At 54.6% G+C, this 57,671-nt stretch carries 47 protein-coding genes (2 of these 47 running past the window's edge); 27 read left to right on the top strand and 20 right to left on the bottom strand.

Annotated features, from left to right (window positions below):
* Both AC5DDB_RS04165 and AC5DDB_RS04160 read right to left on the bottom strand, forming a co-directional pair.
* On the bottom strand, window positions 1-1,300 hold the start of the coding sequence (locus tag AC5DDB_RS04165) for a hydantoinase B/oxoprolinase family protein (protein WP_491738417.1). Its footprint begins 2,585 nt before the window's first position; the window shows 1,300 of its 3,885 coding nt (coding positions 1-1,300); the start codon lies at window positions 1,298-1,300; its stop codon lies beyond the left edge, outside the window.
* A gap of 281 nt (window positions 1,301-1,581) precedes the next feature.
* Window positions 1,582-2,556: a YheT family hydrolase gene (locus AC5DDB_RS04160; protein WP_491738416.1), complete on the bottom strand. Its 975-nt coding sequence runs from the start codon at window positions 2,554-2,556 to the stop codon at window positions 1,582-1,584.
* Window positions 2,557-2,746: 190 nt separating this feature from the next.
* Between AC5DDB_RS04160 and carB the strand changes: the two genes are divergently transcribed.
* The 6 genes from carB to AC5DDB_RS04130 all read left to right on the top strand — a co-directional run bounded on the left by carB (window position 2,747) and on the right by AC5DDB_RS04130 (window position 10,622).
* Complete coding sequence (gene carB, locus AC5DDB_RS04155) at window positions 2,747-6,106, top strand: carbamoyl-phosphate synthase large subunit (protein ID WP_491738415.1); 3,360 nt, start codon at window positions 2,747-2,749, stop codon at window positions 6,104-6,106.
* Window positions 6,107-6,283: 177 nt separating this feature from the next.
* Window positions 6,284-6,568 carry a hypothetical protein gene (locus AC5DDB_RS04150; RefSeq protein WP_491738414.1) on the top strand — a complete coding sequence of 95 codons (285 nt, stop codon included), beginning with the start codon at window positions 6,284-6,286 and terminating at the stop codon, window positions 6,566-6,568.
* Between the two features lie 25 nt (window positions 6,569-6,593).
* Window positions 6,594-7,727 (top strand): hypothetical protein, encoded by a 1,134-nt coding sequence (locus AC5DDB_RS04145; RefSeq protein ID WP_491738413.1) that lies wholly within the window; start codon window positions 6,594-6,596, stop codon window positions 7,725-7,727.
* A 243-nt stretch (window positions 7,728-7,970) separates the two neighbouring features.
* On the top strand, window positions 7,971-8,897 hold the full coding sequence (locus tag AC5DDB_RS04140) for a DUF1559 domain-containing protein (protein ID WP_491738412.1): 927 nt from the start codon (window positions 7,971-7,973) through the stop codon (window positions 8,895-8,897).
* A gap of 2 nt (window positions 8,898-8,899) precedes the next feature.
* Complete coding sequence (locus tag AC5DDB_RS04135; protein ID WP_491738411.1) at window positions 8,900-9,409, top strand: hypothetical protein; 510 nt, start codon at window positions 8,900-8,902, stop codon at window positions 9,407-9,409.
* Window positions 9,410-9,413: 4 nt separating this feature from the next.
* Entirely contained in the window at window positions 9,414-10,622 is a 1,209-nt protein-coding gene (locus AC5DDB_RS04130; protein ID WP_491738410.1) for a PepSY-associated TM helix domain-containing protein, read from the top strand.
* A gap of 114 nt (window positions 10,623-10,736) precedes the next feature.
* On the opposite strand, the gene AC5DDB_RS04125 is transcribed toward AC5DDB_RS04130, so the two are convergent.
* A complete protein-coding gene (locus AC5DDB_RS04125) occupies window positions 10,737-11,192 on the bottom strand; it encodes a DUF4112 domain-containing protein (protein WP_491738409.1) in 456 nt (151 codons plus the stop codon).
* A 360-nt stretch (window positions 11,193-11,552) separates the two neighbouring features.
* On the opposite strand from AC5DDB_RS04125, the gene AC5DDB_RS04120 reads away from it, so the two are divergent.
* The gene (locus AC5DDB_RS04120; protein WP_491738408.1) at window positions 11,553-13,094 is read left to right on the top strand and encodes a SpoIIE family protein phosphatase; all 1,542 of its coding nucleotides are present in this window, start codon (window positions 11,553-11,555) and stop codon (window positions 13,092-13,094) included.
* Between the two features lie 20 nt (window positions 13,095-13,114).
* Here the strand turns inward: AC5DDB_RS04120 and AC5DDB_RS04115 are convergent, their stop codons facing one another.
* Window positions 13,115-17,077, bottom strand: a complete 3,963-nt coding sequence (locus AC5DDB_RS04115; protein ID WP_491738407.1) for an AAA family ATPase — start codon at window positions 17,075-17,077, stop codon at window positions 13,115-13,117.
* 229 nt (window positions 17,078-17,306) lie between these two features.
* Between AC5DDB_RS04115 and ccsA the strand changes: the two genes are divergently transcribed.
* Complete coding sequence (gene ccsA / locus AC5DDB_RS04110; protein ID WP_491738406.1) at window positions 17,307-18,200, top strand: cytochrome c biogenesis protein CcsA; 894 nt, start codon at window positions 17,307-17,309, stop codon at window positions 18,198-18,200.
* Between the two features lie 12 nt (window positions 18,201-18,212).
* Window positions 18,213-19,493, top strand: coding sequence for a glutamyl-tRNA reductase (gene hemA / locus AC5DDB_RS04105; RefSeq protein WP_491738405.1), 1,281 nt, complete (start codon window positions 18,213-18,215; stop codon window positions 19,491-19,493).
* Window positions 19,494-19,547: 54 nt separating this feature from the next.
* Here the strand turns inward: hemA and AC5DDB_RS04100 are convergent, their stop codons facing one another.
* Window positions 19,548-20,015 (bottom strand): hypothetical protein, encoded by a 468-nt coding sequence (locus AC5DDB_RS04100; protein ID WP_491738404.1) that lies wholly within the window; start codon window positions 20,013-20,015, stop codon window positions 19,548-19,550.
* A 28-nt stretch (window positions 20,016-20,043) separates the two neighbouring features.
* Window positions 20,044-21,105 carry a tRNA preQ1(34) S-adenosylmethionine ribosyltransferase-isomerase QueA gene (gene queA, locus AC5DDB_RS04095; protein WP_491738403.1) on the bottom strand — a complete coding sequence of 354 codons (1,062 nt, stop codon included), beginning with the start codon at window positions 21,103-21,105 and terminating at the stop codon, window positions 20,044-20,046.
* An 82-nt stretch (window positions 21,106-21,187) separates the two neighbouring features.
* Between queA and AC5DDB_RS04090 the strand changes: the two genes are divergently transcribed.
* The gene (locus tag AC5DDB_RS04090) at window positions 21,188-22,318 is read left to right on the top strand and encodes a glycosyltransferase (RefSeq protein ID WP_491738402.1); all 1,131 of its coding nucleotides are present in this window, start codon (window positions 21,188-21,190) and stop codon (window positions 22,316-22,318) included.
* Window positions 22,319-22,892: 574 nt separating this feature from the next.
* A complete protein-coding gene (locus AC5DDB_RS04085) occupies window positions 22,893-23,687 on the top strand; it encodes a class I SAM-dependent methyltransferase (protein WP_491738522.1) in 795 nt (264 codons plus the stop codon).
* 20 nt (window positions 23,688-23,707) lie between these two features.
* On the opposite strand, the gene AC5DDB_RS04080 is transcribed toward AC5DDB_RS04085, so the two are convergent.
* Entirely contained in the window at window positions 23,708-24,667 is a 960-nt protein-coding gene (locus tag AC5DDB_RS04080; protein WP_491738401.1) for a potassium channel family protein, read from the bottom strand.
* 157 nt (window positions 24,668-24,824) lie between these two features.
* Window positions 24,825-25,184, bottom strand: a complete 360-nt coding sequence (locus AC5DDB_RS04075) for a hypothetical protein (protein ID WP_491738400.1) — start codon at window positions 25,182-25,184, stop codon at window positions 24,825-24,827.
* A gap of 207 nt (window positions 25,185-25,391) precedes the next feature.
* Between AC5DDB_RS04075 and AC5DDB_RS04070 the strand changes: the two genes are divergently transcribed.
* Entirely contained in the window at window positions 25,392-26,453 is a 1,062-nt protein-coding gene (locus AC5DDB_RS04070; RefSeq protein ID WP_491738399.1) for a 3-deoxy-7-phosphoheptulonate synthase, read from the top strand.
* 141 nt (window positions 26,454-26,594) lie between these two features.
* Here AC5DDB_RS04070 and AC5DDB_RS04065 read toward each other — a convergent pair whose 3' ends face one another.
* Both AC5DDB_RS04065 and AC5DDB_RS04060 read right to left on the bottom strand, forming a co-directional pair.
* A complete protein-coding gene (locus AC5DDB_RS04065) occupies window positions 26,595-27,053 on the bottom strand; it encodes a carboxypeptidase-like regulatory domain-containing protein (protein ID WP_491738398.1) in 459 nt (152 codons plus the stop codon).
* Between the two features lie 59 nt (window positions 27,054-27,112).
* The gene (locus AC5DDB_RS04060) at window positions 27,113-28,108 is read right to left on the bottom strand and encodes a DUF1559 domain-containing protein (RefSeq protein WP_491738397.1); all 996 of its coding nucleotides are present in this window, start codon (window positions 28,106-28,108) and stop codon (window positions 27,113-27,115) included.
* A 379-nt stretch (window positions 28,109-28,487) separates the two neighbouring features.
* Between AC5DDB_RS04060 and AC5DDB_RS04055 the strand changes: the two genes are divergently transcribed.
* Window positions 28,488-29,537 (top strand): ThiF family adenylyltransferase, encoded by a 1,050-nt coding sequence (locus AC5DDB_RS04055; RefSeq protein ID WP_491738396.1) that lies wholly within the window; start codon window positions 28,488-28,490, stop codon window positions 29,535-29,537.
* 56 nt (window positions 29,538-29,593) lie between these two features.
* Here the strand turns inward: AC5DDB_RS04055 and AC5DDB_RS04050 are convergent, their stop codons facing one another.
* Window positions 29,594-30,685 (bottom strand): S1C family serine protease, encoded by a 1,092-nt coding sequence (locus AC5DDB_RS04050; RefSeq protein ID WP_491738395.1) that lies wholly within the window; start codon window positions 30,683-30,685, stop codon window positions 29,594-29,596.
* Between the two features lie 79 nt (window positions 30,686-30,764).
* Window positions 30,765-31,769 (bottom strand): S1C family serine protease, encoded by a 1,005-nt coding sequence (locus tag AC5DDB_RS04045; RefSeq protein WP_491738394.1) that lies wholly within the window; start codon window positions 31,767-31,769, stop codon window positions 30,765-30,767.
* A 379-nt stretch (window positions 31,770-32,148) separates the two neighbouring features.
* Between AC5DDB_RS04045 and AC5DDB_RS04040 the strand changes: the two genes are divergently transcribed.
* Window positions 32,149-34,644: an esterase/lipase family protein gene (locus tag AC5DDB_RS04040; protein ID WP_491738393.1), complete on the top strand. Its 2,496-nt coding sequence runs from the start codon at window positions 32,149-32,151 to the stop codon at window positions 34,642-34,644.
* On the opposite strand, the gene AC5DDB_RS04035 is transcribed toward AC5DDB_RS04040, so the two are convergent.
* Together AC5DDB_RS04035 and AC5DDB_RS04030 are read right to left on the bottom strand one after the other, a co-directional pair.
* Entirely contained in the window at window positions 34,532-34,774 is a 243-nt protein-coding gene (locus tag AC5DDB_RS04035) for a carbon storage regulator (protein ID WP_491738392.1), read from the bottom strand. The genes AC5DDB_RS04040 and AC5DDB_RS04035 overlap by 113 nt on opposite strands.
* A 65-nt stretch (window positions 34,775-34,839) precedes the next feature.
* Window positions 34,840-35,073 (bottom strand): hypothetical protein, encoded by a 234-nt coding sequence (locus AC5DDB_RS04030; RefSeq protein ID WP_491738391.1) that lies wholly within the window; start codon window positions 35,071-35,073, stop codon window positions 34,840-34,842.
* A 254-nt stretch (window positions 35,074-35,327) separates the two neighbouring features.
* On the opposite strand from AC5DDB_RS04030, the gene AC5DDB_RS04025 reads away from it, so the two are divergent.
* Entirely contained in the window at window positions 35,328-36,323 is a 996-nt protein-coding gene (locus AC5DDB_RS04025) for an NAD(P)H-dependent glycerol-3-phosphate dehydrogenase (RefSeq protein WP_491738390.1), read from the top strand.
* Here the strand turns inward: AC5DDB_RS04025 and AC5DDB_RS04020 are convergent.
* Window positions 36,245-36,832, bottom strand: a complete 588-nt coding sequence (locus AC5DDB_RS04020) for a site-specific integrase (protein ID WP_491738521.1) — start codon at window positions 36,830-36,832, stop codon at window positions 36,245-36,247. The two genes, AC5DDB_RS04025 and AC5DDB_RS04020, sit on opposite strands and share 79 nt — an antisense overlap.
* Window positions 36,833-36,996: 164 nt before the next feature.
* On the opposite strand from AC5DDB_RS04020, the gene AC5DDB_RS04015 reads away from it, so the two are divergent.
* The 7 genes from AC5DDB_RS04015 to AC5DDB_RS03985 all read left to right on the top strand — a co-directional run bounded on the left by AC5DDB_RS04015 (window position 36,997) and on the right by AC5DDB_RS03985 (window position 43,950).
* A complete protein-coding gene (locus AC5DDB_RS04015; protein ID WP_491738389.1) occupies window positions 36,997-37,632 on the top strand; it encodes a tetratricopeptide repeat protein in 636 nt (211 codons plus the stop codon).
* Window positions 37,633-37,721: 89 nt separating this feature from the next.
* On the top strand, window positions 37,722-38,090 hold the full coding sequence (locus AC5DDB_RS04010; RefSeq protein WP_491738388.1) for an immunity 22 family protein: 369 nt from the start codon (window positions 37,722-37,724) through the stop codon (window positions 38,088-38,090).
* 120 nt (window positions 38,091-38,210) lie between these two features.
* Window positions 38,211-38,750 carry a DUF4303 domain-containing protein gene (locus tag AC5DDB_RS04005; RefSeq protein WP_491738387.1) on the top strand — a complete coding sequence of 180 codons (540 nt, stop codon included), beginning with the start codon at window positions 38,211-38,213 and terminating at the stop codon, window positions 38,748-38,750.
* Between the two features lie 199 nt (window positions 38,751-38,949).
* The gene (locus AC5DDB_RS04000; RefSeq protein ID WP_491738386.1) at window positions 38,950-39,534 is read left to right on the top strand and encodes a HEAT repeat domain-containing protein; all 585 of its coding nucleotides are present in this window, start codon (window positions 38,950-38,952) and stop codon (window positions 39,532-39,534) included.
* 106 nt (window positions 39,535-39,640) lie between these two features.
* The gene (locus AC5DDB_RS03995) at window positions 39,641-40,138 is read left to right on the top strand and encodes a hypothetical protein (RefSeq protein WP_491738385.1); all 498 of its coding nucleotides are present in this window, start codon (window positions 39,641-39,643) and stop codon (window positions 40,136-40,138) included.
* A gap of 112 nt (window positions 40,139-40,250) precedes the next feature.
* A complete protein-coding gene (locus AC5DDB_RS03990; protein WP_491738384.1) occupies window positions 40,251-40,820 on the top strand; it encodes a DUF6891 domain-containing protein in 570 nt (189 codons plus the stop codon).
* A 763-nt stretch (window positions 40,821-41,583) separates the two neighbouring features.
* Entirely contained in the window at window positions 41,584-43,950 is a 2,367-nt protein-coding gene (locus AC5DDB_RS03985; RefSeq protein ID WP_491738383.1) for an arylsulfatase, read from the top strand.
* Between the two features lie 97 nt (window positions 43,951-44,047).
* Here the strand turns inward: AC5DDB_RS03985 and AC5DDB_RS03980 are convergent, their stop codons facing one another.
* Window positions 44,048-46,519, bottom strand: coding sequence for a DUF1549 domain-containing protein (locus tag AC5DDB_RS03980; RefSeq protein WP_491738382.1), 2,472 nt, complete (start codon window positions 46,517-46,519; stop codon window positions 44,048-44,050).
* Window positions 46,520-46,777: 258 nt separating this feature from the next.
* On the opposite strand from AC5DDB_RS03980, the gene AC5DDB_RS03975 reads away from it, so the two are divergent.
* Complete coding sequence (locus AC5DDB_RS03975) at window positions 46,778-48,097, top strand: DUF1501 domain-containing protein (RefSeq protein WP_491738381.1); 1,320 nt, start codon at window positions 46,778-46,780, stop codon at window positions 48,095-48,097.
* Between the two features lie 176 nt (window positions 48,098-48,273).
* A complete protein-coding gene (locus tag AC5DDB_RS03970) occupies window positions 48,274-50,274 on the top strand; it encodes a PPC domain-containing protein (protein ID WP_491738380.1) in 2,001 nt (666 codons plus the stop codon).
* A 204-nt stretch (window positions 50,275-50,478) separates the two neighbouring features.
* On the opposite strand, the gene dprA is transcribed toward AC5DDB_RS03970, so the two are convergent.
* Genes dprA through AC5DDB_RS03955 form a run of 3 tightly spaced genes read right to left on the bottom strand, consistent with a single transcriptional unit; the run spans window position 50,479 to window position 53,273 of the window.
* Window positions 50,479-51,588: a DNA-processing protein DprA gene (gene dprA / locus AC5DDB_RS03965; protein ID WP_491738379.1), complete on the bottom strand. Its 1,110-nt coding sequence runs from the start codon at window positions 51,586-51,588 to the stop codon at window positions 50,479-50,481.
* A 27-nt stretch (window positions 51,589-51,615) separates the two neighbouring features.
* Window positions 51,616-52,746 carry a 3-dehydroquinate synthase gene (gene aroB / locus AC5DDB_RS03960; protein ID WP_491738378.1) on the bottom strand — a complete coding sequence of 377 codons (1,131 nt, stop codon included), beginning with the start codon at window positions 52,744-52,746 and terminating at the stop codon, window positions 51,616-51,618.
* 59 nt (window positions 52,747-52,805) lie between these two features.
* Window positions 52,806-53,273 (bottom strand): RidA family protein, encoded by a 468-nt coding sequence (locus tag AC5DDB_RS03955; RefSeq protein WP_491738377.1) that lies wholly within the window; start codon window positions 53,271-53,273, stop codon window positions 52,806-52,808.
* 268 nt (window positions 53,274-53,541) lie between these two features.
* On the opposite strand from AC5DDB_RS03955, the gene floA reads away from it, so the two are divergent.
* The 3 genes from floA to AC5DDB_RS03940 all read left to right on the top strand — a co-directional run bounded on the left by floA (window position 53,542) and on the right by AC5DDB_RS03940 (window position 56,052).
* Window positions 53,542-54,513, top strand: coding sequence for a flotillin-like protein FloA (floA, locus tag AC5DDB_RS03950; protein ID WP_491738376.1), 972 nt, complete (start codon window positions 53,542-53,544; stop codon window positions 54,511-54,513).
* A 213-nt stretch (window positions 54,514-54,726) separates the two neighbouring features.
* Complete coding sequence (locus tag AC5DDB_RS03945; protein WP_491738375.1) at window positions 54,727-54,927, top strand: hypothetical protein; 201 nt, start codon at window positions 54,727-54,729, stop codon at window positions 54,925-54,927.
* A 66-nt stretch (window positions 54,928-54,993) separates the two neighbouring features.
* Window positions 54,994-56,052, top strand: a complete 1,059-nt coding sequence (locus tag AC5DDB_RS03940; RefSeq protein WP_491738374.1) for a 3-oxoacyl-ACP synthase III — start codon at window positions 54,994-54,996, stop codon at window positions 56,050-56,052.
* 233 nt (window positions 56,053-56,285) lie between these two features.
* Here the strand turns inward: AC5DDB_RS03940 and AC5DDB_RS03935 are convergent, their stop codons facing one another.
* Window positions 56,286-57,671, bottom strand: the 3' end of a protein-coding gene (locus tag AC5DDB_RS03935; protein WP_491738373.1) for a hypothetical protein. The gene runs 2,772 nt beyond the window's last position; the window shows 1,386 of its 4,158 coding nt (coding positions 2,773-4,158); its start codon lies off the right edge, out of view; the stop codon is at window positions 56,286-56,288.

The raw sequence follows: 57,671 nt of genomic DNA, 5'->3' as shown, positions 1-57,671 counted from the left end.
ATGCAGGACCGGGAACCGAACCGGCACTCTCTGGGCCAACGAAGAGTTTGACGCCATCGAATCCGCACAAACTTCCGCCACCTGCCGCGACGGTTTCGATGGCCAACATCGGAGCCACTACCCGCACACCGGCTTTTTCGGTTTCGTATTCCATTTCGTAACGGTTTTCGCCGCGACTACCGTCAAACCGCGCGACGTCGGTACTGGTTCCGCCCATGTCGAATCCGATGGCCTTCGGAAACCCGGCCGCCATCGCCACGCGCGAAAACCCGATGACACCACCAGCCGGCCCGGAAAGAATGCTGTCTTTGCCGACGAATTGGTCACCACCGACCAATCCGCCCGCGGAGGTCATCAATTGCAACCGCGAACCAGTTCGAGCATCCCCCAATGCTTCGCGGATTGTCGAAACGTAATCCCGCAGAATTGGATTGAGGTAAGCGTCCATGACGGTCGTGTCGCCTCGCGAGACGATTTTGATCAACGGGGCTAACCGACTCGAAACACTGATTTCCTCGAATCCAACGTCGCGGGCGATTTCGGCAAGCGTCTGCTCATGTTCCGGATTGGCGAAGGCGTGCAGGAGGCAAATCGCGATCGACTCGACACCCTTAGTACGCAACCGTTCCAACGCTGTTCGGGCCGTTTCGGTATCGAGTGGCGTCAGTACAGAACCGTCAGCGGAAAGACGTTCTTCGATCTCGACAACGGTTTCGAACAGCGGTGACGGTTTCTGGATGGCCAGATCGAACAATCGCGGTCGATTCTGGTTACCAATGAGTAACACATCTGCAAACCCGCGAGTGGTCAGCAATGCCGTTCGGGCACCTTTGCGTTCCAGCAGGGCATTGGTACCGCGTGTTGTGCCGAGTTTCAGTGAAACCGGGGGGATAATTTCATCGAGCCGCAAACCGAGAATCCGACGGATCGCCACAATTGGAGCGGGTTCGCCAGAGGCCAACTCGTACGCCGTGCCCGAATCCAAATTGCTCGGCAATTCCCGAGGGAGTGTCAAAGTTCCGCTGTCACCGTCGGACGCGATGACTTGTGACCGTTCGATCGGTTGCCCATCAGTATTGAGGAACCGAATTTCGTAGCCCCGCCAGAAGTCGGAAGGAACTCCCGTGCGAAGCGGGTCGGTGAGTTGGGTCGGCATCGGTCGGGACGCAACTTGCCCCTTGATAAAACCGGAACTGAGTGTCTTCAGCGTCTGCAGTTCGCCGGACGGCGCCCGTGCAATGCAGTCCGTAAACGTGCCGCCAACGTCAATCCAAAATTCCCAATGGTGCAATGTGCTCATAGAGTTATTGACTCTTGCGGTATCAGATTTTGTCGGGTGCGTCGTGTTTGATTGCGAATTTGTGAGATTGCAAGGCGCACAAACTATTACAAAGAAAGAAGTTGTGTGCCACTGCTAGAAATGGCATGTATTCAAGACAATATTACGTCACATTCAATGCAGTTTATACTTGGGTGGCATGCCTACCGTTTGGGGTGGACATGGGCTAGTGATGTTTGAATGTCCAATCATGCCCACGCAAAGCCGTGGGCATGCCACACCTGACGCACCATGTTTACGAGCTAGTCCTGTGTCAGCCATTCGACGATACGCCAGTCGAGCCAACGGCGATCGGGATCGACTCCGCTACGACCGATATAACCAAGATGTCCGCCGCGACGTGTGAGGTGAAGCGTCGTGCTGGGTGAGATGGCTAGGTTTTCGAACGATGCCCCCGGCACGACCGGGTCGTCATAGGCCGCGATGATGAGCGTCGGCACGTCGATGGCCGGCAAATGGGGTTTCGCACTACTTTCCCGATAGTAGTCGGCGGAACACGCAAACCCGGCTTTTGCGGCAGTAAGACGGTCATCGAATTCGCGGAGTGTCCAATTTCTCCACATGTTCTCGGTGAAATCATTGGGCCATTCGCCAATTTTCTTGACATGGGCGACAAGCGATCGCACGAAGTGTCGACCATAAGTACGATTGATCAACGGTTGATCCATTTGGTCGGCACATGCGGCGAGATCGATCGCAGGACAGGATGCAACCGCGCGTTCGAAGTGCTGCGGTTTGTCGGGGTGCGTCGCGAGATATTTCAGCAGAATGTTGCCCGAAAGAGAAAAACCGGCCGCCGACACGGGCGAATTCGGGGCCAGTTGGGCGATGAAATTCAGACTGGCGGCCACGTCTTCCGTACGTCCGGCGTGCGCCCAACCGGCTGCTAATCCTTCGCCGGCACCCCAACCACGGGGGTCAAAGCGAAACGTCCGTACCCCGAGTGCGTTCAATTTAGACGCCGTTCGACGGAGATAACCGCTACGGTGACAACCAGTTAAACCAGGGAGCAAAAGTACGACACGCTGACCGGGCTGCCAATCTGAGGGACAGTTTTCGTGCAGCATCAGCACATCGCCATCGGGCTGCGTCACCTGGTGTTTTGCGGTTTCGACGAGTGTATCGAAAGATTTCAGGTAAGTTCCTGCGATTGTCTGGGCATGACCGCCACGGAATAACCAATGGGGTTGGAAGGTGGGGCCGTCAAATCGGCTCATGGTGTTCGGATTGCTCCTGAAATGGGCGTATTCGGAAAAGGCTTTCAGGTTTCTTCGTTCCAATTCGGGGTCAACCTGGCAGGATCGAGCAGTTGAAGCTTGAATCTCCGGCAGAGCTTGCTAGTGTTGGTGAAATTTTGCGCCGCGAATGCGCACTTCCCGATTTCTTCCTCCAACCCGCCATCCTCCCGTGCCTCGACGCGACGATATCCACAAGATTCTCATCATCGGTTCCGGCCCTATCGTTATTGGCCAAGCCTGCGAATTCGACTACTCCGGAACGCAAGCGTGTAAGTCCTTGCGTGAAGAAGGGTACGAAGTTGTGCTGGTCAATTCCAACCCGGCGACCATCATGACCGACCCGGAGGTCGCCGACCGTACCTATGTCGAGCCGATTACCTGGCAGTACGTCCAGAAGGTCATCGAAAAAGAACGCCCGGATGCGTTGTTGCCGACGTTGGGTGGCCAAACCGGTCTGAACACCGCGATGGACTTGGCACGACGCGGGATTTTGCAGCAACTCGGCGTCGAACTCATCGGTGCGAAGGAGGAAGTCATCGCCAAGGCTGAAGAACGCGAGTCGTTCAAAGAGGCGATGGTCAAAATTGGTTTGGATGTTCCGCGTAGTCAACTCGTGCGAAACATGGACCAAGCCCGCCAAGCTCTGCGGGAAATCGGTTTGCCGATGATCATTCGCGCCAGCTACACGCTCGGCGGGGCTGGCGGCGGTGTTGCGTATAACAAAGAAGAATTCGAGCAAAAAGTTCGCGAGGGGCTCAAACTTTCGCCGGTCAACGAAGTGTTGTTGGAAGAATCCATTCTCGGCTGGAAAGAGTACGAGATGGAAGTCATGCGGGACACCGCTGACAACGTCGTCATCATTTGTGCAATCGAAAACCTTGATCCCATGGGTGTGCACACGGGGGATTCGATCACCGTTGCCCCCGCGCAAACGCTGACCGACAAAGAATATCAACGGATGCGAGACGCCACGATCGCGTGTATGCGGGAAATCGGCGTGGAGACCGGCGGTTCGAACGTGCAATTCGCGGTCAACCCGAAGACCGGGCGGATGACGATCATCGAAATGAACCCGCGTGTGAGTCGATCGTCGGCACTTGCCTCGAAAGCGACTGGGTTCCCGATTGCGAAAATCGCTGCGAAGTTGGCGGTTGGGTATCGGTTAGACGAGATCCGTAACGACATTACCCGCGAAACTTTGGCGTGTTTCGAACCGACGATTGATTATGTCGTTACGAAAATTCCTCGCTGGACCTTCGAGAAATTCCCCGAAGCCGACCCCACGCTGACGATTTCCATGAAAAGCGTCGGCGAAACGATGGCCATTGGCCGGACCTTCAAAGAGTCTCTGCAGAAAGCTCTCCGTGGTCTCGAAATCGGGGCGTTTGGACTCAGTGGAGGCAAACCGGACCTATGGAATACCGAAAACCAACCGGCTGTCGATGAAATTCGCCGCAAGCTTTCCGTGCCGCAATCGGATCGCATCTTCTTCTTGAGATTCGCGTTCAAAGCCGGCATGACGGTCGACACGATCAACGAACTGACTGGCATCGATCCGTGGTTCTTGCATCACATCCGCGAATTGGTCGAATTGGAAGACGAATTGCGTGCGGTCGAACGCTTGGAAGATGCCGACGTGGAACTTATCCGCCGCGCGAAACGGGCGGGTTATTCCGATAAGCAACTGGCATTGTGGTGGAACTCGACGGAAATGGACGTCCGGCGACGACGGAAGAAACTCGGCGTGACGGCGACGTTCAAACTTGTCGACACCTGCGCGGCCGAATTTGAGGCGTACACACCGTATTACTATTCGACGTACGAAGATGAAGACGAAACCCCAGGCGCCGAGCGTGGTCCGAAAGTCGATCCGATTCCCGAGCACGCCGGGCATAACTCCCCGCATAGCCGGGTGATGATTCTCGGTGGCGGACCGAACCGGATCGGGCAGGGGATTGAGTTCGACTACTGTTGTTGTCAGGCGGCGTTCGCGCTTAAGGAGTTGGGCATCGAAAGTGTCATGGTCAACTCGAACCCGGAAACGGTTTCGACCGACTACGACACCAGCGACATGCTATTCTTCGAACCGTTGACGACCGAGGATGTGCTCAACATTTACGATCGGCTCAAACCGGACGGTGTGATTGTGCAGTTCGGCGGTCAGACTCCGCTCAACTTGGCGCGGGGACTGGAAGCCGCCGGTGTACCGATCATCGGGACAAGTCCCGATATGATCGATGCCGCCGAAGACCGTGACCGCTTTCAAGCGATCCTGCAGAAACTTGGTTTGCGACAACCGCCTAACGGCACTGCAACTAATGCCGACGCCGCTCGAGCCATTGCCGACCGCATCGGCTACCCCGTGTTAGTGCGGCCGAGTTACGTGCTGGGCGGACGAGCGATGGAGATCTGCTACGATCAAAGCCAACTCGTGCGGTACATGCGGGAAGCCGTCGAGGCATCCCCGGAAAAACCGGTGCTGATCGACAAATTCCTGGAAGACGCGATCGAAGTGGATGTCGATTGTATTGCCGACGGCGAAATCGCGTTGGTCGGTGGTGTGATGGAACACATCGAAGAAGCCGGTGTGCACTCTGGGGACTCCGCCTGTGCGTTGCCGCCACACTCGCTGCCGGATGAAGTTATCGACGAAATCAAGCAAGCGACATATGCACTCGCCAAGGAACTGGGTGTTCGTGGACTGATGAACTTGCAGTTCGCCGTCAAAATCGACATCGGCGAAGAAGACGCAGGCGAAACTCCGGCGGACACCAGTGGCATCTGGTCGGCGGGCACGAAGTACACGGTTTACATTCTGGAAGTCAATCCGCGGGCGAGCCGGACGGCCCCGTTTGTGTCCAAAGCGACCAACCGTTCGTTGGCCCGGATCGCGGCGAAAGTCATGGCGGGCATTTCGCTGACCGAGCAGGGCATCGTCGAGGAAGTCACACCGACTCATTGTTCGGTGAAGGAAAGTGTGTTCCCGTTCAACCGGTTCTCGGGTGTGGACATCATCCTCGGACCGGAAATGCGATCGACCGGGGAAGTGATGGGAATTCACGATAACTTCCCACTTGCATTTGCCAAGAGCCAAGTCGCTGCAGGGACATCGTTGCCGACCGAGGGAACTGTCTTCATTTCGATGGCTCACCGGTACAAATCGCGGATTATTGATGCGGCAAAACGCTTGCACGCTTTGGGGTACAAGCTCATCGGCACATCGGGAACCGCGAACGCAATTCGCGAAGCCGGCGTGGAAATTGAAACGGTCCGCAAAGTGCAAGAAGGCCGTCCGAACATTCTCGACAAGATGGCCAACGGCGACGTGCAATTTATCTTCAACACGCCCAGCGGCAAAGGTGCCCGCACCGACGAAGGCCAAATCCGCTCCGCCGCCGTCGCCTACGGTGTTCCCTGCGTCACCACACTGCCAGGTTGTTTAGCCGTCGTACAAGCACTGGAAGCCCTCGCCGCCAACCCCATTCCCCAAGTGAAATCCCTACAAGAATGGGCCGGGACCGTGGATTGATCAGAGGGGGACCCGTTGCAGCTTCGATCTCTGAGTTTTGAAGAGCTAGTCGGACATGGTGTTCGTCCTTCGTTCGCCCGTGTTCTAAGCGATCCAGAAAGTTACGACTCCGATCAGAGAATCCATATTGGTAGAACAAACTGGGATTACTACGTTCCAGACAATGTTTCGGAGATCGTGCCGCTTTGGGATCGCAATGCCGATTCCATTGTCCGATGGACGCGTTGCAACACAACTGAATATGTGTGGTTGTTTCACGACGATCCCGCGTGGGATTTGCTCGCGTACTCTGAGCAAGGAATCATGCATGTCCTCTGGCAGGAGTGGGCGGAGTTTCAAGAATCAGACGATGAGTGTCGACGATTTGCCGAATACATTGGCTTTCGACACTGCGAGGAGGCGCTCGCCATTTGGAACGAAGATTCCGAGACTATTGACTGGTGGCGACTCACGCTGACGTAATCATTCACTGCGAGGATTGCAAAATATGCGTCGACCAGGTTATGCATTCCTCATCAGTTCGTGGATTGTCTTTTGTAGCACGAGTTGCGAGAAGGGATCGAACCCACCGTTGGTTCCGCAGCCGACCTCGCTTCCCGCAGAACGCGAGCGTCCTGTCGCCACCGAACGTCCAGCCGCGACCGACATCAGCCCTCGTGTCCGGTTTAACGTTCCTAACGAAAATGGCCGTGAGTTATGGGAAGAAATGTACGATGAAAAACCACTGAAAGACCCTTATCGGTATGTGTATTCCGTAGCCGACCCTCAACCTTGGGAAACCGAGAACACCGACGATCCTGCAAGCGCATCCGTTGGCATGATGGAGGGATTGCTTGACTATTTCCACAGAACGAAGACACCGCTCATCAATGAATTTGGGGTGGTCCTGTTCGATGAGGAAATGGTCAAGTGGTCTGGCCAAGTGATGTATCTTTCGGAACCATTTGATCGCACTCTCGAGATCCCGTTGATGGACGAGCGGTTGTATACAATCGACGTCATCAAAGAGATCCAGCAGATTCTGAAAACGGAACATCCATCGTGGCGTACGCAGTTGTGCGGCGGCGAAATGGACCGCTCCCATGATTTGATGATCTATACCGACTGTGTTGTCTCGTCCGTGGGCCAAAGTCCGCCGGAGGATCTCTCGAAAACGGTCGACGATTGGCAATCGATGGTCGGCGAATTCCGTGAGAAAGAGCGTGGCCCTCGTCGTCGTCAGGAAAAACACATCGTCTCGTTGGTGAAAAGTCGGCAACTCGATCCCGATAGGGACCTCGTCGTTCCGCTAGTAGTCTTTGACAATTGGCGTGGGCGGTTCGATCCGGACGAATACAATGTCGTGGTGCTCGAGCGATCCGGAATCCATCTCTCATCGAACAATACGGCAAGATCCGCAGATCTAAATGGCCAAATCGAGAGGACTGGTTTGCGAGAATGGGAAACGGATAAGTTTCCTGAGTATTGGATCAACGAATATCAAGTCAAACGAAATCCGGACGAGCCGGTTTCGCTAATTTTGAAGGAGACGGACGGCGAACGGGTCTGGCAATTTGAGATCGATCCGACGGATTTGATTTCCGATGAGACGCTCAAAGAGTTGTACCCAGACCTGCGCTAGACGAAACCACCAATCGCTGTAACGTCGGACCTCAGCGAAGTTGCTGAGAAAGTCTCCGTTTAGCCGATTTTTACTTGCGATCCGTTTCAAACTTGGTATCGTTCCCTCATTGAGATTGAATCTCAGTCCCGCCCCGCACTCCCGCCAGCGATTAGCCAGAGCCTCCTCCGGCCAGCCAAAGCAAGCGTTTCGGAAATCCGATGATGGGCCGGATTGTTCCTAGAACCACTGAGGAGGCTTGCTATGTTACCCCGTTTCCCGTCCGCGCGTCGCTCTGGATTCACGCTGATCGAACTTCTGGTGGTGATTGCGATCATTGCCATTTTGATCGCTCTGTTACTCCCTGCCGTTCAACAAGCCCGCGAAGCCGCCCGCCGCACCGAGTGCAAGAACAACCTCAAACAAATTGGGTTGGCCATGCACACCTACCATGACACCAACAAAAGTCTGGCACCTGGCTGGGTCGACTGGGATGGCAACTGGTCCGATCCGCTGCATACTGCCCATGTCAACGTCGCCATTCTTCCGTTCTTGGAAGCGGGCAACACGGAAAACCTTTACGATTTCAATGTTCGTTGGGATCACACCAACAACGCCGATCTGGCATTGAACATGCCGAAGGCGTACCAGTGCCCGTCGACTCCGGGTTCGGGTGAACGGGAACCCAACAGCGGGTTTCAGACGTCCGACTACACTTACCTTCGCAGTGACACAGGTTGGATTACCGACGACACGGCTGGAAAGTCGATGTTCGATCAGAACCATTTTCGCCGCTTCCGCGATGTCGTCGACGGGCTGACGAACACCATTATGGTCTATGAGTCCGCCGGGCGAGCTTCACTTTATCTCGCCGGTGGTAAGACGACTACCGCCCCTGCGGCGTGGAATGGTGACTTCCGAAGTTGGACCGCGGGTTTCTCTTCCGGTTGGCTCTACAACTATCAGGTGACACCGGATTCATCCGGCGGCGAACCGACCGTCAATTACTATGTCGGCAACGAAGTGATCAACGTCAGCAATCTGTACGGCGCGGCGTACTCGTTCCATCCTGGTGGTATCCAGATTTGTCTGGCGGACGGATCGGCACGATTTATCAGCGAGACTATCGACCTGACAACGCTCAGTGCTTTGACATCCATCGACGGTGGCGAAGTGGTTGGGGAGTTCTAGAGATGAACTCGCAGCAGACCTTGACAAGATTGAACGGGATACGTCTTGGTATGTTGGCGTTGGCCACGTCTTTGGCTTGTGCCGGGTGCGGTGAGGATTGGCAAGCCGAAACGTACCCCGCGTACGGCACGATCACCATCAATGGTGAACCGCCCGTCGGTGCGCTTATCCAGCTACACTCCACTGGTGATGCGAAAGATAAACGCGACTCCTTGCCTTGGGGGCTCGTTCAGGAGGACGGAAGCTACACGCTCTCGACATACGAGATGGGCGACGGAGCTCCGACCGGTGAATATGCGGTTACGATCCGTTGGTCTCCTAACGTCAATACACCGACCTTGGCCGATCGATTGAACAACGCCTACGACAATCCAGCCAAGTCAGAGTGGAAAGTGACGATCACGGACGATGAAAACGAGCTTCCGCCGATCGAAATCACCGGAGCAAAGGTCACCAACGGAAATGCCGGTGGTCGGCGGAGATTGCCTCCTGGCCCAGCGATGGGAAACTAACATCATGACTGATGCATCGACAACTCCCGCTAAACGCGACGGCAATTCGAAGAATCGGTTTCGCAGACTTTGGTTCGTCACTCACCGTTGGATCGGTTTGACAGTTGGGCTGCTGTTTGTTTTGGTGGGATTGACCGGTAGCATTCTCGTCTTCGACCATGCCATTGACGAATGGTTAAACCCAAACCTGCTTCTCACCGACGGAACCACCACGCCAGCTCCGATAACGCAAATCATCGAGACCGCTGAAACGGCCTATGACGGCAAAGCGATGTCGGTGATGAAACCTCGTGTCGAAAACGGGGTTTGGACCGTTTGGTTTTCAAAACGAACTGAAGACGGTCGCAAGTTTATCGCGGTCTACGTTAACCCCAACGATTTGAAAGTGACCGGGCAACGAACCTGGGGCGAGGACTTACTCGGCTGGATCTACCGATTACACTATCAACTCGTCGCTGGCGAAATGGGAGTGATCATTATCGGTTTGGTCGGGCTGATTTTGATACTCTCGCTGATCTCGGGGGTCTATTTGTGGTGGCCTTTGTGGAAGCACAGTTGGCGGGCGGCCTTTATGATTCGTGGCGGTTCGAGATTCAACTACGATCTTCACAAGACGCTTGGGATCGGCAGCTTGGTGTTTCTGTTCGTGCTTGCCTTCACCGGCGTGTATATGGAATTCCCCTGGCTTGTGAAGCCGCTCATCACAGCGTTTTCGGACGAAACTCACGAGCCAAGAGGCCTGGAGTCGGAAGAATCTCAGTCTAAGCAGGCGATCTCAGCAGATGACGCTTTGAAGATTGCTCAGCAACATTTTCCTCATGCCAAGTTCGACCATCTCCACCCACCACAGGGAGATGAGGGAACCTATGAAGTCGCCTTTCGTCAGCCGCACGAAGTGCAACAGACGTTCGGCCGGAGCCAGGTGTTCCTGGATCAGTACAGCGGTGAAGTTCTAGCTATTCGAAATCCCGATGACTTCACAGCGGCAGACATCTTCTTTGCGTGGCAATTTCCTTTGCACAGTGGTGAAGCCTTCGGCATAGTCGGACGCTGGGTGGTCTTCATCACTGGCTTCGTTCCCGCCGTTATGTATGTGACGGGATTCATTCTCTGGTGGCGTCGGCGAAGTTCTCTCAGTCGGAAAGCTCTGAAAAGCACCAAATCAGAACCGTCTGCACTGACTCAGGTTGAACCGCTTTCAGTCGGTCGATAGCCTGCGATCGAGGTTTGCGTCAAACCGATGTATCCGGCGAGTTCAGAGAGTTGTCAGCGTAAAAAATGCAGGGCCATTTGAGATGCTCTAGCATTCGATTGAAGAATCAACGTCTTATAGGTTCTGTTTGGCGGCCTTCTCTTTTTGTTTCGCCACGTGTTTTTCCAAGATTTTCATGTTCCGCGTGTTCGACTTGAACGCAGCGTCGGCGAGGTCACCGAGACCGGGGATGATGCCGACGATCATATCGACACCGACGTTCCCAAGCATTCGGATAGTTTGCCAGCGGGAAATTCCCATCTGATGGGCTTCACGGATCACCCAAGCAGAGATCACGGTCGTTACCATATCCCCAGCAACCGGAACGAGCCCGATGATCGAATCCCAACCAACCCGAAAGTTAGTGCCGGGAAGTGTGAACGCCTCATCCATCGTCTTGGTGAGTTTGCGAATGCGTTCCAGCCGCTCTTCGTGCGAGAGCGGTGGCGCCGTCTTCGCGTCTTTCTGAACCTCGTGGGGTTCGACGCGTCGAACAGATTGTTGCGTGGGATATTCTGTGGCGGTGCTCATGGCAAATCCTTCGTTTAGTTCGTTTTGAACAAATCAAGCAGATGCAGATCACATGCCAGATGAGAATTTGAAGCAAAGATGTTTCTTAAATTGTTCCGTGGTTAGGGTTTGTGTCTTCGTTGTCTTGCCAGGATTTTCCTTCGGTGATGGTCGAAAGTCCGCCAGCTTGTCATTGTTCCGACCAAAACTTGATAGAAGATCTCATTTTTTTACCTCAGGTTATCATGGTCAAAATGATAGTATTGAGTTCTTTTTGCTGTAAAAAACTCGCCGGACTAGGTGAAACAGGCGTTAACTTCCCGTAAAGTAGATCTCATCTGGCATCAATCGATCCACGCTCGTTACGAATTTGAGGTCTCAGTGGGTTTGCCTGACGAACCTGATCCATATATCTCCAACCCGGATTTCCCACCGATTCCGGATGGGGAACCGTACTTGAGAGATTTGGTCGACCACACGTCGGCGGTCATCTATGTCAAGGATTTGGCCGGACGGTACTTGTTGATCAATCGGAAATGGGAAGAGCTGTTTTCCGTCACCCGTGATTTCATGGTCGGCAAGACGGATTACGATGTATTCCCGCCAGAGACGGCCGCGGCTTTTCAAGAAAACGACCGACTTGTGGCGGAGCAGGGACGGGTCATTCAATTTCAAGAAGTCGTGCCCCAGGATGACGGCACTCATATTTATCTATCCCTCAAGTTTCCTCTGCGGGATGAAGAGGGACGTATTTATGCGATGTCTGGAATCTCGACAGACATCACCGAACGGGTCGCTGCGGAACACGAGAGCGAACGCGTGAGTCATCGGTTGCAGCTGATTCTCGACTCGGTCAATGAAGGCGTATACGGGCTGGATTGCGAAGGTCGGACGACATTCATCAACGCAGCCGGTGCAAAGATGATTGGTCGGCCGGCGAAAGAATTTCTGGGAAAATCCCAGCACGATGTGTTGCATTCCAAACATGCCGATGGCAGTTCCTATGCGATCGAGGATTGTCCGATTTATGCGGTTCTGAAAGATGGAAAGCCGCGACAAGTCGATCACGAAGTCTTTTGGCGAGCCGATGGCACCGGCTTTCCGGTCGAGTACATGGCTTCGCCCATTCAAGACGGTGAGGAAACCATCGGTGCGGTGGTTACGTTTCGCGACCTGACCGATCGTTTACAACATCACCATGCCCTGACAGAACTTCAAGCCGCCGAACGGGTGCAACAGCGTTTGTATCCTTCCGGGGCGCCGGTGATTCCGGGATTTGAAATTGCCGGGGCCGCGTATTCCGCAGAGATTGCTTGTGGCGATTACTATGACTTCATCGAACTGACCGACCAATCGGTGGTGATTGCCGTCGGCGATGTCAGTGGGCATGGTTTGGGGCCTGCTCTGCATATGGTCGAAACGCGAGCGTGTTTGCGAGCGTTGTTGCAAAGTGGTCTCGGATTGACCGAAAGTCTGGATCAACTCAATCGTCATTTGTGTGATGACATGGCGGAAGGATCGTTTGTCTCGCTGTTCTTGGTGGAACTTCACCCCGCGCGAAAAACAATACGATATGCTGGAGCGGGGCACGATGCCCGACTGATCAAGCCCAACGGTAAGGTCGATCAGCTCCTTAATACGGGGATGGTGTTGGGGATGCTCCGGGACACGGAACCCCCGTGGACCGAGACGATCCCAATTGAAACCGGGGACATTTTATTCATACCCACCGACGGGTTGCGGGAAACCTCTGCTCCAAATCAGGAAATGTTAGGTTGGCAACGCACGCTCGATTTGTTGCATGCCTCCCGTGAGAAAAGTGGGGTCGAAATTGTTCGTGGTCTTCATCAGCTTTCGGTGGACTTCGCAGCCCACTACGAACAAAAAGACGATGTGACGATGGTCGTCGTGAAAGTGCTATAGCACTGAAATTGTCATAGCACTTATTGCAAAGCTTTTAGTTCGCGATTGGCACTGAGTTCCTCCGCTTCCATTCGCAATTCCTGGGCGACCGCGATCGCTCGCTGCCAGTGTCGAGTGGCCTGTTGTTTCTTTCCTTGGAACAATGCCCACCGTCCCTGCCAGAGTAAACTTCTCGCCTGCCCGATCGGAAAGACCTTGGCAAACGTTTGCATTCCGCGAAGCGCTTCGCGTACCGCGTTGTAGGTTTCCGAATCAGGGCGACTTTGTCGACGAGCATTCGCAATCCGGAATTCGATCACGGCGGAATAGGCATCTAACAGGTAATAGGCGGAAGGACGTCCAAGTTCTTGCAATTGCTGCCAAGTCCGGTCGGCGGCTTTCGCGGCGGTGTCCCAGTCGTCAAGTTGCAGACTGGCGACGGTCAGCACACCACGTGTCGTGGCTTCAGAGATAAAATCGCGATTCGTGCGGAAGCGATCTAACCCTTCTTTGGCCAACGCGGCGGCTGTTTCGGGGTCGCCAAGGCGAAGGGTATTCAAAGCGCGACCGCCGAATCCCCAGGCTTGTTGCAAAACATCGTCGCCTCGATGGGCAAATTGATCGAGGTCGGTCCAGATTTCGAGAGCGGTTCGATAGTCCCCGCGAAACAAGTAGGTCGCGCCCTCAATTGCGAACAAAGATCCTTGGTTCCGACGATCACCCAACCGCCGGTAGTGGTCTCGCGATTCCGCCACCGATTCTCGGGCAATCTCCCAATCGCCACGGCCGACATGATAAACCGCATTCAACAATGCGACCCAGCCTTGCGAGGGAAGATGTTGCGTGGCGTCGGCGGTTTGGCGAGCGGCTCGAAAGTGGGCTTCGGCCGAGCGTTTCAGTGGAACCAAGCCCAACGTCAGTCCCACCGTGGCACGTGCTCGTGCCAACTCTGGCGACGGCCCGGACTGTTCGGCAAGGTTGAGCATTCGCAAAGCGGAAAACAACATGGCGTTGGAGTCGTTCGCGAGATAACTCAACTCCATCAGCAAATCAAATCCACGAGCCGCTTCGAGAGTCGGCGATTCATCGGAGGCGACGGTCGTCGTCTTTTCGCGAGACAGTTTTACTGTTCGCAACGTCCAACGGAAGAGATGTCGTGCGACTTGCACTCCGATACGACCAGCTTCGCCCATCCGCGATGACGGCACGGGTTCGTCGAGTGCTTCGAGCCCCGCCAAACAATGTTGGCGACTTTCCGCAAGTTGTCCCAACCCGAAGCAGGCCTCACCGATCTGTCGTTCTAATCGAGCCGTCTGCAAAGCGGGAAGGGGAGTGACGTGCGTCTTCCAGTTTTCGAGGGCGTCGGAAAGAAACGATTTCGCTTCTCGATAAGCGGCGTTCTGCAACGCATATTCACCGGCAAGCTGTTGATACTCCCGGGTTTTTCGATCGTCTTCCGCACGTTGCCAATGATAAGCCAATAGCGGATAGGCATTTGCGAGCCCAACGGCTGGTTCACCGGAATCGACGAGACATTCGTAGAAAATCGCCACACTCTGATGGAGCCGCTGTCGTTGTTCCGACAACATTAGCCCGTACGCGACTTCCTGAATCAGGGCGTGTTTGAACGCGTGTGACGGTTCCGCACGACGCTCGGGAACCGTGATGTCACGTTGTTGTAACGTCTGCAGATAGTTCGGTAACAGTTCGCGTTTCGTTTCGATGGGATACGCCGAATGCACTACACGCAGTTCGAAGATTCGCCCGACGATGCTTGCCGTCTTGACCAGCATTTGCTGCTCTGGTGTAAGACGATCGAGTCGTCCACGAATCACACCTTGGACTGCTTCGGGAAATTCGAGTTCCTGAAGTTCGGTTGGCGAACATTGCAGGACAAGTTCGCCGTCTTCCACGCTGAGTCGCTCGGTATCGCGAAGAAGATGTGTCAGTTCCGCACAGTACAACGGATGACCTTCACTGCGTCCGTAAATCCAAGCGACGACTTCGTTGGGCACGGTTTCGGTCTGTAATTGATCGCAGATGAGGCGTTTGCAGTCGGAGTAGGAGAAGGCCCGCAAATCGATTTTTGCGACTTCCGTTGTGTTTCGTAGCGTGGTGTATTCTTCGGGGAGTTGATCGTCAAACGGTCGCGTGGCGACCACCAGCAGAATCGGCAATTGGTATCGTTTCATGACCCCGGTCAAAGTCCGCACGATGGCCCACGAAGCAGAATCGATCCACTGAGCGTCGTCTAAGATGAGCAACAAGGGATCTTGGGAGGCGGCGTAGCGGATGAGTTTGATCAGAATTCGTCTCGTGGTATCGGCACGAGCCGCTGCGGTCATTTGCTGCGTTGTCTCGGTCTCAGGCAACCCTAACGGCACGATTGCGTTCATCAGGGAGAGAAGTTCCGTCAGATCATCCTGGGATTCGAGGAACTCGTCGACGAGCAATTCTTCCGCGATCGATTGCCAACCGACGTACGGCAATGACTTCTCGATCGCGTTTCCTCCGCCGCGACACACCCGGATTTTTCGATCTTTTGCGAGTCGGATGAGTTCCGCGATCAGGAAACTCTTGCCGATACCCGCTTCGCCTTCGATGACGAGAGCAGCCGGAGAGCCGGTTTGGGCCAGTGTTTCGACTCGCTCTGTAAGGATTTCGAGTTCGGCCTGGCGTCCGACAAACGAAGGCGGTTTGGCAAATGTTCCGCTAAGTTGTTCGGCATCGGTCAACGGTTCGAAAGCGGCCACCGAACCCTGCTTGCCTTTGAGGTGCAAGGAAGTTTCCGGGCTAAACGGGACACGACCTTTGCATCTTCGACGTGTGGCTTCATCACAGAGAATCTGATTGTTCGTCGTAGCTTCCTGCATGAGTCGAGCGGCGAGATTCACGGCATCGCCAATGATGGTGTATTCGCGACGGCTTCGCGCTCCGACGGAACCACAAAACACACGACCGGTGGCAATGCCGATACCTGAACCCGGTTGGTCGAGGAACTCGCGAATGGCCATCGCGGTGCGAATCGCTCGACGGGGGTCATCTTCGTGAGAAAGCGGCGGCAACCCGAAGGCCGCGACCAACGTGACACCTTTATCATCGACCGACAGCTTGTTGACGCTGCCCTCATACCGATAAATGACCTGTTGCAACTCCAGTAACACGGCTTGGGCCGATTCGAGAGGGACTTGGGAATCCAACATGGGCAGATGAATGAACATCGCCGTAATCGTGCGGAGTTCCGCCAACCAATCGGTCAAACCCGAAGCCAAACGCGTGACCACCGCACCGGGGATAAACGCACGCAGAGCCCGTTCCATCGACGGCACCGTTTGCACACTCGCCGGTTCGCTTGTGGGTTCCGTGGGAGGAATCGAATCGAGCACGACGGTATGGTTTTCGCGAACCTTGCCGGGGAACTTGTCTTTGAGCGGTCGCCAAATCGTCTGGGAAACGGCAACGCATCCGGTATTGGCTCGCATTTCCGGGCCACAAAGGTATTGAAGCGGTTCGCCGAGAATCAACAGTTCCCAGCGTCCCAGACCGCCACCGAGTTCCAGCAGTCGAACGGGTCCGGCATGAACACTCATCCGCATCGCGAGTGACTCACCTTCGGCTTCGAATGGCGTGAGTTTGCGTTGCGCCATCAACGCACATTGCACGGCCCGATCAGACACGGATGACAACATATCACCGTCTCTGACTGGCCAAGCCGCTAACAACGCATCACCGGCGAACTTGACGACATCCCCGCCGTAACTTTCCACGACTGCGATCAGCTGGCCGAAGAATCGGTTGAGAATTCCTGTCAGTTTTTCTGTGCCGTCAGCGTCTTCTTGGGCGAGTTTTTCCGTCAGACGGGTGAAGCCGGCAATGTCGGCGAACATGAGAACGGCGGTGCCGGTTTGCTCCCGCGGTTCGTGCGGCGGAGCCGGGTCCAATCGGAACCGTTCGACCAAATGCCGTGGCACATAACTGGCGTAGGCTTCGAGAGGAACGACCATGAGACTCCGCACGTTGAGAATGAGACGATCCGATTGTAACCGTCCCGTTTTGCTCCCGCTATGACGCTGTCGTTCAGGAACGACTTCCCCGAGAAACGACTTCCCCGAGATTTGCCGCGTAGAATGGGCGTTCGAAATTCTGCACCCTTTGTTCCGTCCGCATTCAAAGCATACAATACGACTGACGCGAGACAATTGATTTGTTCAAGTGCCTGAGGAGTGTGTTCGTATGGGCGGATTAGTGTCCTCCCTCAACCAAGTCACGCTGTTCTGTTTCCTGGCGAGTTACGGAGTAACGCTGGGGTTGGAAGGCGTGCGGTTGATCCGTCAGTCGACTGTGAACCGGGTATTCATGCTGGGGTTCGCGGTTGCCGGTCTTGTCGCGCACACGGCATACCTGTTGGTGCGGTCTCAACACGCGAATTTGCCGCCGCTGCTCAGTTCCGTGCACGACTGGCTCCTCGTGCTCGCTTGGTTGGCCATGATGTTTTACGTGGTCTTGATGTCGCTCGATCGGGACGTCATCGTAGGACCTTTCCTTTTGCCGCTCGTGTTGGTGTTGATTACCGCCAGTGCGTTCGTGAAAACCACGCCGCAAGACTTGCTCGATGCGGAACGTGAATGGAAGATGTTGCACGCCTCGTTGTTGGTTCTCGGCATGGCCGGGGTCGCGTCGGCGTTTGTTTTGAGTTTGATGTACCTGGTTCAACACCGCCGATTGAAAACTGCCCAAACGATGAAGAACGGTCTGACGTTACCGAATTTGCAGAAACTCGCCCGCTGGAACTGGTGGGCCGTTGTCTTGGCAGTACCGTTGCTGACACTCGGCATGGCGACCGGTGTGGGTCTGATTCTTTCCTCGGAGAATGTTGCCCCGGAATCGTGGCTGAGTGATCCGGTGATCATCGGCAACAGTTTTGGTTGGTTGGTCATGATGGTGTTTTTTGTGTGGTTACTTACAACACGCAGACCGACCGGCAAACAGGTCGCATGGTTGACGCTGGGGGCCGGAGGGTTTTTGTTGGCAACGATTCTCAGTCTCTCGTTGCTGTCGGGCAGTGTGCTCGACACACAGCACGGCGGCGAACCCGTCGAGAGTTCGTTCCTCGTGGTCGGTGGTTGAGGAGAGCCGCCGATGCATTTACAAGTTGTCTACTGCAATCATCACACGGCCGATCTATCCGTACGAGAACGGTTGGCGTTCGCGACGGAAACACAAATTCAACGCGCCTACGAAGCACTCCGGAACCGATTTCCGACTTCGGAATTGGTCGTGGTGTCGACTTGCAATCGCGTTGAAGTTTACACCGCACAGGAAGAAACCGGGCCGACGCCGTCACGGGAGGACATTGCGCAATTCTTCAGTGAATTCCACAATGTTCCTTTGGATGTCTTCACCGACGACTTGCTACGACACGCCGGGCCAGAGGCGGTAAGGCATCTGTTTCAGGTGTGCTGCAGTCTTGACAGCATGGTGCTCGGCGAACCGCAAATCGTCAATCAGGTCAAAGAAGCCTATCGACGTGCCCAGGAAAACGACGCCTGCGGACCGCTCACGCGGGCTTTGTTCGAAGGTGCGATTCGTGTTTCCAAGCGGGTCCGTAGCGAAACTGGTGTCGAACGCGGGCGTGTTTCGATTGCGAGCGTTGCGGTCGGGGATTTCGGCAAAAGTATTTTCGATCGTTTCGATGACAAACTCGTGTTGATCGTCGGTGCCGGCGAGATGGCCGAGGAAACGCTGCGGTATCTCAAAGACGAGGGCGTGCGGGAAGTTGTCGTAATCAATCGTCATCCTGAGCGGGCTGCCAAATTAGCCGAGACGTGGGGCGGGATTGCTTGCGGAATGGATCAACTCCACACTTGGATGGCCAAAGCCGACGTGATCGTGAGTACGACCGGTGCGGATCGGCCGATTATGGATGTCGCCACGTTCCGGAAAATTCGTGAACAGTCCGATGGCAGGCCCGTGTTCATTCTCGACCTGGGAGCACCGCGAGACTTCGAACCTGGAATCGGGGGACTCGACGAGAACGTGTTCCTTTACGATATCGACCACCTCGAAGCCACTTGCGAACGGAACCGCAATGCTCGGGCGAAAGAGATCGAAAAAGCCGAACGGATCGTGCAGGACGAAACTGAAAAGTTCATGCACAGTATCTATCACCGGGCAACAGGGCCGATTATCCAGCGACTTCGCGACGACTGGCACGCCATCCGGCAGCAGGAAGTCGACCTACTCCTCGGCAAGTTGCCACACTTGACCGAGGCCGACCAGCAGGCGATTGAAAAAACCGTGGAACGGATCATCAACAAGCTGTTGCATCCGCCGCTATCGGTGCTGAAAGACGAAGCGAAAGCCGGCCCGCCGGACAGTTTGCTCAACGCACTCAAGCGACTATTCCATCTCAGCGAATAGTTCGCACGGCGCAGAAATGTGTTCAGCCTGCAAGCACGGTCCGCACAGCGGACCCTACTGTGTCTTTGGTGTTCTCGGCCAATTCAATACGAATGCCGCCGTGATGCACAACAGGACTTCCGCGCTGTTGATGATTTCCGACCAACGGTGGTAGCTCGTGAATTGACTTGGTTTCGGCCCGCCCGGAGGGCGGATCATCTCGACGAGCGGCGCGTAGATGTAATAGTAATCGACCGTCATCAACGCCAAGACAATTGTCACCAACCCAAGTGACAGTAGACTGCGGCGTTCTCCGACACTCGGGTGTCCGGTTGCGATGAGATTGAAAATCAATGCGAATACCAAAGTCGCGAATCCGCAGCCGTAATACGGGGGAAACCGCACATAGGCCAGTATGTCCTTGATTCGCGAATCGAACATTGGGGAGCGAATCTCGGTGACGGAAACAATCACGTACAAGATCGCTGCACCGCACCAGGCGGCTACCAAAAACCGAGCCATCATCAACGAAAAACTACGCATAAAGTCGAATACGGTTGAGAGAAAAGGTTTACAGAATCAACATCGCATCGCCATAACTGAAGAAGCGATAACGCTCGCGGACTGCCTCTGCGTAGGCCTCGCGGATCAAGTCTCGATCGGCAAACGCGGAGACCAGGACCAGCAATGAGGAACGTGGCAGATGGAAATTCGTCAGAAGTGCGTCGACAGCATGGAAGGTGGAACCCGGTCTGAGAAATAAATTGGTTTCACCTTCGAAAGCCTGGATCGATCCGTTTGCAGCGGCGGTTTCTAGTGTTCGTACGCTTGTTGTGCCCACCGCGACCACGCGATTGCCGGCCTTGCGAACAGCTCGCAACCGGTTCGCAGCTTCTTCGTCGATGGCACACCATTCGTGATGCATGACATGTTCGTCGAGCCGTTCCGTTTTGATTGGGCGAAACGTGCCGATGCCCACGTGCAGAGTCACATGCTCCAAACCGACTCCGTTGGACTGACAACGTGTGAGCAAGTCGTCTGTCAGATGCAGACCGGCGGTTGGAGCAGCGACCGAACCGGCATGACGTGCGTAGACGGTTTGGTAGCGTTCGAAATCTTTAGCGTCCGCAGTTTTTCGTTGCATGTACGGCGGCAACGGCATTGTGCCGAACCGATTGAGTAACGCAATCGCCGACTCATCACGCTCGCAACGCCAGATTTGTACGCCATCCTCCGCCCGCTCGACGAGCGTTAGTGCAAGTTGATCCCCAGCGGGGGCACGCTCCGGATGAATCGGTGTGATCGTCACGGATTCACCGTTCTGCAACCGTCCGCGAGTTTGCCCCATCAACCGCCAATTGCCGTCAGAGTTGGTGCTCAGAAACAATCCTTCCCAACGTCCGCCGGTGGCAGTGCGTGACCCGATCAACCGAGCCGGCAACACACGTGTATTGTTGACGACCAACGAATCACCGGGGTTCAAAAATTCCGGTAGATCACTGACCGTACGGTGTTCGAGTCGTCTGCGTTTTCGGTCGACGACCAACAATCGAGACGAATCTCGTTCGGGCAACGGGTGGCTGGCAATCAACTCCGTCGGTAGATCGTAGTCGTAATCGGAAAGTTGGTCCATGAGCAGGCAAATGGCAGGAAGACGGAGACGGAATTCGCACCAGTATACTGTAACTTCCGTCCGCCGTGATTAGAATCGCCGCATGTCACAAGCTTCTTCGCCGAAAACATCGCCACACCGCATTGCGTTTTGCATTACCGAGTTGGATCGGGGCGGGGCGGAAAATGCGTTGGTTCAACTCGTCCGAGGTTTGGACCGGCAAACTTGGCAGCCGCTCGTGCTGTGTTTGTCTGGAGAGGGGGAATTGGTCGATGAACTCCGCGAAGCTGGTGTCGATGTCGAGTGTCTCGGAGTTCGGCATCGTGCCGACGTGCGGGTTCTTTGGCGACTGGTGAAAACACTCCGCCGGTTTCGTCCTGAGATTCTGCAGACTTGGTTATATCACGCGAATATCGCGGGACGTCTTGCGGCCAAGTTTGCACGGGTTCCATACGTGGTGTCCGGGATTCGGGTCGCGGAGCGTCGCAGCCAATTTCGACTTCGCCTCGATCGTTGGACCGATTTCCTGGTCGATAAGCATGTGTGTGTCAGTCAGAGCGTTGCCGAGTTTTCGGCAGATGTCGGTGGGTTACCATCGCGGAAACTTCTTGCCATTCCGAACGGTGTCGACTGGGACCGATTCGCTCACGCCCCGGTTGCTGATCTTACCGACGTGGGAATTCCGGCGGACTCGCGGGTGTTGTTGTTCGTAGGGCGGCTCGATCCGCAGAAAAATCCCGGTTTGTTGTTGCAAGCCTTCGCGGGACTGGCGACGGATTTCCCAGACGTGCAACTTGTCTTCGTTGGCCAGGGAGCGCTCGAGACCGAATTACGAGACCAAACACAATCGCTTGATTTGGAACATCGCGTCCGGTTCCTCGGCAACCGCACTGACATTCCAGAGTTGATGCATCGGGCGTCGGCATTGGTTCTGCCCTCGCGATGGGAAGGGATGCCAAATGTGGTGTTAGAAGCACATGCGGCAGGGGTTCCGGTTGTTGCAACGAATGTCGATGGTGTTCAAGAGATCACATCTTCTGGCCTAACTGGGCTGCTGTTTGAAAACGAGGATCTCTCAGGTTGCCAGTCCTCGATTATCGAAATTCTTAGGAATCAACAGGATGCAATGCGAATGGCTCATACGGCGCAAACTATTTCGCGAGAGCAGTTTACGTGGCATACATTCGTGAAGCGCTACGATGCCCTCTATCGAAAACTCGCTGGAATCACATGAACGTTTCGTTTGTGTTCGCTGATTTCGCATGGCCTTCAAAAAATCTTAAAATTGCTCCAATCTGAGTCTGGATAACAACCTACGCAACGTTGCCGCACGCAATCGGCACGTCCGCCGAACTCGCTTGCTTGACGGCGTGTTTGGGATTTGTAGAGTGTTCACCAGCGGTCGGTTTTCAACAGGTTAGACACATCTCGATGACTGACTGTCCCAACCTACACATAATTCGTTTCGTTGATGTTGCACTCTCGTTCTCGTACCCGCGTGACGTGTACGGGGGCGGTCCGTTTTGCGAGATGAGTCCATCAGAAGTTTTCAGGTGTGCACGCCAGGGATTGGCGATTTTAAATGGGTGACGATTGACGGCCCCCGTCTGTTTTCGTCCATTTGCCTCGTACGGCGGAACGGATTCCGTCAGAGGCTTTTCTCGTTATTTCGCCCAACCCATCCGAAGGCTGTCGAGCGACGGTTTCCAAATCGAGACCTACCAGTTACGATTTGAACTCCCTGGATTCGCGACCCGCTTCGATCGCGAGTTTGCTCCTAATTTGAAAAGCTCGACAGAATTCGCATGCTGGAAGTCGTTCAACAGAATCTCTATGACTTCCCCAAATACTACGACCTCGTGTTCGGGTCGGATTGGGCCGCGGAGTTTCGGTTTCTACTTGGGTGTTTCGAGCGGTATTCGAACCGTCCGATCAAACGTCTTATCGAACCGGCTTGTGGCACAGGGCGATTGCTCGTTCGTTTGGCTGCTCGCGGGTACGAGACTGCCGGCTTGGATCTCAACGAGAAAGCCGTCGAGTTCTGCAACGCACGTTTTGCCCGCAATGGTTACGGTTCTCCCGCGATTGTGGGGGACATGAGTGACTTTCGGCTGAGCGATTTTGGCACCCGCACGCTTTTTCACGCAGCCTTTAACCCGATCAATAGTTTTCGGCATCTCCTCAGTGAGAAAGAAGCCGCGAACCACCTCCGATGTGTCGCGGATGTCCTCCGCAAAGGCGGGTTGTATCTCTTAGGGTTGCATCTGAAACCGATTGAAGGGGATGCGATTACCGATGAGGCTTGGTCTGCCCGGCGGGGGCACTTAGCGGTCAATTCGTATCTTTGGTCTAAAGGCGTCGACGAGAAAAAACGCGAAGAACGCATCGGTATGACCTTCGATGTCTACACTCCGACACGGCAATTTCAAATTCAGGATGAAACGATCTTTCGCACCTACACTGCCAAGCAGATGCAGAAGTTGATCGAAAAATCTGGATGTTGGGATATTCTCGACACTTACGATTTCACCTACGACTTGAAACGCCCGATTACCGTTGGACCCACCAGCGAAGACGTCGTGTATGTGCTTCGGAAACGGTAAACGCACGGTTGTTGCGACAATTAACTATCGCGCGAAACGAGTCGGCTGATTGCTTGGTTACTGCCAAAGGCGAACAAGCTGTCCCCGGCTTGAATCGAAGCGGTTCCCGGTGGAGGCATCAACCGTTCGCCACTTGCCCGGCGAATGCCCACGATCATTACGCCGCGTTCTCGTAAGTCGGTTTCCATCAATCGCTGACCGACGTAGGGGCTCGACTCGTCGATCTGGACATCGGCAAGTTCCAATTCGTTGCCATGATTGTCGGCGACCTCCAGAAAGTCTTCAATAGCCGGGTTCAGCATGAATCGGGCCATTTTCATCGCTCCGGTTGTGAACGGACTGACAACCCGGTTCGCGCCGGCACGTTCTAACTTGAGAACCGCTTTCTCTGTGCTGGCACGCGCAATGATCTGGATTTTTGCCGAGTTCATCCGAGCGGACAGTGTGACATAGACGTTGTCTGCGTCCGTCGGCAACACCGTTGCCAAAGCAGATGCCCGTTCAATGCCGGCGTTCTGCAAGACGCCGTCGTCCGTAGCGTCTCCTTGGACATATAACCAACCATTGTCGGCACACGTGGCATCCAGCACGGATTCATCGATGTCGACCACAACGAATGGCAGTCCTCGTTGATAGAGTTGCCAAGCGATGATTTCACCCATCCGCCCCAAACCACAGATGATGTAGTGGTTCTTCATCCTGGCCAATTCGCGTTCCATTCTCCGCCTTTCAAGCAGTTGCCCCATTTGAACGTTGACGATCCAACCGCCAATTTGCGACGCGCAATAGGTGAAAACTCCGATCCCCACAATCAGGTAACATACGATAAACAGTCGACCGGTTTGTCCCAACTCGACCGTTTCTGCGAACCCCACCGTGGTGAGGGTAATGATCGCCATGTAGAAACAGTCGAACCAACTGGCATCCGGAACAACCAGCTTGAGTCCCACTGTTCCGGCGACGGTCAGCAGCAACAGCATCACCGCAACCGTGAGAATCCCCGAAGAGAAATTTGTTCTTCGGGTTCGGAGTCGCGGGTACCGGCGATCGGCGCGGGGAACTGGATTCATAGCCGTCGACGCTCGAGAGGGCAGCCGATCTGGAGGGAAATGGATACACAGACGGTGGTCCACGACATCATGGTATCGAGTCTCGCTCGGCTTTAGAGAGTGGGTATTCACTAATCGGCAAACCGAGACGATGCACCTCACGCAGACGTCGCCAACCGCGTGTCACCAATTCTTCCTGCTGCCGAACCGATTCCACGTCGAGTTCCGCTTTATTGAATGGACCGTCGACCACAACGGGGTCAAATGCCGGATCGACAATGAACTGCGCCTGTGTCGGGTTGCAGCGGATGTGTCGTTCCGAACCGGACAGTAACGCCCGGGAATCGATCTCGCCCAGAACGTAACGCAAGTATAGGTCGCTTTCGATGATGTTCTTCACTTCACCACCGCACACGTCGCAAAGGTAGCCTTCGTCACACCGTGCCATCGGAAATTAGTTATCCCTTGGAAAGGCTGTTCGGGCCTGCCGAACTCAATTTGCAGGAAGAATTGCAAGATCGCACGCTTCTCTCCCTTTTGCAAGGTTGCGGGGAGAGTCTAAGATAAGTGAGGCATTCCGCCGCGCGACTTGCGTCGGGGATTGCTGCCCCGATTAGGAATTCCATCCGTTTGCGTTTTGATTGTTCGATTCATCATGCCTGAGACCCAAGATTTACACGTTCGAGATACCGTGCCCCTCATCTCGCCTCGCGATCTGAAGACCGAACTTCCGGCGAGCGACAGGCATTATGACGGTGTCGACACGGCTCGTGCGGACATCAAGCGAATTCTGGCGGGTGAAGACCGTCGGCTGATTGTCGTGGTGGGCCCGTGTTCGATTCACAATCGACAATCCGGGTTGGAATATGCCCGGAAGTTGAAGTCACTTTCGGACCATGTTGCCGATCGGATGGTTCTGGTGATGCGGGTTTACTTCGAAAAACCACGAACCACGGTGGGGTGGAAGGGGTTGATCAATGATCCGCATCTCAACGACACCTTCGATATCGGGTTAGGGCTGCGACGAGCCCGTGAGATTCTTCTGGAAATCGCCGATTTAGGATTGCCCGCCGCAACGGAGATGCTCGAACCGATTACGCCGCAATACATCGCGGACCTGGTATCGTTGGCATCGATCGGGGCCCGTACTACAGAATCCCCCACACACCGCCAAATGGCGAGTGGTCTGTCCATGCCGGTGGGGTACAAGAACGGCACCGACGGCGATTTGGATGTGGCCATCAATGCAATGCGAGCGGCTCGAGCCGAACACTCGTTTCTGGGCATCGACGCTGAGGGCAAAACATGTATCGTGCAGACCACCGGTAATCCAGATGGGCATTTGATCTTACGCGGTGGTCGGTCCGGTCCGAATTACTCCGAGAGACATCTTCAGGATGCCACCGAAAGACTCGCAGCGGCCAACTTGCCCTCGCGGTTCATGGTCGATTGTAGCCACGCGAATTCCGATAAGGATTACCGCAAACAGGGTGATGTATGGCGGAACGTGCTTGCGCAGCGGATCGCGGGCAATGACACTGTCATTGGTATGATGCTCGAAAGCAATCTCTTCGCGGGTAATCAAAAGCTGGATGATCCGGCTAATCTCGAATACGGGATTTCGATCACCGACGGCTGCATCGGTTGGGACGAAACCGAGGACATCATCTCAGCAGCTTACGAAGAACTAGCGAACGAGCCCGCTCCCGTCGGCTAGTTTTGTTCGCTATTGATAGTAGCGGCGATGTGAGAACTCGACATGGTCACGTGAATTAAGAACTCGATGGCATACCATTGCATGCCATCGAGTTCTTTCTCGTTTGAGTCGAATTCGTTTCAATTACAATTGCTCTAACTTTCAGCCCGCTCCTGAGAGTGGGAACATAAGTTCGTTCGGCTCGTCGATCTTGATCTCGGCCTTAAGTTCCGTCATGTCTGGGCGACTGTACTTGCCAGGCAGTGTCTCACGAGCCATGCCAGCGGCCTTAAGTTGATCGACATCTTCATCCTCAATTGCATTCCCTTGTTGATCGACTACCTTCGAAATCACGATTTTATAAGTCCCAGGTGATAGCGTTTCGCCAGTCGTGGGATGTGGTTCGATGATGAACATTCCAGATTCGTTTGTCTTGACTGTGGCGGCTCGGCTCTGTGGATCATTCGGTAGCAACCTAACGACTGCCCCGGGCAAGGGTGTGTCGTCTAAAGTAACCACCCCTGAAACATCGGGTGCCGCGGGGTTACTACTACCACACCCATAAGTGTTAAAGACAACTCCGGCTAACAGCACAAGACGTGCAATTTGCTGTGGTCGCATTTTTCGTAATTCTCAACTTAGAGTAGTGCAAGCAGATGTGAAATCTTCGGTACTGATCCTTATTCGAACTCAACAACTTCACCACCATCTGGCGTTTGCATATAGCGGAACGTCAAGTAGTTGATGCTGTCATTCACTAAGCGAACCGAACCATCAAGCATCACGAAGTTCGTTCCGCCTGGATGGTTGCTTCCGAAGCCCCAAGCATACTGACATTTGCGGTTGGCGTTTCCGGAACAATTGCCATAGGGGTAATTCGGCGTGAAGTTGCTGTAATAGCCACGCCCGTGAACCGCGGTGTGAGTCCCTGCACCCCAGTATGGCCCGTAACTTGAACTGGTATGCAACTGTTTCGATTCACCAATGCCGAGTGTATTGCTCGTGCCATCAATGATTTTTCCAAGGGCGGCGGCACCGTCATTGCCGAAAGCGCCCCGTGCTGTCGATGACTTTTGATCCCAGGGGGCATCATAGTCAGTGTATGCTCCGGTGCTAAAAAGATAGTTGCTCCGGCGAAGGTCTTCACGTTCATAAAATCCCGTTCCACCAGCACCCGAGTTGACTGTCGGTGGTTCGTTGTCTGAAGGGCATGCGTAGACCTTGATCAGTGTGGATGCCACCGCACGGTTCGGGTTGGGGTCAGGGTCTGGACCAGTTGGAATACCGTAAGGACTCGAAGTGCTGGCAACGTACTGGTAGTCGTATTGTTCAAACAAGTTGTTTTGCTCGAGGTAAGGGAGCATCGCGACGAAGCCCGTGTGGTTATAGACTTGATAAGTCTGACCGGTGTAGTCGACTTCTGGTCCCTTGTAAGGCGTGGCATTGGAGTTGTTGTAGCGACCGGAATGAATGAGGGCTGCGGGTAGCCGTCCGTGAGTATCATTGAAGTTGTGAAGAGCCAAACCCATTTGCTTGAGGTTGTTCTTGCATTCGGTTCTCCGTGCCGCCTCGCGTGCCTGCTGAACTGCGGGTAAAAGCAACGCGATGAGGATTGCGATAATTGCAATCACGACCAATAACTCAATAAGCGTGAATCCAAATCGTTGTCGACGCATGCCTAGTCCTCTTGGAAAAATAGAGTCCAATAAGATGAGATGAGTTCGAGCGCAACGGTACTGTCGAAACCGTACAGAAATTAATCAGAATGAGTGGCAGAACGCCGAGGGAAGTCGAAAGCAAATCGCATGCCGCTGTGTTGATGTAAAGCGACATCGCTGATAAATCGACGATACCCAACGACTTTAAAGTCTCTTTAGAGCCTCGAAAGGGATTTGAAGAGGCTATGTTTGACCCGTGGTTAAGCACTCATGCGACATTAACAAGCATCTTCAGTGGCTGTCGCTCAGGTGGACGACGTTGAAATCCCGGTTGGCGAACGTTAAGACTGACTAGGGTTTTGATTTCAACACTTGCATCTCTGCAGAGTCTTCGATCGTGTCCTCGAAACAGTCAACAACGCATCGTTATCACAAGCAGACTTTATTCGCAGGACTCGGCGAAGACGGGCAACTTGCTTTGCAGAAAAGTCGCGTGCTGATTTGTGGGTGCGGTGCGTTAGGAAGTGTGCTTTCGGATGCATTAGTTCGGGCCGGCGTGGGGACGGTGCGAATCGTCGATCGCGACTTTGTCGAGATCAGCAACCTCCAGCGACAGGTCCTATTTGATGAGGATGACATCGCGGAGCAACTTCCGAAGGCGATTGCTGCAGAGAGAAAGCTGCGTCGGATTAATCGTGATGTCGAAGTGGAGGGCATTGTTGCCGACATCGATCATACGAACATCTTGAAGTTCGCCAATGATGTCGATCTGATTCTCGATGGCACCGACAATTTCGAAGTGCGATTCTTGATGAACGATGCCTCACACGCCACCGGTTTGCCTTGGGTTTATGCAGGCGTCATCGGAAGTCACGGGCAGACGATGCCGATTTTCCCAGGCAAGACTGGCTGCTTGCGATGCTTGATCGAGTCGGTCCCAGCTCCCGGTACGACTGAAACCTGTGACACGGCTGGTGTGATCGGCCCGGCGGTCAACGTGGTCGCATCGCTCGAAGCAGTGACGGCGATGAAGATTTTAGCGGGCGGCCCGGAAGCTGTTGAACCGAAACTTACGATTGTCGACGTCTGGGAAGGCACCTTGCGACAGATGAACGTCGCAGACCTGCGTGAGACATCGAATTGCCCGGCATGTCACGAAGGCAAACGAGAATGGCTCGACGGAAAGCAGGGAGCGGAAAGCACCGTGCTTTGCGGGCGGAACTCGGTGCAAGTCTCGCCGCCGAATTCGGAAAGTCCGGATTTCGAACGTCTGAAAGAACGGTTACAGGGCGTGGGTTCGGTGAGTGCCAACAAATTCTTGCTGCGACTGAAATTGAACTCGCCTGATTATGAGGTGACAGTCTTCCGCGATGGTCGTGCCATCATTCAGGGCACGGAAGACCCAGCCGTCGCGCGGGGAATCTACGCGAGATATATCGGGACTTAAAAAAGCTTTCGGCGTGACGAACTTTCGCAAAATGCGGAACTGTTCCAAGCCGACTGCTATTTCACTTCATCAATGGGATCTGCTTCTTCGGAGACAAGTTGCTCCTCTGTCGATTCCGGTGCGAGCTTGCCCGATTTCAAGTCTTCAAGAAGATTGAAAACAATACTTGCGGGGACGCTGTAAGACTCAATGCGTCCGGCACGAGCGATGTTGATCCCCACGACATTCCCGGAAAGATCTAAAACCGGCCCGCCACATTCCTGTGGCTCTAACACGGAATCGTGTTGGATGACGGCTGGGAACCCAGTGCGACGTCGGCTCAGTTTGCCACCCATACGGTTTTGGAAGCGTTGTCGATCAAACAGCAAACGCGGCTCAGCCTGTCCCAACTTAGCGCGAATGGTGAGGGATTTGTCGTTCCGCATCACTTCCAGAGTAATCGTTTCACCAGGCCGGTGACTACCAATGACGGATGCCAACGCATCAGCCGATTGAACCAACTGGCCGGCAACCTGCGAAACAACGTCTCCCACACGCAGACCAGCCCGCTCGGCACCGCTATTGGGGTAGACCGTAGTAATTTGCGTATGGCCGTTGGGGGCATCTTCGATACCGATCCCCAAAATCCCACGGGCCGGCGGAAGTTTTCGCAGTGGAACGCTGACAACACCGACAGACGTCGGGGAATCATCCATCCCGGCACTGACAAACCACTGACCCGCTTCGACAGCACCTTCAGTTGCCAGGTTCACCGCCGAAAGGTTGTCAGCATCGATTTTGATCATGGCTAAATCGTAGTCGTCATCAATACCGATCAAGTCGGCGGGATATGTCTTACCGTTGCGAAGTTCGACTTCGATATCACCTCGCAGTTCGCTGGCTTTCGTAATGATGTGGCCTTGGGAATCCACAATCGTCCCCAACGCCCGTTGACGTTCGCCAGATAGCACACGAACGACCGATCGATTGACATCAGCCACCACTTGGCTGAACGCGCTGCGAAACGCGGGAGCGTTTTTATAGAACGCCGGACGCAAGGCCTCCTCGGCTGTGACGAACGTCGGGCAGAGTAACAAACCCGCGAGCACTAACACGGATTGAAACAAACGTCGCCAAGCTGAGATCTGAAGGCTGGGTCGCGAAACCATAGGTTTATTCCAAATGTAGCCGTTGCAGTGTGATGTCGGAATCGAATTATTGATGGTGGGAACCGTTCGTCCAGTCGCGTTATTCGGCCGCTACCCGTCGACCGGTCAAAGTCACCGAGATGATCCGTTTCTCGTCGCCTCGGATAATTTCGAGCGCGACTTTGTCCTTCGGTTGGTAACGTCGAATACGGTTGGCCAAACTATTGAAACCTGTGACCGGATTTCCATCCACGCTGACAACAATGTCACCTTCTAACAAACCCGCTTCCGCAGCGGGTGTGTCTTCACCGATGACGGTAATCAATACGCCTTCCGAGTGGTCATCGCCACCGACCCCAAGATAGGCGACTTCCACCATATCGGCTGCCAAGTCGAACGGTTGGCCGGCGACCAACTTATCCCAGTTTTTCTGATAGAGTTCCACCGGCACATGGAAATTCCAGCTAGTTCGTTCGCCGATTCGACTGTGGATTCCGATCACTTCGCCGTTCAAGTCGAATAGCGGTCCGCCAGAGTCCCCACCGATCAGGGTACAGTCCGACTGCAAGACTTGACGGTATTTCAGCAGCACACGACCTACACGGAGAACGGGCGGGCGATCTGCTTGATACCCACCTGGGTGCCCCAATGACAAACACCAGTCTCCCACCCGCACGGCATCGGAATCACCCATTTTGACGGCGGGCCATTTTCCGGGTTTGTTGATCTTGATGAGTGCGGTATCACTTTTGGCATTGAGTCCGAGGGAGGTCCCGGAAACTTCTTGGCCGTCGGACAGGGTAATCACGACCGAACGTCCGCTACCGCCCACAACGTGAGCTGCCGTCAGAACATAACCGTCTTCGCTGACAATCACTCCGCTACCTTGTGACGGCCCAACCTGGACACCCACCGTGCTTGTCATCACTTTCTTCGTGACATCGCGGACGGCTTTTTCGAGTGTCCGCAGATCGTCGATCGACTCCGGAAGCAACTTCCGATAGACCGTGACGACTTCCTCAGCTTGAAGCGTCGAGGAGTTTCCGGCGAAGAAGGGCAGACCGCTTGCCAGTGTGACGGCGAAAACAAGCGTCGTTCGAAGCATACAAATTCCCTTATTCATTCAGCCGGCATACCAGTAACGTGGGGCCGATCGAGTGATGTCGCAATTGGTCAACATACTACGTTAAACGTCTCCACTAGCGTTTGACAACTATTTTCCAGAGTTGTTACGCGTCGAGCGGAAAAAATACGACCCATCAACGAATTTGAATTCTGTCATTTTCAGCCGACACTTGGAGCGATGAAGCATTGTTGGTGTGGTTTTATGTTCACATGTTTTGAGGCTCGCGTTTCGCTTGGCATTGACCGGTTTGCGAAATTGCGTATCCTTCCGCCCCATTTGGCTCAGTATCTTTCGAGATTCTCACCATTGATATAACCCCCAGCCTTCCATTTCGGACTCCACTTTTCTCGCATGCCACATGAGCGGTCCTTCGAGATATGCTCGGAATCTCGCGACGCGACGATTGCTTTTGATCGTGGTGATAGGGTGGTGCGGCTGGTTTCAACTGTCGGGATGTGCGGCGGATCGGTTTGTCGAGTTGCGACCGGAACCTAAGAATCCGCTTGCAGATACGCTAAATCTCTACGCACGCGGCGGACCGAAACCGAGCGAACGCACCGTTCTTGTGTTGCGACGCTATGCGTTGCCACCGGATGGTGGACGCGACATCTCGGCGACCATCGCAGAACTCTCGCAATTTCACGATGCGGAACCAACAGCAGAAACCGCATATGCTTTGGCGGAATTGAGTTACGTCGCCGCTGCACGGGCAGAATTACTGCATCCCGATCAGGCCGCAGATTTTTATATGAATGCCGTCGCATTCGCATATGGATACCTGTTCGACCCCAGATTGAATGAAGGTCGAAACCCTTACGATCCTCAGTTTCGCGGCGCAAGTGTTGTCTATAACACGGCTTTGGAGAAGTGTCTGCGAATTGCACAGTCGCAGGGACGGTTCACACCCGGCACTCAGTACACGTTCGAAAACTGTGGTCGGACAATCGATGTTTCCATCGAGCCACGCGGTTTCAATTGGACTGCCGACGATTTCGAGTCGTTCCAGTTTGTCTCGGATTACAATCTCAAAGGACTGTTGAACCATCATCGTCAAAGCGGATTGGGCGTGCCTTTGATCGCGATTCGCCGGTCAGGGGTGCATCGTCCTGAGATGGAACAGTATTACGCCAAAGGGTTTAGCTTCCCGGTGACGGCGTTTCTTCGTCTGGAACCCCAAGAAACATCCGACGGCAAAAAGCGGTTGTCGGCGACGGTGGAACTGTACGATCCGCTCGAAATCCAGCAGGTCCGGGTTGCAGACCGGATGGTGCCGATCGAATCTGATATCAGCACGCCGTTGGCCTACTTTCTGGACAATCCCGCGATGCACCAAGTGGAGACATTTGGATTGCTCCGCCCGGAAAAACTTCGTCGTGTGGCCGGGTTGTATATGGTGCAGCCGTATCAACCGGGGAAGATACCTGTGCTAATGGTACACGGTTTGTGGTCCAGTCCGATGACTTGGATGGAAGCTCTCAACGATCTTCGTAGTGATCCCGTTCTACGGGAGAACTACCAGTTTTGGTTCTATTTGTACCCGACTGCCGATCCGTTTTGGAAATCTGCCGCCGATTTACGGGAGGACTTGGCCGAGGTCCGGCAGTCGTTCGGGAGTCGCGATCCGAACAATAAACTGGGCGAAATGGTGGTCGTCGGACATAGTATGGGCGGGCTGATTTCCCGGCTCATCACCTACGACAGCCACGATGACTATTGGGCTGCCGTCAGCCATACACCGTTGGCGCAGGTCAGTGCTTCCGAGGAGGTCAAACGAGATCTCCAGCGATTGTACTATTTCGAGGGCGACTCCGCCGTCCGGCGAGTGGTTACCATTGCTAGCCCGCATCGAGGGAGTGAATATGCGAATTCCGTCACCAAATGGTTGGCACGACGGCTGATCGCCATTCCACAATTGACCCTTCAGACAACGCAACAGTTGCTGACACTCAATCCGCGGGCGTTTCGGGCTCATGGACCATTAGGTGGTTCCACGAGCATCGATTCTCTGTCGCCAGACTCGCCGATCTTACAGGTGATGCACAACACAACACGTCCCGAGGGCGTGACCTATCACAACATTGTCGGCGTCAAGCACACCGATCGTCCATTAGAGCGGAACACTGACGGCGTGGTCGCATTCAACAGTGCCCATCGGGAGGACGTGGTATCGGAAATTGTCGTTCCGGCCGAACATAGCATGGTCCATCGACACCCCCGCACAATTCTGGAACTTCGCCGGATACTTCGGGAGCATTTGCTCGACGCCACAAACCGTCAATCACCTATTCAGTTGCTCGACCACCAGGAACTTACACCCGCACCTGCGAATGTTGTCCCCTCAAGCGGAGGAGGGGGGCAAATCTCGACACCCGTTCAGAAAATGCCAAGTCAGCCGCGTGTGCCGTCGCGTTTAACCTATCAGCAGGTTCCACAGCATCCGCAGCTAGAACGGATGATTCCACCACCCCAATTCGCAGCTGTCCCGAAGCCGAGGACGGCGTCGCAAGATGGCGTTTGGACTTCTCCGCCAGCGATCGACTCATCGCAGAAGCAGCAGTTTGACTCGAACCGCGGTGTTTGGTCGTCTCGGCCCAATTCCGTCGTTCCTAGGCAGAGCGAACAAGGAATAAAGACGCCAACACCTACCGCATGGCCAACGATCGTCCCTAACAGCGGACAACCGAACCCACGTCCCCAACGCCAAATATCGGTTCATCAACCGAGCCAGACTCTGCCAATTGTCACTCCGGGACCATCTCGACAAACTGAGGTGTCTCAACCGGAATTAACTCGCGACGCACCACCGGGATTTCCCGAGGGGCTGATATTCCCAACCGAATCCGATCGCCGTTGATCTGGGTAACGGTGAGTTGAATGTCGTCGCCAATCTGAATCTGCTCGCCCAACTTTCGGGTGACCACCAGCATATTCTGAATCCTTTCAATGTCGGTTTGCGTACCATCCGTGGTACGATTGTAGCGCATGTGCACAAAACGTCGATGGGCGAATTGGGCTTGGCGAAAAAATTTTTCGACAGCTTGGCGAACTGTTATTTGTGGTAGCCAAGACCCTCGATCACACTCAGGAGTTCTTCGTATGTGATGAAGCGTCGACGGTGGACGGCCTTGTATTCGTCGACGGCTTCGGCAAGTTCCTTCACCTCGGGACGCAACGAATCGTGGGAATCCCGGAATTGCCGACGATTCGGACCGGAATATTCGGAATCGCGGTTTTGACGACGATCGACAAACTGTGTTGACTTCTGCTCGGTCACGGTATTCATTAAACTACTCCAAGAGCGGTTCACATTGAACCGTAACGGGTTCTGGCTCGCGGAAGTGCGTGAACATGATGGTTCGTCGTATTCACTGCGAAGACAGAAGACCGTGATACGGTCAAGCGAGAGTGGGCCATACAAGAACTTAGGTCCTGATTCCGACAGCCGCAAATTGTTTTTTTCTTTGACGTCGGAAAAGCGTTCCGACGTGAACTAATCAGGCGGCTTCATTCCTCCGGCAGCCGATCAAGCGGACACCCATGACGACTAAAATTGCTCTTCTCGGCGGCGGTGCAATGGCGACGGCTTGTTGCACGCTGCTGACTGAGAATCCGGAACAGCGTGTGGCTTTGTGGGCCCGCGATGCGGAGCGAGCCGCCGACATGCGGACGCACCGGGAAAATCGCCGGTTGTTGCCCGGAGTTCCGATTCCCGAATCCGTCGAGATCACCAGCGATATCGATGCTGCTGTTGCAGACTCGGAATTCCTCGTGATCGCGATCCCCACGAAATTCCTCCGCCAAGCGCTGATCGGCCTCAAACCGCATCTCACCGGCAACCGTTCGGTGGTCAGCGTGATCAAGGGGTTGGAGAACCAAACCTTCATGCGGCCGAGTGAGGTCATCGAAGATGTGCTCGGGCACCGTCCCGTGGTCACACTCGGCGGACCGAGTCATGCGGAAGAAATCGCCCGCCGTCTCCCCGCGACCGTTGTGGCTGCCAGTGGAGATGTGACGCTTGCCAAACGTGTTCAAGAAATTTTCAGCACCGACCGATTCCGCGTTTACACGAATTCCGACATCGTCGGCGTGGAACTCGCCGGGGCATTGAAGAACGTGATCGCAATCGCCGCCGGCATTTGCGACGGTCTCGGCTACGGCGACAACGCCAAGAGTGCATTGCTCACGCGTGGCTTGGTCGAAATGACCCGCTTCGGTGTCGCGATGGGAGCCGAAGCCAGCACGTTCTCCGGCCTAGCCGGCATCGGCGACTTGATCACGACCTGCATCAGTCCCTACAGCCGCAATCGCAAAGTCGGGGAACGTCTCGGCAAAGGCGAAACGCTCGACCAGATCCTCAACAGTATGGATGCCGTCGCCGAAGGCGTGACCACGACCAGCAGCGTCTTCGAGTTAGCCGAACAACGCGGCATCGACATGCCCATCACCACCGAAGTCTACCGCGTCCTCTTCGACAACAAATCCCCCGAAGAAGGCACCGACACCCTAATGCTACGTCCCCCCCGCGGCGAGTGATACCATTGCTCTCGTCGTGAGACGCAGAATTGCAGCGGAGTAGGGTCCGCTGGGCGGACCGTTCTCTCATTCGCGGGGTGACCGAGAAGGATTTCTGTTTGGGCTGTGGACCAGCAAAAGGTTGTTTGATGTGAGGTTCGAATCACAATCATGGAAACAGCGATTCGGGAAGCACCGCAAACAGCCGGTTGGATGTCCGATTTCGAGAGCACAGTTGGAAGACGCTTCGACTGATTGGCCCGAACTGCATCCAGCGACCCTAGCGACTTTCGTAAGGCATTTCGGTAAAAAAATAGAATCGCGCCGAGTGCTTGGTTTTGCGTGTTGGCTGCAAGCCTGCGATTAACCGCGACGGGTGTCAGAAACGCTTCCACCTCTTGTTCGCCCATCGTCTCTGGATGAATCCATTCACCGATCTTTTTCCGATGGAAACGAAGAAACTCTTCGATCCACCGGCGATATGTTTGTGTCGTACGGGTAGCCAGACGCCGGACCTTACAAGCCGCAATGGATTGGTCGGGTTTTCATCCAAAAATTGAGCCGCACAAGTTTGCTCTGTCAATTCACGAATAGTATCTGACGTATGTTGTGTAGTTGCAACTAGTTGACAAATGGTACTCACTGCGATACTTTTTACGAAATTTGAGAGATAATCATAACTCTGCGAAGCCCGATGCAGTCGAGATCAATTATATACGCTTGCTTCAGTCTTCTCGCCTTCTGCACGTTGCCAGTTGGTTGTGATCGCGCCAATCCCCGGCAATCATCGCACCACGATGAACTGAACCACTTCGACGGCGTGATAGACAACTCTGACTTCACGTACGACACTTTCAAGTCAGATCTTTATGTGCGAGCGGGCCAGCACCTGAAAGACGGCGACGTCGATGCTGCAAAGGTACTGTATAAGAAAGCGATCGAAAAATACCCAGACGATCCCGTTGGCTTCACTGCGCTTGGGACGAGCTTTTGCTTCGAGCATAATTATGAAGATGCACAAACACAGTACCTGCGGGCGCTGGAAGTGGATGCGTCATGTGCAAGTGCGTATTATGGATTGGGATGCGTTGCCTACGAGCAGCAGCAGTACGATCTCGCGATTGACTACTTGTCAAAGGCACTCGACATTGCCGAGGCTGACGGCGACTGCCATCGCGTCCTTGGTATGGCATTCGACGCGAACGGCGATGTACCTAGAGCAATAGCTCATTACGAAAGAACTCTGGCGTTGAACCCAAATGACGACTCAGTAAGGAACAGGCTAAGGCGGCTAGTACAGCAACTACCAAATCGCATAACAAAGCCGTGAACCGGAGCGGCGAATCCGGCGGAAACTGAAATCAATACGTTATGTCGACGCCTGGTTACGTTTGGCGTTGTGCTGCAAGCGATGGTTTGATGAATTTGGACCGATGTCACTTTTGGCTCGCACGCTTCCGTGATGAGGAGTCATTGGAATCGTACTTTGCTGAACCAGACGAATACTTTGACGGCGAACCCATCAATCAGTTTGCTCGTGATCAAAACAAGACTTTCTACGATCACGACTTCGTATTCGCCGAATTCGACGCTGATGGCCGGCTGGACCACCTGTGCGACCGGATCCAACTTCCCGCAGAAACCCGTGATGAGCTACTGAAACGAGCAGGCAACGATTACAATGCGATCATTGCGGGCGACCAAGGAGAATTCGACACCCCTCAGGATGTTGAGGGCGACCCGATGCTGACTTACGTTGGCTGCTTTCCTTGTTTTGTTCAGGACTGAGGCCAACGACAAAAGCGGCACAACAACCCCATGCACCGGAGTTGCCGACCGGCTGCAAATTAGAATCAACGTCGCTGGTGGCAACCCGGTGATTTTGGACGTTCGCCTACTGAGAGAATCATGCCTAACCAACCACACGAGCAACCGCCTGATGGTTTCTCTCAACTTCGAATGGCTATCATCGCTGACATCAAGCGCCATGTCGCTTCACTCCATCAGACCGGCATTGATTTCTACGGATACGCTGTCCTTCCACCGGACTACTACACGGCATTCGACCCAACTACGATTGCGGTCGCGTTCAACTGTGAATCTGATATCGACGATAGTAATCGCGGCCAATCGTACTACCGATATTCCGTCGATGAATGGCAGAACTACGTTCATGATGGATTCGACGCCGTCAATCGTGAACTGAAAGCATTGCTGACAGCGACCAAATCATCAGATGATGTCTCAGTCGATGACTCGTTTGTTAACTCGGTCTATCAAGCTGTTCTGGACGCAATGCAGGCTCTTCGAAACGACAATACATTCGACGGTGTGCCGTATCTGGTTATTTGGCTGTCTGACTCGGGCGATTCTATTTTGAATCGATCGGCCAAGTTGCTAAACTCGCCTGAGGTCTATGCGGAATTCGCGTCGGAATTTGGTGAATGATGGACAGATCGCGGCGAACTATGCGATGAACCGAAGTCGCGGAGTCGTCGTTCTTGACAATTGAAAATCAAGCGATGCGATTCGGTTATCGCGGACGTTATTTGCTAAAACAATCGTGGACTACCGCAAGTTCTTACCTGAGCCGCCAAGTGAGTGCCGGGATCCGGACCTGTTTCGGCTACTCAATGAATTCCACTTCGTGAGGTGGCACCCAGATTACGAAGATCGCCGTGATGAGCTTCGCAACCAGATCAAAATGGAATCAATTCTTTCACGGGCCGAACTTGCTATCGAAGATCCGTATGAATGCTTGCGCCGATATGCAGGGGAATTATTGATCTGGGTACGCCGAGAGAACGCAGCCCCATTCATACTGAAACTGCTTAACGACGAGAACGAGTTTGTACGTGGAGAAACCGCTCGGACGCTCTCGCAAATGCGTTGCGACTCCTGTTTACAACGACTCATCGAACTCGCGACAACTGATTGCTCGCCATTCGTCAGAGGTTGCGCTGTTTCGGGGCTTGGTGGCCAAAACCCGATAAAGTCCATCCCCGTGCTGATCGAGATTCTCGACAATGATCACGAAGCATGTGAAACCGGTCATACACCGAGTGGTTGTGCCGCGACAGCACTCGACGAGATGATGGAGACAGAATGGACTCAGAGGCGATTTGACGGTGGATTGCGCAGTCTTAATCCAGATGGAATTGATTTGACAGCGTTACGGGAACAGGCTTTATTGTTCCTGAGTCACTGCCAACAACGCAATGAAGGCAAATAACCAACGCATGCACGGGAGCGGCGGTGGCCAGCGCATTTTGAAATCAACGTCAACACCCGCCACTCCGTGATGCGGGTCGTTACCCGACTGAAGCGAAGATTCATACATGATCGCAACCCGTCGTTTCGCAAAGCTCGCGTCTGCGATCATGCTGCTTGTCGCGATCGGCTGCTCCGAAACATCCAAGCCGGACACGGAGAATAAACCGGACACGGAGAAACAGCCAATGGATGAGAAGCGAAATTCACCTTGGACTACCATCGGTGAATACGATGCTGGCATTGTTACGAGCAAACCAAGTGGCGACGATGGGACGACCGAATTCGTCGCATCGAAACACTTTCTTGGTACAATGCTCCAGTACATCTGTAGGCACTACGACTGCACGGTGATAGTTGATCCACCCGCATTGGCATCAAAACCGATCGAACTGACCGTCACTGGTGATTCGGCCGAATCTGTATTCCGCGCGATTGCGGATACGTGCGACCTGCAATTTTCCTCCAAGGACAGCGGAGAGTTCATCCTGACCGGAGAAAATGCGTCGGGTGGTTCGGGACGCCTAATTGCTGCTGATACGTTTCCCCCATGGTGGGATCAGTGATTCGCGGGTAATAATCGCGTGCACCGGAGTACGCGAGTCAGGCGGTTTTGAAGTTGAGAATCTCGCGCGTGTACCCGGTGACGCGTGACGTTATGTCGCTAAAGGCAGCCGTATGACACAGGACTTGGACAATATCCGCTCCTTTATTGCCGATCGCATCGTCGAAGGTTTCGATACCGTTCACGAAATCGTCGAAGAGGCGACCGCATACGCCTCCGAATCTTACGGTCGCGAAAACGTCGAATCGGAAATCAAAAGTCTCACGGCGGAGATTCTCGCGGACTATCGGCGAACACAAAACGACTGGCAAGGCGAAACGGACTGCGAAAAACTGGATCGCGCATTCGCCGCATTGAACACACAACAAATCGTGGCACGACAGAATTTCAGTTGTTGCCTCAATTGCGGCCACCGGGAAATATGGAACGAAATCGAAGAAGTCGAAGAACGACATCCAGTTGATGGATATGTTTTCTATCATCTGCAATGTACCGAAGACGCCGTGAAGACCGGCCGACTGTTCATGGCCTATGGCTCCGTCGCAGAAGACGAAGAATGCCTACAACGGGTTGGTCACGCTGTCGTTCAAGAATTGCAAAACGTCGGCCTCAATGCCGAATGGAACGGAAGCATGAACAGCCCTATTTCGATCAATGGTCTAGTTTGGCGTCGGAGACGATAACTAGATGTCTACTGCAAAACGCGGCATAACAAGGCGATGCACCAGAGCGGAACTCGGGGCGCGGTTTTTCCGCGTCCTTCGCTTCGTTTATGTTTTTTCGATTGGCTAAACTTTTTCGGGTTGGTCTGTTCCGCCCGCTGATCTTGGTCGTTATGCCACAGATTCAGCCGCGTGAGGTATCCCGAAGACGACCTTGCGAACGATCTGCACTTCACGCTCATGCGGGAATTCGAATCAACGACAACGGCGGTCTCGATTAGCCAAGTCGTGTCCGCTGTGCGGAACATTTTCTTATTCGCATGCTTCGATTCTTGTCCGTTTATGTTTGGGCCCAACGTGCCCACATCTCCATTTAGCTCGTTAATACTATGGTCAATCCGACCATGAGCTGGTGAGTCACGCTATCGAAATGACTAACGGCCGGGTGGGAACTGCCGTCTCGCCCCATAGTATTTCCAGCGATTTCGAGAGGGCCAGCGATTTGCACTGCTAGGCAAACTAGAAATAACACACAACATTCATGATATCTGCGCTTTAGTGGTGAAAATGATTTGAGATTTTGGGACGTAGACCCGGTCTCAAAGACGACATCGCGGGAGCATCTCGGTATGCTATGCCTCTGCTAGTCGGGCCCCAATGGTTAAGAATGACACATATTTATGTGTTTTATTTTCTCGCTGTGCGAGTTTCAAATCGGATGTGCTTGATCTCGCTGTGTGAGCGGTCGACTGATTCAATGCATTTTAATTTGCTGGAGCCCAAAATGATGAGAGAGCTTGGTGCGCTGGTCTTCTGTAGTCTGGCACTACTACCCTCTGGGTTGACTCACGCACAAGAATTGCTGCCGTTTCCGCCCACACCTTCGGCGTCTGTTGCTGGCCCCACGATGCAGGAATCGGTGTATAACAAACGCGTGGATCCTCGACGACTTCCGGCAGATGCACCAAACATCTTGATCATCCTGATCGATGATGTCGGACCAGGAACACCCGATACCTACGGAGGCGAAGTTCACACTCCGAATCTCTCTCGTGTTGCCAATGCCGGCATTTCATACAATCGATTTCACTCGACGGCCATGTGCTCTCCGACACGGGCGTCCCTCCTGACCGGCCGCAATCATACGCGAGTCGGTAACGGACAAATTGCTGAACTAGCCAACGATTGGGATGGGTTTAGCGGTACGATTCCGAAATCGAGTGGCACTTTAGCCGAGGTGCTTAAAGATTATGGATACAACACCGCGGCATGGGGCAAGTGGCATAATACGCCAGCGGAGCAAACCACATCGAAAGGGCCTTTTGATTATTGGCCGACAGGCTACGGCTTTGAGTACTTTTACGGATTCCTAGCGGGGGAGGCTTCGCAATATGAACCACACTTGGTTCGAAACACCACTTCGGTTGAAACTCCCGAAAAACTTGATGACGGCAGCGAGTATCATTTGACGGGAGATATCGCCGACGATGCGATCTTGTGGCTCCGTGAACAACAAGCCTTCTTACCCGACAAACCATTCTTCATGTACTGGGCAACTGGAGCTTCCCACGGTCCTCATCAAGTTCCGAAAGAATGGGCCGACAAGTATCAAGGAAAGTTTGACGACGGCTGGGACAAGTATCGGGAACGGGTGTTTGCGCGGGCTAAGAAACTCGGCTGGATTCCAGAGGACACTCAACTGACTCCGCGTCCTGATTCGCTAGCCGCTTGGGACTCGATTCCCGAGGATCAAAAGCCGTTCCAACGTCGTCTGATGGAAGTGTTCGCCGGGTTTTCGGAACACGCTGACCATCACGCGGGGCGAATCCTTGATGAACTCGAGCGGCTGGAGCAACTCGATAATACACTCGTCTTCTATATCTGGGGTGATAACGGCTCTAGTGCCGAAGGTCAGCATGGCACGATCAGCGAGTTGCTTGCCCAAAACGGCATCGCTACGAAAATCGAAGACCATATCCGAGCGCTCAATCAACTGGGCGGTCTCGACGTGCTAGGCTCGGCGAAAACCGACAACATGTATCACGCAGGATGGGCATGGGCTGGAAGCACTCCCTATAAGAGTACAAAACTAGTCGCTGCGCACTTTGGCGGAACGCGTCAGCCGATGGCAGTGAGCTGGCCTAAGAAACTACAAGCCGACAAAACGCCACGGTCTCAATTTCATCACGTCGTCGACATCGCGCCCACAGTCTACGAAGTCCTAGGTATCACGCTGCCTCGCGAGATTAATGGCGTGCCTCAGGATCCGATCGACGGAATCAGCTTGCAATACACGTTCAGCGACCCTGAAGCTGAAGACCAGCGTAAGACACAGTTTTTTGACATCATGGGTAGCCGAGCGATTTACCACGATGGTTGGATCGCTAGTACCTTTGGCCCCCGAACGCCTTGGACGCCCGGCTCGATAGACCTGTCGTCGTGGGACCCACGCAACGACACCTGGGAACTCTACAACCTGAAAGAGGATTGGAGTCAAGCCAACGATTTGGCAGCGAAGATGCCGGAGAAGGTTCGGGATATGAAAGAATTGTTCATGATCGAATCGACAAAGAACAAGAATCTGCCGATTGGTGGGGGTTTATGGGTGCCAGTGCTGCATCCCGAAGACAGACCAGCTCCTCCATATAACAAATGGACTTTTACGGGGGCTATCAACCGAATGCCAGAATTCGCAGCCCCAGCACTTGGAGCTCGATCGAACACGGTAACCATCGAGGCCGTAGTGCCTGAGAAAGCGAACGGCGTGCTCTATGCTCTCGGTGGTTTCTCCGGCGGTCTAACATGCTACCTAGATGATGGTTACCTTTGCTACGAGTACAACCTATTCGAGATCGAACGCACGAAGTTCCGATCGGAGAAACGGGTGCCCGCCGGAAATGTGCAGTTTGAAGTCGTCAGCCAATTCAAATTCGTCAAGCCAAACCTCGTTGGCGAAATTGCATTGAAAGTGAACGGCAAGAAGGTCGCAGGCGGTCAGGTGCCACGCTCCGCACCGCTAACATTTACAGCGAACGATTGCCTCGACTTAGGTAGCGACCTCGGTTCGCCCGTCTCTGAATTTTATTACGACCAGAAGCCCTACAAGTTCACAGGCACATTAAAGACGACGAAGATCGCCTATGATGACTAGTGGCCTAGGCGAATAGACTGGGATGGCAAAGCATAACCCAGTCTATTCGCGTTGCGGGTTGGCATCGAGAAATCATGTCCTAGTGAGTCGACCTAGATCAGTGTGTGAACAAAAACTGCTTGGAGTTTAATAACGCCCATAGCAGATCCTCGTAGCACTCTTTGGGGCTAGGGGATTCGTCGAGGAAGTTTTGGGCAGCGGTGAGTTCGGCTTCTGTCGGTTTGCGACAGAGTGTGGCGAGGTACAACTCTGTCACGATTTCTTCGGCGGGACGTTCCGACTTGAGCAGTTCGGCGATGCGGCCATCTTTCGCGCCGATTTTGTTGGCGAGGATGTCGCCGTTGAGTGTGTGCAGTGCCTGAGCCAAGTTTTCATCGGGCATGCGTTCGCACTCGCAGACTGTTGCCCGTCGTGGTTTGGCGAATGTGGTGAGGAAGTAGTTCGGGTATTCCGCATCGGGCAGTTCGATTGCTCGTGTGCCGGGCGGCAAACTTTTGAACTTTGTGCTGCTACCAGTAGCGATGTCGATCGCGTCCAACAACGGTTCGGCGGGCAGTCGGCGGACTTGGTAATGACTATAGAATCGTTCGTCCGTCACATTCTGCGGAGTCGCTTCACTACTGAGTTGGTACAACCGGCTCGTCATGATCGTCCGCATGAGTTGTTTGATGTCAAAGCCGTCGGCGACGAATTTCTTCGCAAGCGCATCGAGCATTTCTGGATTCGTCGGTGGGTTCGTTTCGCGGAGATCGTCGACCGGATCGACCAAACCGCGACCAAGCAGATACGACACATACCGATTCACAACCGACTTGCTGAAGTAATCGTTTTCAGGGGCGGTCATCCACTCGGCTAATGGGATTCGCAGGTCGAGATCGTGCGTGACTGGTTCGCCTTGCAGCGGGGTCGGTTCCATGACTTGCCCGGTACGCGGATGTCGCACGCTGCCCGAGGATTTGACCAATACGATCGACTCGCGTCCAAACAGCCCAAAATCCTCGCTGTTCTTCGTGCCCACACGGGAGAAGAACGCCGCAAACCCGTAATAGTCGGCTTGGCTGAAACTTTCGAATGGGTGATGATGACACTTCGCACATTGCAATCGCACACCAAGAAAGAGCTGGGCGGTCGATTCGGCCAAGTCTGTCGAGGTGCGGTTAATGCGGAAGTAATTCGCTGGTCCGTTGGAGTAAATCGAGCCCTTCGCGGTCACCAATTCCTTGACGAATTCATTGAATGGTTTGTTCGTGCGGAAGCCGGCTTTCAACCAGTTGTGAAGAGCCCACATGCCTTGCTCGCCGACAGTTTGGCTGCTGTTGCGGATCAGGTCCGACCATTTCAAAGTCCAATAGGCGGCGTATTGATCATTGTAAATGTCGAGCGTTGGATCACCAGTCAATCCTAACAGTCGATCCACCAACTGCGTGCGTTTGTCGGGATCGGTCGATTCGAGGAACGCTTTGGTTTCTTCGAGCGTGGGCACCGAACCGATGGCGTCGAGGTAAGCGCGTCGTAAGAACGTAGCGTCATCGCAGATCGGGGACGGCTGCAAACCGAGTTCTTCGAATTTAGCGGCGGCGAGTTCGTCGATGAAATTCTGGTTTTGCCAGTCCTGGAGTTTCAAAGATTCCGAATAAGGCACCACGAACATCGCGAGGGCAGCTCGGCGTTCGAATCGCACCATGATTGGGCCTTGTCCGCGACCGGCAGTCGTGACGAGCCCGTCATCGGACACGCTCGCGACGGCATCGTCGAGTGTGTCGAACTTGGCCCAGTGGGTGACGTCGCGTGTTGTGCCATCGCTGTATGTTGCGACAACGCGCAGTTGCTGTTCCACACCCGGGGTTGCGACGCGGCGATTCGGTGAGACGTTAATTTCCGTGACTTTCGGGGCATCTTTGACCGGAGATGCTGCACCCCCACCGAGCCATTCCGCGAGAATTTGGTAATCAATGGAACCCTTTTTCAACCGCTGGCCACCGCCATGAGGAACTTGCATCGTCGGTTTGAGCAGGAACAAACTACGTTCGGGGTCCAACAGATTTGCCCGGCGGCTTTGTCGGTCTCGCACGATGCTGTTCCAGTCCAATTGGGGATCGAACCCAAAGACCGAGAGCACGAACCCGCCTTTCCCATATTGGCTGGCGTGACACGCCCCCATGTTGCAACCGGCTTTGCTGAGAACAGGACGAACGTCGTGGTCGAACGCGACAGCTGCCGTCTCGGCGATGTTCTGAACCGTCACTGGCACAGACACGGTCTCGCCGTTCGCGGTGATCTTGACGGTCGCGGTGCCGTTACTCTTTGCCAAAAGTTGCCCGGTTTCGTCGACAGTAACGATCGTCGGGGCAGAGGATTCGTATTTTGCCGATCGGGTAAGGTCGGCCGCGTGGGAAGTCGGTCCCTCGGAACGAACGAGCAACTGGGTGCGTGCGAAGTTGCCATTCAAAGCGACGTCCGCCGGTTCGACGACCAACCCCGCATGCACATTCGGCACACACAGCGTAAACGTGACACAAATGAATGCAAGATTCAGCAGATGGGTTCGGCTGGAGATGGTGCAGGGCATGTCGCGAGCCTCCAAGGCGGGTGTCCGGTCAGAACGGTTGAGGGAGGGAATCGGCAAGTTTCTCGAGAACTCATTATGTCACGTCTGGCGGACCGATTCCATAGATAAACGGGTTTTGATGTTGAAAGAGAATTCATATCATAAACCATTGATTTGTCCCAAGTGAATCCAGTAAACTCGATCAAGACGATGGGCCAATCCGTCTTCCGCCTGCCCAACCTGCCATCCTAAACCTCTCACCGATACGGAGCATCCGCGATGCTAAACTTCCTCAATCGCACGATTTCGGATTGTGAACGACAGAGCCGTCGAAGTTTTCTGCAGGTCGGTTCGCTAGCGGGGTTGGGGTTATCGTTGCCGTCTTGGATGGCGGCTCGGGCGTTGGCTTCCGATACCGGAAAGACACCCGCAAATTGCATTTTGGTTTGGACGCGTGGCGGGACGAGCCATCACGATACGTTCGACCCGAAACCCGAAGCCCCGGTGAGCGTGAAGGGCGAATTCGGTGCGATTTCAACCGCCGTTCCGGGCGTGCAGTTCACGGAAATCGTGCCGAATATGGCGAAAGAATTGCACCGGTTTGCGTTGCTGCGAAGTTGGAACCCGCAAAACGGCAGCCATGGGATGGCCGATCAATTCGTGATGTCCGGTCGGAAATTCAACGCTGCCGTCGCATATCCCACGTATGGATCGGTGGTGAGTCATCAACACGGATTCAAGTCTGCATTGCCGCCATTTGTGCAACTCGGTGAGCAAGTCGACAGTCGCTTTGGTGGTGGCACCCCGGGCGTTCTTGGTCTGGAACACAGCCCGTTTACGATGAACGCCGACCCGAATGCGAAGGCGTTCACGGTACGGGATATCACGCCGCCGAACGGAATGAAGATGGATCGTGTTGAACGTCGCAAACGGATGCTGGCCCAAGTCGACGACTTGCAACGTCAATCCGATGTGCAACCGTCCGCGTTCGATGCCCTCGACGAACACTACAAAGCCGCGTTAAACATGATTACCGCACCGGAAACGAAACGGGCGTTCGATATTCAGGGCGAAAGTGACTCACTCCGCGATGCCTACGGTCGTCATCGGTTTGGTCAAAGTTGTTTGTTGGCTCGGCGGTTGATCGAATCCGGCGTACGGTTCGTGACCGTGACTGACGGCGGGTGGGACACTCACCAGAACAACTTCAAATCTTTGAAAACCAACCGCATTCCTCCCGTCGATCAGGCTTTGCCTCAACTGTTGGCAGACCTCGAAGAGCGGGGCATGTTGGACACGACACTCGTACTTTGGCTGACCGATTTCGGCCGGACACCAAAGATCAACTCCGCCAGCGGTCGGGATCACTGGGCGAGTTCCGGGTTTGCAATCATGGCCGGAGCCGGCATCCCAGGTGGATCGGTGCTCGGTGCCACTGACGATGAAGGCGGTCGCCCGATTCGCAACGAGTACACCACCGCCGACATCGCCGCGACCATTTACCACAAGCTCGGCATCCCCACCGATCTGATCGTGCAAAGCCCGGACGGACGCCCCGTGCGACTCATCGAAGGCGAACCGATCCGCGAATGGGTGTAGAGTTGGTGGTTTCAAAGCGTCAACAACCGCTGTTGATCAACATCATTTGTGGCTGAGGATCGAGGATGGAAGATCGAGGATCGCGGTTTCTCTGCACTTCTTGCATGATTGCGGTATTCGCAATCACAGTATTCCACACGGGTTGGCTTTCAGCTCAGACGTCGTATCCGATGTTGATGAGCATTGAACCGGTTGCGGTTCAGGTGGGGCAGGCATCGGAAGTCGAAGTCAGTTCGCGTTATAGCATGCATGGCAGCACGACCGTTTTCGTGAGTGGCGATGGCGTCTCGGCGGAAGTCATCACCGACATGACCGTCCCGCCCGACAAAGAACCGCCGAACCTGCAGAAAATCAAACTGCGGGTAACGGTCTCCGCAGATGCGAAACTCGGTGTGCGGGACTTGCGACTACTCACACCGCGTGGCACCAGCACCTTGGGACAACTCGTCGTCGTTCGCGACCCAGTCATTTATGAGTCGGCAAAGAATAATACGTCGGCGGAAGCGCTTGAAGTCAGTTTGCCCGCGACGATCTGCGGGCGAATCGAACGAGCCGAGGATGTCGACTTTTTCCGCTTCACTGGCACAGCGGGTACGAAGTTGGTGTTTCATGTGCGGTGCATGCGGCTTCAGGATCGCATTCACGATTTGCAACAACACGCGGACCCGTTGATCGCTCTTCGCAACGCGAGTGGCACGACCATCGCCGTTGCCGACAACCACTTCGCCGCCGATCCGTTGCTGTCCGTCGAGTTGCCTCAGGATGGGGAATACTTCCTCGAAGTTCGCGATGTCCGCTATCAGGGCAACCAATATTGGCAGTACGCGATCGAAGTCAACGATCGTCCGTTTGTGCAAACGATGTTTCCGCTCGGTGTGGCGGCCGGTCAAACGTCAACCGTCAAACCCGCTGGACTCCATCTACCCAGCGAACCCCCATTTACGGTTGACGCACCCACTGGTGCAGGAACCCGTTCGGTGGAGTTGCCGCTTCGCTTCGGGGAGCAAGACACGAATCCAATTCCGATTGTTGTCAGCGATTTGCCGATGGTGGTGGAGTCTGCGGACGAAAACAACACCGCCGAATCAGGAATGCCGGTGACTCTTCCCTGCGGGATCAGTGGGCGAATCGGCGATGAGGCGGACATCGATTGTTATCGGTTCACGGCCAGGAAAGGTGAACGCTTCAGCTTTGATGTTTTGGCACGGGAGTATCAATCGGAACTCGATTCGAACTTGCGGATTCTGAACGCCGACGGCAAACGACTCACCGAGAACGATGATATTCGCCGATTCCGACGCACGTTTGCCGATTCGAGCATCGAGAATTGGACGGCTCCGGCGGACGGAGATTACGTCATCGAGATTCGCGATCTGCACCTTCGCGGGGGAGACACGTTTCCGTATTTCTTGAAGGTCACGCGGGCGGAACCGACGTTTGATCTATATGTCGATACCGACAAGACCCAGATATTTCCCGGTGGTTGTGGTGTGGTCTTTGTGAACGCGGTCCGGAAGAACGGTTTTCAAGAGGCGATTGATTTGGCGGTCGAGAACGTTCCGACGGGAATGATTGCCCATTGCGGACGGATTCTGCCGGGGCGTGATTCCGGTTGCATCGTCTTTCAAGCACACGAAACCGCCGAACCCGAAATGGCGAACCTACGCATTACCGGTACGGCTGTTGTCGGGGATGATGAGGAAACGATCACTCAGGAGGCGTCTCCGTATCAGGAGACGTATCAGCCTGGCGGTGGGCGAGGGCATTGGCCGGTGAATTGGCACACGGTGTCGGTCGGCGTCACTGCGGACGTGCCCCGCGTGTCGCTTTCAACGTATGACATCGCTCTCAAGCCGGGTGAATCCAAGCGGATCGAAGTCACGGTTGAACGAGCCGAAGGTTTCGACAAGAACATTCAGCTCGACATGCTGTTTCGGCATCTGAATTCAACATACGCCGACCCGCTGCCAAAGGGCGTGAGTATCGATGCGAAAAACAGTCAAACGCTGCTTACGGCTGGTGCATCCAAAGGGCACATCACGCTCACCTGTGCCGCCGACGCCGCCCCCGTCGAAAAACAGCAGACAACAGTGATGGCAAACGTTTCCCTCAATTTCGTGATGAAAGCCACCTATGCCAGCGAGCCACTGTTCGTCACGGTGTTGCCGAAGGAGTGACGGGATGCGAACTTCGCGTTTCACTTTTGCTCACGAGGATAGAGGATAGAGGATAGAGGATAGAGGATAGAGGATAGAGGATAGAGGATAGAGGGGTGTTCGTTTGCTTTGCCATTCTCTATCTGCCATCCTCAAAACCGAGACCGGGTTGGCATCAAGCGTCTCCAATACCTCGGTATCCAGCTCGGCCTCCAAGTGCCAACACTACGTTGGCACGCGGACCATGCGGCTGCCGGGGAGACGGCGAATGAAGCGTTTCATTTCGAGCACCGTCAGGGTGGCCAACACGCGTGATGCTTCGATGTCGGCGGACCGAAGGATCACGTCGATGGGCTGCGGTTCGGTATTGACCAAGTTCAACACCATCCGTTCTTGATCGGATAGCGAAAGTTCGCGTGGACTGAGCACGGTTTCGTTGTTTTCGCGTGGGGCGGGTTCCGGTAGTGGGCCGAGCGCTTCCAGAACATCGTCCGCATGACGAACCAGTATCGCACCGTCGCGGATTAGATCATGCGAACCCTCGCTGGCCAAACTATTAACCGGTCCAGGCAACGCCATGACCGCTCGGCCTTGTTCCATCGCATGCCGGGCAGTGTGTAACGCGCCGCTGTTGCGGGAGGCTTCGATGATCAACACACCTTGCGACAACCCGCTGATGATCCGGTTTCGTTGCGGGAACAGTCCGGGTGTCGGGGCTTGGTCGATGGGCATTTCCGTCACGACGGAACCGCTTCGCGAGATGCGTTCGGCGAGGTCGGCGTGTTCCGGGGGATAAACGGTCCCGTGCCCGGTTGCGGTGACAGCAATGGTCCGCCCGCCGACAGATAACGCACCTTCATGGGCCGCGCCATCGATTCCACGTGCGAGTCCGCTGACGATCGTCATTCCCGCTCGCGCGAGCATCTGGGCAAAACGCTCGGCTTGGGTGCGTCCGTAATGCGTGCATTTTCGGGAACCCACGATTCCCACCGCTAACCGATCCGCGGGTGTCAGTTCACCCCGACAATACAGTAGCGTCGGTGGGTCGGGGATTTCTTCCAAGTGGGCGGGGTACTCGGGTTGGCCTCGTAGAACCAATTGCAAACCGCGTTCACGACAACGACTCAGCTCCCTTTGGGCGGCTTCAGGGTCTTGTTCGTTTTCGATCGCAGCGGCCAACTTCGTGCCGATACCAGGAACTTTCCGCAACTCCTGACGTGACGCCGCCAACACATTGGCTGGTGTGTCGAACCGATCCAACAACGCCTGTCGCATTCGCGGACCGATTCCGGGAATCAAATTCAGCTGAATCGCATTCAGGATCTCGGAGTCCATCGTTGCCCGCTCCACCGAGAGTTTGGGTCACACGGGGAGCACAGCTCGGACGTCATCCGGGTTCACATCAGTGACCACACGCACGTGGCCGATCCGCGTCGGGAGAACAAATCGCAGTTTTCCGCCGACGGTTTTTTTGTCGAGTAACATACGGTCGAGGACATCGTCGGCCGTCATTTGGACCGACTCCGGCAGTTCCGTCGGGAGAGACAAGGCCGTGAGAAGCTTTTGCTGACGTTCCGTGACGGTCGCGTCCACCATACCGAGTCGTTCGGCCAATTGACTGGCGTGAATCATACCAATCGCGACCGCCTCACCGTGGAGCAACACACCGTATTGCGTGAGGGCTTCGTACGCATGTGCGAAGGTATGGCCGTAATTCAGAATCGCCCGTTTCCCGGTGGTTTCGAACTCGTCTTCCTCGACGACATCCGCCTTATGCCGACAACTCCGCCGAATCACTTCCCGCAGCACTTCGGTATCGCGAGTGTTCAAACCGTCGATCGATTGTTCCAAGTACTGAAACATATCCTCATCGAGGATCATTCCATACTTGACGACTTCCGCCAATCCTGCGCGGTATTCGCGGTCGGGTAGGGTGTTGAGGGTCGCGGTGTCGATCACCACGCCCATCGGCTGGTGAAATTGCCCGATCAGGTTTTTGCCCTTCCGATGATTGATGCCGACTTTACCGCCGATCGAACTGTCGACCATCGCCAATAGCGTTGTCGGGACCTGAATCACGGGGACGCCTCGCGTGTAGGTCGAGGCGACAAAACCGGCCGCATCGCCTACCACACCGCCACCGATCGCCAAGACAACGACCTGGCGACCGGCCTTCATGGCGACGAGTTCATCGTAAATTTGGGAGACGGTGTCCAAGCACTTCGATTGCTCACCGGGCTCCATCACATGCAGACCACAATTCCATCCGTGAGCTTCCAGACTCTTGTGGACAGCCTTCGCATGTGGATCGACGACGTTTCGGTCGGTCACGATCATCGCTTGTCGACGACCGGGTGGCATGTCGGCTCGATCTTCAAACCACGGTTCGATTCCCGCCCCCAATGACGCAAGAAAATCCGTCATGATGAAGACATCATAACTTCGCGATCCTAGATAAACCTGCACACTGTTTTGAGCGACCGATGTCGTCATAATCTGCCTCGAGAAAGCTGTCGAGCTCGCCGGATTCACGCAACTTCAAATAGAGCGACTCAGGCGTCGGGATGCAATTCGAAGATCGCTTCGATCTCGACGGAAATGTTGGAGGGTAGCGAGCCCATACCGACGGCACTCCGCGCTGCCCGACCTTCTTCGCCAAAGACCTCGACCATCAATTCGCTGAATCCGTTGATGACGGCCGGATGGTTTCCAAATTCCGGAGTGGCATTGACCATGCCCAGGACTTTTACGATTCGAGCGATTTTGTCCAAGCTGCCGAGATGCGCCTTCAAGGTGGCCAACATCGCCAGACCTGTCTGACGAGCGGCTTCCTTGCCATGAGCTTCGTCGACTTCGTCGCCGACTTTGCCGCTCATCAAAGTGCCATCGGGTTTCAACGGGCCATGTCCCGATGCATACAACAATGAACCAGTCTGCACACACGGATTATAAACGCCGGCCGGTTTCGGAGCAGGGGGGAGTTCCAAGTTCAACGCGGCCAAACGGGCTTCAGCACTCATAGTTCTGTCGGTCCTGGGATGTTTCATCAAAAATCGAGTTGAGTAGCGCTAACAACTCACTCAGGATACGCTTTCGCCATACGAAAACCAATCGAAACAGTGAAAAGGATGGCCCTTGGTGGATCGGAAACAAGAGGAGCCAAGTTCACCGACTGAGGGCAGCCGACGGCCGACAGCTCCGGAATCCTTGCCACCTCGCAGGCGTGATGACTAAAATGAAAGTACCGCACCAATCCGAATGCGTTCTTGATCTGAAGGTCACGTCTCAATGAATTTTTCGAACAATAGCACATTGATGATTTTCATCTTTGTGGCAGTGGCCATTTTTGGCCTGTTCTTCTTGGCCTTTCTGATTCTGTTCAGCCGGTACTTCAAACTCTGGTTGCGGGCATTTGTGACGAAGGCACGCATCGGCCCATTGAGTCTGGTGTCGATGTCCCTGCGAAAGGTTAATCCGCAGGTGATCGTGGACTCGAAGATCATGGCCGTGCAAGCCGGTCTGTCGAGCATCAGCACCACGCAGATGGAAGCTCACTACCTCGCCGGTGGGAACGTACAACGCTTGGTCAAAGCTTTGATTGCCTCTCACCGTGCAAATATCATTCTCGACTGGGAAACCGGTGCCGCCATCGACTTGGCTGGCCGGAACGTCTTGGAAGCGGTGCAGACGAGCGTCGATCCGAAAGTCATCGACTGCCCCGACCCGCGTCGTCATGGTCGAAGCACCCTCGACGGCGTCGCCCGAGATGGGATTCAACTCAAAGCGCGGGCACGGGTTACGGTGCGGACGAACCTGTCGCAACTTATTGGTGGTGCGACCGAGGAAACGATTATTGCTCGCGTAGGTGAGGGGATCGTCTCGGCGATCGGGTCCTGTGACAACCACCGCGAGGTGCTCGCCAACCCAATGATGATCGCCCGTCGCGTATTGGATAAAGGGCTCGACTCGCAGACGGCCTACGAAATCGTGTCGATCGACATCGCGGATATCGACGTGGGAGACAACATCGGAGCCCGTTTGCAAGCCGACCAAGCCGAAGCTGACGTGCGAATCGCACGGGCAAAAGCTGAAGAACGTCGGGCAGCTGCGGTGGCACAAGAACAAGAGATGAAAGCCCTCACCAAAGAGAACCAGGCCCACGTGGTGCTGGCCGAAGCGGATGTGCCTCGGGCAATGGCCGATGCGTTCCGAGCCGGTTTCCTTCGAGCGGATCCCGATCATAACGGTCATTCCGGATGACACGCTTCGCTCTGTTTTCCGTAATCGGTATAGTTTGACTAGGCTGCTTGAATGGATCACACTCAGCAAAATCTTAGCGCGCCAGGAACCTGCGTGCTTGAGAACCCGAGATTTGCACCGTAGGATAATGCAAAGACCGCCGGGAACGCTCTTGACGAATCCACCGGCAATCAAAATTTTGAGATGAAAATTACCCGCTGAGGCTGAATATCAATGACCGAGACCAACACAATCGGCCTAAATACCGAACAGCTTGAACTTGTCGTGCGAGGGTTGCGTTTTGTGCGGAGCAGCATTTTGCTCGAGCCGCGACTTCCCTCTTCGGAAGTTCGTGCTGACCGAGAAAGCCAATTGCAAGAAGTGGAATCGCTGATCGATCACTTCTCAAGCCAAAAGAACGCCGTACACGCTTGATCGAACACTTCGCCGCATGTCGCACGAGGCTCGACACGGCGTTCCCCTCAATTGGTGGATGGAGTCATGCGTTATCGGCATGTCTGCGTGGAAGCGGTCACTACGGTTTTGCCGCCTGAAGTAGTGACCTCGACCGATATCGAAGATCGACTCGCCGCCGTATACGAGCGACTACGACTCCCCGAGGGACGGTTGGAGTTGATGTCGGGTATTCGCGAACGGCGATTTTTTCCACCGGGCACGCGTCCCGGTCAAATTAGCGCGGTTGCCGCGAAGCAGGCAATTGAGCAATCCGGGCTTGATCGACGACACTTCGGTGTTTTGATTCACGGCTCGGTCTGCCGGGATCAAATGGAACCGGCTACCGCAAACGGTGTGCATCACCACGCGGAACTTCCTCAAACCTGTCAGGTTTTTGACGTCAGCAACGCCTGCTTGGGGCTGCTGAACGGAATGATTCTGCTGGCCAACATGATCGAACTGGGCCATGTCCGGGCCGGTGTCGTGGTTGGCACAGAAATTGGTCGTCCGCTTGTCGAAGGTACGATCGATTCGCTCCTGTCGGACCCTAATCTCTCCCGCAAACAGCTCAAAGGCGAATTTGCCTCACTGACAATTGGTTCTGGCTCTGCCGCGATTGTGCTGTGCGATGAACGACTCTCGCAAACCGGAAACCGTTTGGTCGGCGGGCTTTACCGGGCTGATACTGCCAGTCATGAATTGTGTGCCGGTGGCGTGGAAGCGGCCCGGCATGGCGATGACCGCCCGCGGATGCAAACCGATTCCGAAGCTTTGCTACACGCAGGTGTCAGATTGGCGAAAGAGTTGTGGCCGTTCTTTCTTGGGACCCTCGAATGGACCGCGGACGACATCAATAAAGTCTTCACGCACCAAGTCGGTCGAGCACACCGAAAGTTGCTGCTCGACGAACTCGGGATTCCGCTGGAGAAAGATTTTCCCACCGTCGAACGCTTCGGCAACACCGGCTCGACGGCACTCCCAATGGCCTGGGCGGAAGGCATTCAAAACGGCCACATCAACCCCGGCGACCGCATCGCGCTCCTCGGCATCGGCAGCGGCCTAAACGCATTGATGCTCGGCCTAGAGTGGAACGAAACCGGGTAGGCTGGGTCGTGATCCAGCATCGAGTTCAGGTTCGTAGGGTGCGTCGCGTACGATTGCGAAATCGCGAAGAACACAAACTACTACAGGGAAAGAAGTTGTGTGCCACTGCTAGCTGGCCTGGCAGTGCGAGTCACCAGTGGTCCGGCAGTCGCTAAAAACACTGCTGGACAAGCCAGCAGTGGCACCCATTAACGCTGATAAATGCAAAATCGGACGCGACGTGCCCTGCAAAATTATCGGCCGCCGGAGCGTTTTTTGGGTTTCATCCAGCGTCTGAGTTGGCGGTGGAGTTGGGGGAGGTTGAGGCGGATGGAATCGGCGGTGCGGCGGGGGCCGAAGGGGCGTTCGGCGAAGCTGCCGTAGGGGTCGGCTAACTCGACTTCTTTCTCGATGTTCCGCAGCCACGGGGCGACATCGATTCCCGATCCTGATGTCGACTCCAAATAGACTTGGATTTCCTCGCGGAGTGCTTCGAAGGCGTCGGACGGTTGCCGATTGTGGCGGGCGTCTTCCACCGCCGGTTCCACGAGTGCGATCATTCGATTGACCGCAAGCGGTTTTACGAAACGCTCTTCGATCCGGTCCGTCAACGCCGGCAAATGCATGCCGTGAAGTTTCTCCAAACGCTGCAACCGCAGGACGTGTTGTTCGGCGGTTTCTTGATTCCGGCGTGCGAAGACTTCTTCCCAAAGTCTTGCGACTTCCGGCGTGGCATGCGCGGCCAATTGCTCATGGGCAACGACAAACGGCGTGAGGTTCCACGCATCACGTTCGTACGCGGCTTCCGCACGGAGAAAGTCTAAGAGGCAATAGAATTTCTCACCGTAATCCGATTGCGTGGTCGTGGAATTGTACTCCACGAATCGGTCGATCCGATCCACGAGTGTGCCGTAGATAAGTTCCAGGTATTCGACAACTTGATCGCGATCGATGGTGCCGTCGTCCATGTCGTCGATGAGCTTCATCGGCCGAAGCGGGTCGGCGGTTTCTTCGAGATAGTCGAGAAACAAATCAACGCCGCTGTGAAGAATCGTCCGCACATTCCCGAGCGTCAACATCCGTGCGTGGAACAAATCGGCTCCGTAACGGCGGATGAAATCTTTGACGTCTTTCCAAAGTCCCGCGTCTGCCAAACCTTCGACGGTCGACAACCGCGTCGTTTGGCTATGTTTGAGCCACAACCCGCTGTATTGCTGCACAATGACCGACACAATCTCCACCAACGCCGCATTACGTTGCTCGCGAGTGTATTGTCGTCGTCGACTTGTCGCTCGTCGGTGACGATAACGTGATTTCAGAGAATGTTGGTTTCTGATGGAACGCTTTCGCGTGGATCGTCGACGAGTTGGCCGTGACGGAGTTGCAGTAAACTGCCATTTCGACGAGGAACGGATCACGCAGTCGACAGAACTTCGCAGGGCGATTCGGAAGAGTTGGTCGAACTCGGTGACTGCTTGCCCCATCGGTCGGGATGACCGTTCCATGCGAAACGCCGTTTGCAGGACTTGCCAAGTCTCGCGGATAAGCCCCAACCCTGGAAGTTGGGCGAGCAAGAACCGCATCAACGATTGAAGTCCCTGGACTTGGCGAATCAATTCGGGGTCGCCATCATTGCTTAG

Source organism: Thalassoroseus sp., from assembly GCF_984380535.1.
This window is presented reverse-complemented; position numbering and strand designations above follow the sequence as displayed.

Excerpts from the sequence above, each read along its gene's own strand:
- AC5DDB_RS04160 (WP_491738416.1), bottom strand. The coding sequence starts at position 2,556 with ATGAGCCGATTTGACGGCCCCACCTTCCAACCCCATTGGTTATTCCGT.
- AC5DDB_RS04145 (WP_491738413.1), top strand. The coding sequence starts at position 6,594 with ATGCGTCGACCAGGTTATGCATTCCTCATCAGTTCGTGGATTGTCTTT.
- AC5DDB_RS04140 (WP_491738412.1), top strand. The coding sequence starts at position 7,971 with ATGTTACCCCGTTTCCCGTCCGCGCGTCGCTCTGGATTCACGCTGATC.
- AC5DDB_RS04135 (WP_491738411.1), top strand. The coding sequence starts at position 8,900 with ATGAACTCGCAGCAGACCTTGACAAGATTGAACGGGATACGTCTTGGT.
- AC5DDB_RS04130 (WP_491738410.1), top strand. The coding sequence starts at position 9,414 with ATGACTGATGCATCGACAACTCCCGCTAAACGCGACGGCAATTCGAAG.
- AC5DDB_RS04125 (WP_491738409.1), bottom strand. The coding sequence starts at position 11,192 with ATGAGCACCGCCACAGAATATCCCACGCAACAATCTGTTCGACGCGTC.
- AC5DDB_RS04115 (WP_491738407.1), bottom strand. The coding sequence starts at position 17,077 with ATGGTCGTTCCTCTCGAAGCCTACGCCAGTTATGTGCCACGGCATTTG.
- ccsA (WP_491738406.1), top strand. The coding sequence starts at position 17,307 with ATGGGCGGATTAGTGTCCTCCCTCAACCAAGTCACGCTGTTCTGTTTC.
- hemA (WP_491738405.1), top strand. The coding sequence starts at position 18,213 with ATGCATTTACAAGTTGTCTACTGCAATCATCACACGGCCGATCTATCC.
- AC5DDB_RS04100 (WP_491738404.1), bottom strand. The coding sequence starts at position 20,015 with ATGCGTAGTTTTTCGTTGATGATGGCTCGGTTTTTGGTAGCCGCCTGG.
- queA (WP_491738403.1), bottom strand. The coding sequence starts at position 21,105 with ATGGACCAACTTTCCGATTACGACTACGATCTACCGACGGAGTTGATT.
- AC5DDB_RS04090 (WP_491738402.1), top strand. The coding sequence starts at position 21,188 with ATGTCACAAGCTTCTTCGCCGAAAACATCGCCACACCGCATTGCGTTT.
- AC5DDB_RS04080 (WP_491738401.1), bottom strand. The coding sequence starts at position 24,667 with ATGCTGTTGCTGCTGACCGTCGCCGGAACAGTGGGACTCAAGCTGGTT.
- AC5DDB_RS04075 (WP_491738400.1), bottom strand. The coding sequence starts at position 25,184 with ATGGCACGGTGTGACGAAGGCTACCTTTGCGACGTGTGCGGTGGTGAA.
- AC5DDB_RS04070 (WP_491738399.1), top strand. The coding sequence starts at position 25,392 with ATGCCTGAGACCCAAGATTTACACGTTCGAGATACCGTGCCCCTCATC.
- AC5DDB_RS04065 (WP_491738398.1), bottom strand. The coding sequence starts at position 27,053 with ATGCGACCACAGCAAATTGCACGTCTTGTGCTGTTAGCCGGAGTTGTC.
- AC5DDB_RS04060 (WP_491738397.1), bottom strand. The coding sequence starts at position 28,108 with ATGCGTCGACAACGATTTGGATTCACGCTTATTGAGTTATTGGTCGTG.
- AC5DDB_RS04050 (WP_491738395.1), bottom strand. The coding sequence starts at position 30,685 with ATGGTTTCGCGACCCAGCCTTCAGATCTCAGCTTGGCGACGTTTGTTT.
- AC5DDB_RS04045 (WP_491738394.1), bottom strand. The coding sequence starts at position 31,769 with ATGCTTCGAACGACGCTTGTTTTCGCCGTCACACTGGCAAGCGGTCTG.
- AC5DDB_RS04040 (WP_491738393.1), top strand. The coding sequence starts at position 32,149 with ATGAGCGGTCCTTCGAGATATGCTCGGAATCTCGCGACGCGACGATTG.
- AC5DDB_RS04035 (WP_491738392.1), bottom strand. The coding sequence starts at position 34,774 with ATGCGCTACAATCGTACCACGGATGGTACGCAAACCGACATTGAAAGG.
- AC5DDB_RS04030 (WP_491738391.1), bottom strand. The coding sequence starts at position 35,073 with ATGAATACCGTGACCGAGCAGAAGTCAACACAGTTTGTCGATCGTCGT.
- AC5DDB_RS04025 (WP_491738390.1), top strand. The coding sequence starts at position 35,328 with ATGACGACTAAAATTGCTCTTCTCGGCGGCGGTGCAATGGCGACGGCT.
- AC5DDB_RS04015 (WP_491738389.1), top strand. The coding sequence starts at position 36,997 with ATGCAGTCGAGATCAATTATATACGCTTGCTTCAGTCTTCTCGCCTTC.
- AC5DDB_RS04010 (WP_491738388.1), top strand. The coding sequence starts at position 37,722 with ATGAATTTGGACCGATGTCACTTTTGGCTCGCACGCTTCCGTGATGAG.
- AC5DDB_RS04005 (WP_491738387.1), top strand. The coding sequence starts at position 38,211 with ATGCCTAACCAACCACACGAGCAACCGCCTGATGGTTTCTCTCAACTT.
- AC5DDB_RS03995 (WP_491738385.1), top strand. The coding sequence starts at position 39,641 with ATGATCGCAACCCGTCGTTTCGCAAAGCTCGCGTCTGCGATCATGCTG.
- AC5DDB_RS03990 (WP_491738384.1), top strand. The coding sequence starts at position 40,251 with ATGACACAGGACTTGGACAATATCCGCTCCTTTATTGCCGATCGCATC.
- AC5DDB_RS03985 (WP_491738383.1), top strand. The coding sequence starts at position 41,584 with ATGATGAGAGAGCTTGGTGCGCTGGTCTTCTGTAGTCTGGCACTACTA.
- AC5DDB_RS03980 (WP_491738382.1), bottom strand. The coding sequence starts at position 46,519 with ATGCCCTGCACCATCTCCAGCCGAACCCATCTGCTGAATCTTGCATTC.
- AC5DDB_RS03975 (WP_491738381.1), top strand. The coding sequence starts at position 46,778 with ATGCTAAACTTCCTCAATCGCACGATTTCGGATTGTGAACGACAGAGC.
- AC5DDB_RS03970 (WP_491738380.1), top strand. The coding sequence starts at position 48,274 with ATGAGCATTGAACCGGTTGCGGTTCAGGTGGGGCAGGCATCGGAAGTC.
- dprA (WP_491738379.1), bottom strand. The coding sequence starts at position 51,588 with ATGGACTCCGAGATCCTGAATGCGATTCAGCTGAATTTGATTCCCGGA.
- aroB (WP_491738378.1), bottom strand. The coding sequence starts at position 52,746 with ATGACGACATCGGTCGCTCAAAACAGTGTGCAGGTTTATCTAGGATCG.
- AC5DDB_RS03955 (WP_491738377.1), bottom strand. The coding sequence starts at position 53,273 with ATGAGTGCTGAAGCCCGTTTGGCCGCGTTGAACTTGGAACTCCCCCCT.
- floA (WP_491738376.1), top strand. The coding sequence starts at position 53,542 with ATGAATTTTTCGAACAATAGCACATTGATGATTTTCATCTTTGTGGCA.
- AC5DDB_RS03945 (WP_491738375.1), top strand. The coding sequence starts at position 54,727 with ATGACCGAGACCAACACAATCGGCCTAAATACCGAACAGCTTGAACTT.
- AC5DDB_RS03940 (WP_491738374.1), top strand. The coding sequence starts at position 54,994 with ATGCGTTATCGGCATGTCTGCGTGGAAGCGGTCACTACGGTTTTGCCG.